General features: G+C 54.2%; 58 protein-coding genes and 1 tRNA gene (2 of these 59 cut by a window edge). 33 read left to right on the top strand and 26 right to left on the bottom strand.

Annotated elements, in window-relative coordinates; genetic code table 11:
* From eptA to ACXKZD_RS07880, 6 genes are all read left to right on the top strand, one after another.
* Positions 1-1,182, top strand: the 3' portion of a protein-coding gene (eptA, locus tag ACXKZD_RS07905; RefSeq protein WP_182500290.1) for a phosphoethanolamine transferase EptA. Its footprint begins 447 nt before the window's first position; only the last 1,182 of its 1,629 coding nucleotides appear in the window; its start codon lies beyond the left edge, outside the window; the stop codon is at positions 1,180-1,182.
* Complete coding sequence (pmrA, locus tag ACXKZD_RS07900; protein ID WP_010670822.1) at positions 1,182-1,862, top strand: two-component system response regulator PmrA; 681 nt, start codon at positions 1,182-1,184, stop codon at positions 1,860-1,862. Before eptA ends, pmrA begins: the two co-directional genes overlap by 1 nt.
* Positions 1,859-2,917 carry a two-component system sensor histidine kinase PmrB gene (gene pmrB / locus ACXKZD_RS07895; RefSeq protein ID WP_010258517.1) on the top strand — a complete coding sequence of 353 codons (1,059 nt, stop codon included), beginning with the start codon at positions 1,859-1,861 and terminating at the stop codon, positions 2,915-2,917. Before pmrA ends, pmrB begins: the two co-directional genes overlap by 4 nt.
* A gap of 310 nt (positions 2,918-3,227) precedes the next feature.
* Complete coding sequence (locus ACXKZD_RS07890; protein ID WP_061902513.1) at positions 3,228-3,794, top strand: flavin reductase family protein; 567 nt, start codon at positions 3,228-3,230, stop codon at positions 3,792-3,794.
* A gap of 59 nt (positions 3,795-3,853) precedes the next feature.
* Positions 3,854-4,387 carry a peptide-methionine (S)-S-oxide reductase MsrA gene (gene msrA, locus ACXKZD_RS07885; RefSeq protein WP_010670823.1) on the top strand — a complete coding sequence of 178 codons (534 nt, stop codon included), beginning with the start codon at positions 3,854-3,856 and terminating at the stop codon, positions 4,385-4,387.
* Positions 4,388-4,651: 264 nt separating this feature from the next.
* A tRNA-Ser gene (locus ACXKZD_RS07880) sits at positions 4,652-4,739 on the top strand.
* A gap of 170 nt (positions 4,740-4,909) precedes the next feature.
* Here the strand turns inward: ACXKZD_RS07880 and phoH are convergent.
* The 5 genes from phoH to putP form a co-directional block, all read right to left on the bottom strand.
* On the bottom strand, positions 4,910-5,698 hold the full coding sequence (gene phoH / locus ACXKZD_RS07875) for a phosphate starvation-inducible protein PhoH (RefSeq protein ID WP_010258505.1): 789 nt from the start codon (positions 5,696-5,698) through the stop codon (positions 4,910-4,912).
* 571 nt (positions 5,699-6,269) lie between these two features.
* Positions 6,270-7,547: an iron uptake transporter deferrochelatase/peroxidase subunit gene (efeB, locus tag ACXKZD_RS07870; RefSeq protein WP_033757967.1), complete on the bottom strand. Its 1,278-nt coding sequence runs from the start codon at positions 7,545-7,547 to the stop codon at positions 6,270-6,272.
* Between the two features lie 2 nt (positions 7,548-7,549).
* On the bottom strand, positions 7,550-8,665 hold the full coding sequence (gene efeO / locus ACXKZD_RS07865) for an iron uptake system protein EfeO (RefSeq protein ID WP_488981985.1): 1,116 nt from the start codon (positions 8,663-8,665) through the stop codon (positions 7,550-7,552).
* A 52-nt stretch (positions 8,666-8,717) separates the two neighbouring features.
* On the bottom strand, positions 8,718-9,542 hold the full coding sequence (efeU, locus tag ACXKZD_RS07860; protein WP_010258496.1) for an iron uptake transporter permease EfeU: 825 nt from the start codon (positions 9,540-9,542) through the stop codon (positions 8,718-8,720).
* 189 nt (positions 9,543-9,731) lie between these two features.
* Positions 9,732-11,216: a sodium/proline symporter PutP gene (gene putP, locus ACXKZD_RS07855; RefSeq protein WP_010670826.1), complete on the bottom strand. Its 1,485-nt coding sequence runs from the start codon at positions 11,214-11,216 to the stop codon at positions 9,732-9,734.
* 451 nt (positions 11,217-11,667) lie between these two features.
* Here putP and putA point away from each other — a divergent pair, with 451 nt between their 5' ends.
* Positions 11,668-15,615 carry a trifunctional transcriptional regulator/proline dehydrogenase/L-glutamate gamma-semialdehyde dehydrogenase gene (gene putA, locus ACXKZD_RS07850; RefSeq protein WP_488981984.1) on the top strand — a complete coding sequence of 1,316 codons (3,948 nt, stop codon included), beginning with the start codon at positions 11,668-11,670 and terminating at the stop codon, positions 15,613-15,615.
* A 1,645-nt stretch (positions 15,616-17,260) separates the two neighbouring features.
* On the opposite strand, the gene ACXKZD_RS07845 is transcribed toward putA, so the two are convergent.
* The 10 genes from ACXKZD_RS07845 to ACXKZD_RS07800 form a co-directional block, all read right to left on the bottom strand.
* Positions 17,261-18,346 (bottom strand): acyltransferase family protein, encoded by a 1,086-nt coding sequence (locus ACXKZD_RS07845; RefSeq protein WP_488981983.1) that lies wholly within the window; start codon positions 18,344-18,346, stop codon positions 17,261-17,263.
* A gap of 464 nt (positions 18,347-18,810) precedes the next feature.
* The gene (gene tcyN / locus ACXKZD_RS07840) at positions 18,811-19,563 is read right to left on the bottom strand and encodes an L-cystine ABC transporter ATP-binding protein TcyN (protein WP_425027069.1); all 753 of its coding nucleotides are present in this window, start codon (positions 19,561-19,563) and stop codon (positions 18,811-18,813) included.
* On the bottom strand, positions 19,560-20,228 hold the full coding sequence (gene tcyL, locus ACXKZD_RS07835) for a cystine ABC transporter permease (RefSeq protein ID WP_003854540.1): 669 nt from the start codon (positions 20,226-20,228) through the stop codon (positions 19,560-19,562). The genes tcyN and tcyL overlap by 4 nt, the downstream gene beginning before the upstream one ends.
* Positions 20,228-21,028 (bottom strand): cystine ABC transporter substrate-binding protein, encoded by an 801-nt coding sequence (tcyJ, locus tag ACXKZD_RS07830; RefSeq protein WP_050680363.1) that lies wholly within the window; start codon positions 21,026-21,028, stop codon positions 20,228-20,230. Before tcyJ ends, tcyL begins: the two co-directional genes overlap by 1 nt.
* Positions 21,029-21,139: 111 nt before the next feature.
* Positions 21,140-22,126, bottom strand: a complete 987-nt coding sequence (locus ACXKZD_RS07825; RefSeq protein ID WP_022625488.1) for a D-cysteine desulfhydrase — start codon at positions 22,124-22,126, stop codon at positions 21,140-21,142.
* A 218-nt stretch (positions 22,127-22,344) separates the two neighbouring features.
* Positions 22,345-22,848, bottom strand: a complete 504-nt coding sequence (gene fliZ, locus ACXKZD_RS07820; RefSeq protein ID WP_010247591.1) for a flagella biosynthesis regulatory protein FliZ — start codon at positions 22,846-22,848, stop codon at positions 22,345-22,347.
* A 50-nt stretch (positions 22,849-22,898) separates the two neighbouring features.
* Complete coding sequence (locus ACXKZD_RS07815) at positions 22,899-23,621, bottom strand: RNA polymerase sigma factor FliA (RefSeq protein WP_003854529.1); 723 nt, start codon at positions 23,619-23,621, stop codon at positions 22,899-22,901.
* A 144-nt stretch (positions 23,622-23,765) separates the two neighbouring features.
* Positions 23,766-24,734, bottom strand: a complete 969-nt coding sequence (locus ACXKZD_RS07810) for an HNH endonuclease signature motif containing protein (RefSeq protein ID WP_010247595.1) — start codon at positions 24,732-24,734, stop codon at positions 23,766-23,768.
* A gap of 305 nt (positions 24,735-25,039) precedes the next feature.
* Positions 25,040-26,242 (bottom strand): flagellin lysine-N-methylase, encoded by a 1,203-nt coding sequence (gene fliB / locus ACXKZD_RS07805; RefSeq protein WP_488981982.1) that lies wholly within the window; start codon positions 26,240-26,242, stop codon positions 25,040-25,042.
* A gap of 159 nt (positions 26,243-26,401) precedes the next feature.
* The gene (locus tag ACXKZD_RS07800) at positions 26,402-27,601 is read right to left on the bottom strand and encodes a FliC/FljB family flagellin (RefSeq protein ID WP_022625486.1); all 1,200 of its coding nucleotides are present in this window, start codon (positions 27,599-27,601) and stop codon (positions 26,402-26,404) included.
* Between the two features lie 335 nt (positions 27,602-27,936).
* On the opposite strand from ACXKZD_RS07800, the gene fliD reads away from it, so the two are divergent.
* The 4 genes from fliD to amyA all read left to right on the top strand — a co-directional run bounded on the left by fliD (position 27,937) and on the right by amyA (position 31,716).
* Positions 27,937-29,349: a flagellar filament capping protein FliD gene (gene fliD / locus ACXKZD_RS07795; protein ID WP_187484302.1), complete on the top strand. Its 1,413-nt coding sequence runs from the start codon at positions 27,937-27,939 to the stop codon at positions 29,347-29,349.
* Positions 29,350-29,360: 11 nt separating this feature from the next.
* On the top strand, positions 29,361-29,768 hold the full coding sequence (fliS, locus tag ACXKZD_RS07790) for a flagellar export chaperone FliS (protein ID WP_010247609.1): 408 nt from the start codon (positions 29,361-29,363) through the stop codon (positions 29,766-29,768).
* A complete protein-coding gene (gene fliT, locus ACXKZD_RS07785; protein WP_033758046.1) occupies positions 29,768-30,133 on the top strand; it encodes a flagella biosynthesis regulatory protein FliT in 366 nt (121 codons plus the stop codon). Before fliS ends, fliT begins: the two co-directional genes overlap by 1 nt.
* 101 nt (positions 30,134-30,234) lie before the next feature.
* Positions 30,235-31,716 carry an alpha-amylase gene (gene amyA / locus ACXKZD_RS07780; protein ID WP_223563910.1) on the top strand — a complete coding sequence of 494 codons (1,482 nt, stop codon included), beginning with the start codon at positions 30,235-30,237 and terminating at the stop codon, positions 31,714-31,716.
* Positions 31,717-31,816: 100 nt separating this feature from the next.
* On the opposite strand, the gene yedD is transcribed toward amyA, so the two are convergent.
* Positions 31,817-32,290, bottom strand: a complete 474-nt coding sequence (yedD, locus tag ACXKZD_RS07775) for a lipoprotein YedD (RefSeq protein WP_022625482.1) — start codon at positions 32,288-32,290, stop codon at positions 31,817-31,819.
* Between the two features lie 254 nt (positions 32,291-32,544).
* Here yedD and ACXKZD_RS07770 point away from each other — a divergent pair, with 254 nt between their 5' ends.
* Positions 32,545-32,868: a DUF6388 family protein gene (locus tag ACXKZD_RS07770; protein WP_008926858.1), complete on the top strand. Its 324-nt coding sequence runs from the start codon at positions 32,545-32,547 to the stop codon at positions 32,866-32,868.
* A 202-nt stretch (positions 32,869-33,070) separates the two neighbouring features.
* On the opposite strand, the gene iraP is transcribed toward ACXKZD_RS07770, so the two are convergent.
* The gene (iraP, locus tag ACXKZD_RS07765; protein WP_010247621.1) at positions 33,071-33,370 is read right to left on the bottom strand and encodes an anti-adapter protein IraP; all 300 of its coding nucleotides are present in this window, start codon (positions 33,368-33,370) and stop codon (positions 33,071-33,073) included.
* A 174-nt stretch (positions 33,371-33,544) separates the two neighbouring features.
* Here iraP and ACXKZD_RS07760 point away from each other — a divergent pair, with 174 nt between their 5' ends.
* Positions 33,545-33,784 carry a DinI-like family protein gene (locus ACXKZD_RS07760; protein ID WP_003854508.1) on the top strand — a complete coding sequence of 80 codons (240 nt, stop codon included), beginning with the start codon at positions 33,545-33,547 and terminating at the stop codon, positions 33,782-33,784.
* Positions 33,785-33,822: 38 nt separating this feature from the next.
* Here the strand turns inward: ACXKZD_RS07760 and ACXKZD_RS07755 are convergent, their stop codons facing one another.
* The 3 genes from ACXKZD_RS07755 to ACXKZD_RS07745 all read right to left on the bottom strand — a co-directional run bounded on the left by ACXKZD_RS07755 (position 33,823) and on the right by ACXKZD_RS07745 (position 34,952).
* Entirely contained in the window at positions 33,823-34,089 is a 267-nt protein-coding gene (locus ACXKZD_RS07755; RefSeq protein ID WP_010670837.1) for a hypothetical protein, read from the bottom strand.
* Positions 34,090-34,240: 151 nt separating this feature from the next.
* Positions 34,241-34,582: a hypothetical protein gene (locus ACXKZD_RS07750; RefSeq protein ID WP_010670838.1), complete on the bottom strand. Its 342-nt coding sequence runs from the start codon at positions 34,580-34,582 to the stop codon at positions 34,241-34,243.
* Positions 34,569-34,952, bottom strand: a complete 384-nt coding sequence (locus ACXKZD_RS07745; protein WP_010247627.1) for a hypothetical protein — start codon at positions 34,950-34,952, stop codon at positions 34,569-34,571. The genes ACXKZD_RS07750 and ACXKZD_RS07745 overlap by 14 nt, the downstream gene beginning before the upstream one ends.
* Before the next feature lie 136 nt (positions 34,953-35,088).
* Between ACXKZD_RS07745 and ACXKZD_RS07740 the strand changes: the two genes are divergently transcribed.
* Positions 35,089-35,721 (top strand): helix-turn-helix domain-containing protein, encoded by a 633-nt coding sequence (locus tag ACXKZD_RS07740; RefSeq protein ID WP_022625481.1) that lies wholly within the window; start codon positions 35,089-35,091, stop codon positions 35,719-35,721.
* A gap of 65 nt (positions 35,722-35,786) precedes the next feature.
* Here the strand turns inward: ACXKZD_RS07740 and ACXKZD_RS07735 are convergent, their stop codons facing one another.
* Positions 35,787-36,035 carry a hypothetical protein gene (locus tag ACXKZD_RS07735; protein ID WP_010247633.1) on the bottom strand — a complete coding sequence of 83 codons (249 nt, stop codon included), beginning with the start codon at positions 36,033-36,035 and terminating at the stop codon, positions 35,787-35,789.
* A 319-nt stretch (positions 36,036-36,354) separates the two neighbouring features.
* Between ACXKZD_RS07735 and ACXKZD_RS07730 the strand changes: the two genes are divergently transcribed.
* Complete coding sequence (locus tag ACXKZD_RS07730; protein WP_010247636.1) at positions 36,355-36,555, top strand: hypothetical protein; 201 nt, start codon at positions 36,355-36,357, stop codon at positions 36,553-36,555.
* Positions 36,556-36,593: 38 nt separating this feature from the next.
* On the opposite strand, the gene ACXKZD_RS07725 is transcribed toward ACXKZD_RS07730, so the two are convergent.
* Complete coding sequence (locus ACXKZD_RS07725; protein WP_223563911.1) at positions 36,594-37,481, bottom strand: glycosyltransferase family 17 protein; 888 nt, start codon at positions 37,479-37,481, stop codon at positions 36,594-36,596.
* 467 nt (positions 37,482-37,948) lie between these two features.
* Between ACXKZD_RS07725 and ACXKZD_RS07720 the strand changes: the two genes are divergently transcribed.
* Positions 37,949-38,305: a hypothetical protein gene (locus ACXKZD_RS07720; protein ID WP_089414061.1), complete on the top strand. Its 357-nt coding sequence runs from the start codon at positions 37,949-37,951 to the stop codon at positions 38,303-38,305.
* A 177-nt stretch (positions 38,306-38,482) separates the two neighbouring features.
* On the opposite strand, the gene ACXKZD_RS07715 is transcribed toward ACXKZD_RS07720, so the two are convergent.
* Positions 38,483-38,824 carry a hypothetical protein gene (locus ACXKZD_RS07715; RefSeq protein ID WP_031593409.1) on the bottom strand — a complete coding sequence of 114 codons (342 nt, stop codon included), beginning with the start codon at positions 38,822-38,824 and terminating at the stop codon, positions 38,483-38,485.
* A 223-nt stretch (positions 38,825-39,047) separates the two neighbouring features.
* Positions 39,048-39,359: a flagellar hook-basal body complex protein FliE gene (gene fliE, locus ACXKZD_RS07710; protein WP_003854485.1), complete on the bottom strand. Its 312-nt coding sequence runs from the start codon at positions 39,357-39,359 to the stop codon at positions 39,048-39,050.
* Between the two features lie 232 nt (positions 39,360-39,591).
* On the opposite strand from fliE, the gene fliF reads away from it, so the two are divergent.
* The 15 genes from fliF to ACXKZD_RS07635 all read left to right on the top strand — a co-directional run bounded on the left by fliF (position 39,592) and on the right by ACXKZD_RS07635 (position 53,467).
* Positions 39,592-41,331, top strand: a complete 1,740-nt coding sequence (gene fliF, locus ACXKZD_RS07705; RefSeq protein ID WP_010247649.1) for a flagellar basal-body MS-ring/collar protein FliF — start codon at positions 39,592-39,594, stop codon at positions 41,329-41,331.
* On the top strand, positions 41,328-42,320 hold the full coding sequence (gene fliG / locus ACXKZD_RS07700; protein ID WP_003854483.1) for a flagellar motor switch protein FliG: 993 nt from the start codon (positions 41,328-41,330) through the stop codon (positions 42,318-42,320). The genes fliF and fliG overlap by 4 nt, the downstream gene beginning before the upstream one ends.
* On the top strand, positions 42,313-43,008 hold the full coding sequence (fliH, locus tag ACXKZD_RS07695; protein ID WP_010247652.1) for a flagellar assembly protein FliH: 696 nt from the start codon (positions 42,313-42,315) through the stop codon (positions 43,006-43,008). Before fliG ends, fliH begins: the two co-directional genes overlap by 8 nt.
* On the top strand, positions 43,008-44,369 hold the full coding sequence (fliI, locus tag ACXKZD_RS07690; RefSeq protein WP_010247655.1) for a flagellar protein export ATPase FliI: 1,362 nt from the start codon (positions 43,008-43,010) through the stop codon (positions 44,367-44,369). The genes fliH and fliI overlap by 1 nt, the downstream gene beginning before the upstream one ends.
* Before the next feature lie 28 nt (positions 44,370-44,397).
* Positions 44,398-44,841, top strand: a complete 444-nt coding sequence (gene fliJ, locus ACXKZD_RS07685; RefSeq protein ID WP_003854478.1) for a flagellar export protein FliJ — start codon at positions 44,398-44,400, stop codon at positions 44,839-44,841.
* Positions 44,838-46,106, top strand: coding sequence for a flagellar hook-length control protein FliK (locus tag ACXKZD_RS07680; protein ID WP_033758169.1), 1,269 nt, complete (start codon positions 44,838-44,840; stop codon positions 46,104-46,106). Before fliJ ends, ACXKZD_RS07680 begins: the two co-directional genes overlap by 4 nt.
* A gap of 127 nt (positions 46,107-46,233) precedes the next feature.
* Positions 46,234-46,722, top strand: a complete 489-nt coding sequence (fliL, locus tag ACXKZD_RS07675) for a flagellar basal body-associated protein FliL (RefSeq protein WP_010670855.1) — start codon at positions 46,234-46,236, stop codon at positions 46,720-46,722.
* A 4-nt stretch (positions 46,723-46,726) separates the two neighbouring features.
* On the top strand, positions 46,727-47,734 hold the full coding sequence (fliM, locus tag ACXKZD_RS07670) for a flagellar motor switch protein FliM (RefSeq protein ID WP_003854473.1): 1,008 nt from the start codon (positions 46,727-46,729) through the stop codon (positions 47,732-47,734).
* On the top strand, positions 47,727-48,134 hold the full coding sequence (gene fliN / locus ACXKZD_RS07665; protein ID WP_010247669.1) for a flagellar motor switch protein FliN: 408 nt from the start codon (positions 47,727-47,729) through the stop codon (positions 48,132-48,134). The genes fliM and fliN overlap by 8 nt, the downstream gene beginning before the upstream one ends.
* An 11-nt stretch (positions 48,135-48,145) precedes the next feature.
* The gene (gene fliO, locus ACXKZD_RS07660) at positions 48,146-48,544 is read left to right on the top strand and encodes a flagellar biosynthetic protein FliO (RefSeq protein ID WP_010247672.1); all 399 of its coding nucleotides are present in this window, start codon (positions 48,146-48,148) and stop codon (positions 48,542-48,544) included.
* Positions 48,544-49,275, top strand: coding sequence for a flagellar type III secretion system pore protein FliP (gene fliP / locus ACXKZD_RS07655; protein ID WP_010247675.1), 732 nt, complete (start codon positions 48,544-48,546; stop codon positions 49,273-49,275). The genes fliO and fliP overlap by 1 nt, the downstream gene beginning before the upstream one ends.
* A gap of 26 nt (positions 49,276-49,301) precedes the next feature.
* Positions 49,302-49,571, top strand: a complete 270-nt coding sequence (gene fliQ / locus ACXKZD_RS07650) for a flagellar biosynthesis protein FliQ (RefSeq protein WP_003854466.1) — start codon at positions 49,302-49,304, stop codon at positions 49,569-49,571.
* Positions 49,571-50,356 carry a flagellar biosynthetic protein FliR gene (gene fliR, locus ACXKZD_RS07645; RefSeq protein WP_010247683.1) on the top strand — a complete coding sequence of 262 codons (786 nt, stop codon included), beginning with the start codon at positions 49,571-49,573 and terminating at the stop codon, positions 50,354-50,356. The genes fliQ and fliR overlap by 1 nt, the downstream gene beginning before the upstream one ends.
* A 628-nt stretch (positions 50,357-50,984) precedes the next feature.
* Positions 50,985-51,620, top strand: coding sequence for a transcriptional regulator RcsA (gene rcsA, locus ACXKZD_RS07640; protein WP_010247685.1), 636 nt, complete (start codon positions 50,985-50,987; stop codon positions 51,618-51,620).
* A gap of 140 nt (positions 51,621-51,760) precedes the next feature.
* Positions 51,761-53,467, top strand: coding sequence for a methyl-accepting chemotaxis protein (locus ACXKZD_RS07635; RefSeq protein WP_060680443.1), 1,707 nt, complete (start codon positions 51,761-51,763; stop codon positions 53,465-53,467).
* A 108-nt stretch (positions 53,468-53,575) separates the two neighbouring features.
* Here ACXKZD_RS07635 and dsrB read toward each other — a convergent pair whose 3' ends face one another.
* Positions 53,576-53,770, bottom strand: a complete 195-nt coding sequence (gene dsrB, locus ACXKZD_RS07630; protein WP_010670857.1) for a protein DsrB — start codon at positions 53,768-53,770, stop codon at positions 53,576-53,578.
* Between the two features lie 62 nt (positions 53,771-53,832).
* Complete coding sequence (locus tag ACXKZD_RS07625; RefSeq protein ID WP_010247691.1) at positions 53,833-53,991, bottom strand: YqaE/Pmp3 family membrane protein; 159 nt, start codon at positions 53,989-53,991, stop codon at positions 53,833-53,835.
* Between the two features lie 315 nt (positions 53,992-54,306).
* Between ACXKZD_RS07625 and ACXKZD_RS07620 the strand changes: the two genes are divergently transcribed.
* Entirely contained in the window at positions 54,307-54,540 is a 234-nt protein-coding gene (locus tag ACXKZD_RS07620) for a DUF2525 domain-containing protein (protein WP_324700815.1), read from the top strand.
* A 352-nt stretch (positions 54,541-54,892) separates the two neighbouring features.
* A protein-coding gene (locus ACXKZD_RS07615; RefSeq protein WP_323168827.1) for a mannosyl-3-phosphoglycerate phosphatase-related protein crosses the window boundary here: on the top strand, positions 54,893-55,384 show its 5' portion. 300 nt of this gene lie beyond the right edge of the window; the window shows 492 of its 792 coding nt (coding positions 1-492); the start codon lies at positions 54,893-54,895; its stop codon lies off the right edge, out of view.

The following is a 55,384-nucleotide window of genomic DNA, read 5'->3' as shown; positions in this document are numbered from 1 at the left end:
GGCGTGCTGGCGCGACTGCTCAGCGTATTGCTGTCAGCGGCGCTGATTGTGCTGATCGCCCTGCTCTTCTATAAAGATTACGCTTCGCTGTTCCGTAACAACCGCGAGCTGGTAAAAGCGCTGAGCCCCTCTAACAGCATCGCGGCGACGCTCTCCTGGTATAAGCATGAGCAGTTACAGAACGCGCCGCTGATACGCATCGGTGAAGATGCGCACCTGCAGCCCAGCCGCAGCAGTGGCAAACCTAACCTGACGATTCTGGTGCTGGGCGAAACCTCGCGTGCGCAAAATTTCTCGCTGGGCGGTTACGGTCGTCTGACCAACCCCTTACTGGCCAAAGATAATGTGATCTATTTCCCGCACACCACCTCATGCGGAACGGCGACGGCGGTTTCCGTGCCCTGCATGTTCTCCAATATGCCGCGCGCCCACTATGATGATGTGCTGGCCGCCCATCAGGAGGGGTTGCTGGATATTATTCAGCGCGCCGGGATTAGCGTGTTGTGGAATGAGAACGATGGGGGCTGTAAAGGGGCCTGCGACCGCGTTCCGCATCAGGACATGACCAGCCTGAACCTGCCCGGCATGTGTATTGATGGTGAGTGCTACGACGACGTGCTGTTCCACGGTCTGGATGATTACATCAGTCAGTTAAAAGGCAACGCGGTGATTGTGCTGCACACCATTGGCAGTCATGGCCCGACTTACAGCCATCGCTATCCGCCACAGTTTCGTCAGTTTGAACCGACCTGCGACACCAACCAGATCCAGGACTGTTCGCAACAACAGTTGATCAACACCTATGACAATACGCTGGTCAATGTGGATCACATCGTCGATAAAGCCATTAATGTATTGCGCGCGCATCAGGACCGCTTCACCACCAGCCTGGTCTATCTGTCTGACCATGGCGAATCCCTGGGTGAAAATGGTGCTTACCTGCATGGCCTGCCCTATGCTATCGCGCCGGACACCCAGAAACATGTGCCGTTGCTGATCTGGCTTTCCGATGATTATCAGAAACGTTATGCGGTTAATCGCGGCTGTCTGAATAAACTGGCGGCGACAGACGATTTTTCACAGGATAATCTGTTTTCAACCATGCTGGGATTAACCGGCACCGCGACCCACGAATATGTGCCTGCGGATGATATTTTGACGTCGTGTCGGAGCCAACCTTAATGAAGATACTGATTGTTGAAGATGATGCCCTGCTGCTGCAGGGTCTGATGCTGGCGCTGGAAGGGGAAGGCTATGTCTGTGATGGCGTTACGCGGGTGCGGGATGCTGAAGCGCATTTCGCCAGCGGCCTGTATAGTCTGGTGGTGCTGGATCTTGGCCTGCCGGATGAAGATGGACTGCATTTTCTGATACGCCTGCGGCGGCAGAAGAAGATGACGCCGGTGCTGATCCTGACCGCACGCGACACCATCAGCGAACGCATTGCCGGACTCGACGCTGGCGCGGACGACTATCTGATCAAACCGTTCTCGCTGGATGAGTTGCTGGCGCGGATCCGCGCCCTGATTCGCCGCCACGTCAATCAGGGCGACAGTCATGTCAGAGTGGGTGCGCTGGCGCTGGATATGACCCATCGCCAGATTACGCTCAGCGACGTACTGCTGGATCTGACACCCAAAGAGTTTGCGATTCTGTCACGGCTGATGCTCAAGGCCGGGAATCCGGTTCACCGTGAAATTCTCTACCAGGATATCTATAACTGGGAGACCGAGCCTTCTACTAATACCCTGGAAGTGCATATCCATAATCTGCGCGACAAAATTGGCAAAAGCGCTATCCGCACCGTGCGCGGTTTTGGCTATGCGCTGGTGACGCAGGATGGCGTTCGTGAGGCAACATGATAAGACGTTTCGATCATCGCAGTATGCGCTTTCGTCTCATCCTGACCATCGGTCTGATCCTGCTGGTTTTCCAGGTGATCAGCGTGGTCTGGCTATGGCATGAGAGCAAAGAGCAGATTCAGTTTCTGGTGGAAGCGCAGCTGCAGAAGCGCAACATGGACAGTCACGTTAAGCGTGAAGTGCATGAAGCGGTAGCCAGCCTGGCGGTGCCAAGTCTGGTGATGATTACCCTGACGCTGCTGCTCTGCTATCAGGCGGTGAAATGGATTACCCGGCCGCTTTATCAGCTGCAGCGTGAACTGGAGAGTCGCAGCGAAGAGAATCTTGATCCCGTCGCCTGCCACAGTCAGGTTCAGGAGATCGATGCGGTGACGCAGGCGATAAACCAGCTGGTCGCGCGTCTGAACAGCAGTCTGGAGCGCGAACGGTTGTTCACCGCCGACGTGGCACATGAACTGCGCACGCCGCTGGCGGGATTGCGGCTGCATCTGGAGTTAATCGAACGTAACAGCGATGTCAAAGTTCAGCCGCTGGTGCAGCGCCTGGATCAGATGACGCACAGTGTGTCGCAGCTGCTGAATCTGGCGCGCGCCGGGCAGTCTTTTACCTCTGGCACCTATCAGAACGTGGGGCTGATTGAAGATGTGATCCTGCCAATGGAGGCAGAGCTGAGTATTATGCTGGAGGCGCATCAGCAGACGCTGGTGCTCGATCTGCCACAGGAGCAGTTTGTGCGCGGTGATGCCACGCTGCTGAAGATGTTGCTGCGTAACCTGGTGGAGAACGCCCATCGCTACAGCCCGGATAACAGCACCATCAGTGTGCAGCTGGTGTTAGCTCCTCAGCCGATGCTGGTGGTGGAAGATCAGGGTCCGGGAATTGATGAGAGTAAAAGTGGCGAGCTGAGTAAAGCGTTTATCCGGATGGACAGTCGCTACGGCGGTATCGGACTCGGGCTGAGCATCGTCAGCCGCATCGTCCAGTTACACCGGTTTCAGTTTTTCTTAGAGAACCGCCGCGACCGAAGCGGTTGTCGTGCCGTGGTGAAGTTTTAAGCGCTGAACCAGGCGGAGAGGAACAGAACGACCGTGGCTGCGGCAATCAGCAGTGCAGCATATTCACTCATCGGACGCGGAGCAGTCACAGACAGGGCAACAGGAGCAGTTTTCATAGCATCATCCTCAGTTAAAGCAGGCAGTATCGCGATTGCATATTAAGGAAACCTTAAGCTCGCGACACTGCCGCTAAAAATGTCTGCGCTGCCGGACGCCGCCATCAACCTCGCATTTCTGCCCGCTGACACGCCTGCTGCATCCGCCCGGTGCTCTACACTTAATGGTTACGTTCCGTTTCAGGAGTTACGCCATGAGCCAACGCATGCACAAATATGCTTTTCCGGTTAGCAAAGCCCGCAAATACCTTGAGCCCGGACCGGTGCTGCTGCTCAGTTCGCAGTACAAAGATCAACATGACATCATGACGCTCGGCTGGCACACGGTGCTGGAGTTTTCTCCGTCACTTGTCGGCTGCATGATTGCCGGTATGAACCACAGCCATGAGCTTATCCGCAACAGCGGTCAGTGCGTGCTGAACATTCCTTCTTCCTCGCTGATTGATGAAGTTGTGGCAATCGGCAACAGCCACGGCGACAGCATTGATAAGTTTGAGGCATTTGGCCTGACGCCGGAACCCGCTCAGGTGGTTGGCGCGCCGATGATTGCCGAATGTTTTGCCAGCTTTGAGTGTCAGCTTTATGACGATTCGATGGTCGCTAACTACAACCTGTTTATTTTTGAGATTGTTAAAGCGCACGTTGCCGAGCAGCCGGAATACCCCACTACCCTGCACTACACTGGCGAAGGCCGGTTCAGCGTGATGAGCGACAAAATACTGGATAAGAGCGGCGATTTTAAACCGGAGATGCTGATCTAGTTGAAAGCGCTCTTCTGCGCCCCCATTCACCTCTTTCGACCTGACAGGAGTAAATTATTATGGCAATCGAATACGCAGTTATCGCTGGCGGCTGTTTCTGGTGTACCGAAGCGGTATTTAAGGATGTGATCGGCGTAGAGTCGGTAGAAAGCGGTTATACCGGCGGTGCCCGGCCGAATCCGACTTATGAGCAGGTCTGCAGCGGTGCGACCGGTCATGCGGAAGCGATCCGCATTGGCTTCGACCCGGATAAAGTCAGCTTTGGCGATCTGCTGGATATCAGCTTTGTGACGCATGATCCGACCCAGCTTAACCGTCAGGGTAATGATATTGGCACCCAGTATCGTTCCGCCATTTTCCCGGCCAATGCAGAGCAGGAAGCGGAAGCACGCGCCGCCATTGCCCGCGCTCAGGCTGACCATGATGTGCCGGTGGTGACCACCATTGAGCCGCTGAAAGAGTGGTATCCCGCTGAAGCTTATCATCAGGATTACTGGGAAGGCGCGGGCCAGCGCAACGGCTACTGCATGGCGGTCATTCCACCGAAATTGCAGAAGCTGCGTAAAAGTTTCGCTAACAGAGTAAAGAGCTGATTCCGGCATCAGTCGGGGCAGCGTCTGACCAGTAACGAGGGTGAGAACGCCGCCCCGGTTTATTTGCTGCCATAAAACTCACCTGACCGGGCTCATCAGGATGACGGGATGTGGCCGGTAAAACGGCGGGTTTTATGACGCAGTAAATCGATTCGTTCAGAGCTTAAGCGAATAGATCAAAAGAGAAAAATAGTGCTTGACCGTTTTCAGTCGACTCCCTATAGTACCGCCCCGTTGACCCATCGCGGTCAGCGAAGTAAATCTGGTGAGGTGTCCGAGTGGCTGAAGGAGCACGCCTGGAAAGTGTGTATACGGCAACGTATCGAGGGTTCGAACCCCTCTCTCACCGCCATCTTCAAAGAAGAGCCTGAACTTTTGTTCAGGCTCTTTTTTTTGCATATTTCACTCTGAGAGAGCGTAATAACTCCCGCCGGGGAACGACCACGTGCGCAGCCCCTGCCCCACAATAAGAAAACCCGGCCGGAGCCGGGTTTGGGCGCTACACTTCTACTCAATCAAACGCTAGCTATACGCGTGCAGGGTGCGCTGACACAACGCAGAACGCACACAATCTTCTTTGCCGAAGCGTACAATGCCAACCATCTCGTCCTCTTCGAAACGCGCCAGCGCGTCTGCGAGACCGGAAGGCACCCCAGCGGGCAAGTCGCACTGGGTAATATCGCCGTTAACAATGACCGTGACGTTTTCGCCCAGTCGGGTCAGGAACATTTTCATCTGCGCGGCGGTGACGTTCTGCGCCTCGTCCAGAATTACCACAGCATTTTCGAAAGTGCGACCACGCATATAGGCGAACGGTGCAATCTCTACCTTGGCAATTTCCGGACGCAGACAATATTGCATAAAGGATGCGCCAAGACGTTTAACCAGAATGTCATAAACCGGGCGGAAATAAGGCGCGAATTTCTCAGAAATATCGCCGGGAAGGAATCCCAGATCCTCATCTGCCTGCAGTACCGGGCGCGTAACGATAATCCTGTCGATATCCTTATTAATCAGGGCCTCAGCCGCTTTTGCGGCACTGATCCAGGTTTTACCGCACCCGGCTTCACCGGTTGCGAAGATCAGCTGTTTTCTCTCTATGGCGTTAAGATAGTGCGCCTGAGCTTCATTACGGGCTTCAATCGGCAACCGGTCACGCGTATCGCGCGCCATGCCAATGGCATCCAGTCCACTCATATGCACCAGCGAAGTGACCGACTCTTCTTCACGCTGACGATGACTTCTTGAGTCACTACGAAGCACTCTTCTTGCTTCACGACGCGCTTTGATCACTGCTTTCTGTCTTCCCATAGTGGCACCTTTCAGTTGGTTTCATTTCCTGCGTCAGGCCGGTGGCCCGTTGCGATAACGTGAACGCTTTAGAGGTTTCAGTTGGCTTCCTTTTGAGCCATGACAGGACAGGATAGTGGGTATGCAGCAGCGCAATAGCGTAGCTGAACACCGGATAAAACAGGATGCGATAAGACAAAAGAGATGGTTGAAGGAAGGAAGAAATAACGAGGCAGAATTGCCCTCGCGGTCAGGCGCAATCTATTTACTGACAGTGACTTTCCATTAAAGACTCGACCCATGCGCGAACTCCAGTGTGATACATCAACACATCCGATTACGCCTGTTTAATAAAGTGCACCATTTTGTTGGGCCTTTGCAATAGTAATTTTACCTGCTGGCAAAAGAATTGCTAATCACGTGTATGTATTTCTTTTAAGGCAAAATGTAAAAGCGTTGTATTACAGCGGATTAGCTTATTTTATATATGCCAGACAACCGCTAAAACTCAGTTTAACCTCAGCCAGCAAAGCACGAAAACCGTAAAACGTGGGCGACCAGAACAGGGACGCCCACAGTGGTTGAATTTTAATCAGGCTTCCAGCAACGACTGCGCTAAATAATGGCTGGCGTCTGGTACACCGGGCAAAACAAAAAAGTAACCGCCGCCAAAAGGCCGGATATATTCTTCCAGCGCTTCGCCATTCAGGCGTCGCTGCACCGTAAGAAAGCCGCGTTCCAGATCGTGCTGATAGCAGACGAACAGCAACCCCATCTCCAGCTGTCCCGATGCAGAGATACCCGCGGAGTAACTGTAGCCGCGCCGCAGCATCAGGCTGCTTGCCGTCTCTGGCGTGCGGGGGTTGGCAAGACGGATGTGCGCATCCAGCGCAATCACTTCGCCGTCCGGATCACGGGCGTAATCCGGAACGTCGCGCTCATGCTGCATCCCCAGCGGCGCGCCACTTAATTTCTCGCGACCAAAGATAGTCTGTTGCTCGCCCAGCGGCGTGCGATCCCACATTTCGACGTGAAAGCGGATTAACCGTACAGCCTGATAGCTGCCATTGCGCGCCCAGACCGGTTCGTCCTGATCGTCTGTGACCCACAGCAGTTGATTCATCAGAGCAGGGTTGTGGGTATCCGGATTGGCGGTGCCATCTTTGAAACCCAGCAGGTTGATCGGGGTCTCCTGCCCCTGACTGCGCGCGGCGTGATCGGAGATAAAGCCTTCGCGCCGCCAGCGTACGCCAAGCAGGTCAGGCGTATGCTTGATGATATCCCGCAGGGCATGAATCACCGTATCCTGCGTGTTGGCACAGAGCTGCAACAGCAGATCGCCATGACACTGACTGGCATCCAGCGAATCATTGGGAAAGCGAGTCATCGGCTGCAATTTTTTCGGTTTGTGCGGCGCCAGACCAAAGCGTTCATCAAACAGTGAATTGCCGACCGACACGGTAATCGTCAGATTATCAGGCGCGATAGTCGCCCCAAGAATGCCGGAATCCATTGGCGGCAACCGCGGATTGGTGACTACCGGTGCCGGACCGCCCGTGGTCAGAAAGGCAATACGCTGGGTCAGCAACCGGAACAGACGCACCAGCTCCGTTTTATCGCTGCTGAGCAGATCAAACGCCACCAGCATCATCGATGCCTGCTGTGGCGTCGTGATACCTGCCTGATGCTGACCATAAAACGGCTGCATCTGCTGTCGGGCCTGCGGCGTAACCGTCCCCGGCGAAAAGCTGTCGGCGGCGGCTGCATGGAACGGACAGCCGCCGCCCAGCGCTGCCGCGCTGCCCAGCAGCCCCAGCCCTTTTAGTAACCGACGACGCGCAGGCTGCGCGTCATCTTCCTTGCGACTCATGATTAATCCAGACCCAGGGTGCCACGAAGTAATGAAAGATCTTCCGCCAGTGCGGTGATCGGTCCTTTCAGCGCGTTACGGTCGGCGCTGGTCAGTTTCTCATAGGATTCAAAACCGGTTTGGGTGCGGTACTTACTCAGGATCGCATCCACTTTTTTGAAGTTGGCGTCAACCTTGGCCAGCAACTGCGGATTGGCTTTGCTTACCATGGGTCGCAGCAGCTCAACGATTTTCTGCGCGCCATCAATGTTCGCCTGGAAGTCCCACAGGTCAGTCCGGCTGTAGCGATCTTCTTCACCGGAGATTTTGCTGGAAGCGACCTCTTCAATCAGGCCGGCTGCGCCGCCGACCACTTTGGCTGGCGGGAAGGCCAGTTCGCTGATGCGCACCTGCAAATCTTTCACATCTTGATTCAGCTGCTCAGCGTAGTCCGCCATGCCTTTCGTGCTGTTATCAGCAAACAGCGCTTTCTCCAGACGGTGGAAACCGGTGAACTTTGGATCGGCCGCTTTCTTCTCATAGTCATCTTCACGGGCGTCAATGCTGCCGTCGAGATCGGAGAAGAGCTCAGCAATCGGCTCAATGCGCTCATAATACTGACGGGTCGGAGCAAACAGCGCTTTGGCTTTTTCAACGTCACCCGCTTTAACGGCGTCAGTAAAGGCCTGGGTGTTGCTCACCAGCTGTTTCACCTGATCGGTCACATAGGCTTTGTATTCGGTGATCGGGCCTTCCAGCTGCATACGTGCTGAGGTGGCACTTTTTGCCGCACCCTCACCGGCTTGCACAATCAGCTTGCCTTTTGGATTGCTCAGCAGCCCACAGGTCATCTCATATTCGCCCGCCTCCAGATTGGCGGTCAGTTTCTGACTGAAGCCCGGCGCGATATTCTCACGCTCTTCAACCACCATCACGCCTTTGAGGATCTCCCACTCCAGCGCTTTCTGGCTGTTGTTTTTAATCAGGAACTGGGTCTTACCGGCCTTGACCGTTAAGCTCATCGGCTCGCACTGCTTGTCGGTGACGCTTACGGTAACCTGAGGAACCGCCGCGGCCGCCGTTGCGGAGATTGCCAGCAGAGGAAGCAGCAGTGCCTTGCGGCGGAAACGCATTGTCATCTCTCTTTCCCTATCATGTTGCAGGCGTAAGATGCGCCCGTTAAATGTCAAATTACACAGTGGCCGACGCAGCAGAACGCGCAGGCATAAAGAACAGAATCAGCGCCGGGATCAGGTAGGCAAAGTAAACGGTCACTTCACTGACGCTTGGGGACTCCTGATAACCCAGCACCCCTTCCAGCAGGGTGCCGAACAGCGAATGGGTCGATAAGGTATTGCTGAGATCGAAGGCGACATCCTGAAAGCGATTCCATAAACCCGCTTCGTGGAAGGCGCGGATGGCGCCCGCTGCCAGACCCGCGGCGACAAACAGGATGAATACGCTGGTCCAGCGGAAGAAATGGGCCATGTTAAGACGGATACCGCCCCAGTAGAGCAGCATGCCCAGCACGACCGCGGTTGCCAGACCCAGCACCGCGCCAATCGGCGGCGCATAACCGACATCCTGGGTAAACGCCGCCAGCAGGAAGAACACCGACTCCAGCCCTTCGCGCGCCACGGCAAGAAACACCATCAGCACCAGTGCCAGACCGCCACGACCTGAGCGTTGCAGCGCCTGATCGACAGCCTGTTCAAGCTCGACCCTGATGTTGCGGGCGACTTTGCGCATCCAGAAAACCATTGAGGTGAGGATCACCACCGCAATCAGCGCCACGATGCCCTCAAACAGCTCCTGCTCTTTCTGCGGGAACTCACCGGTGGTGGCATTGATGAACAGACCCAGGCCCAGACAGAGCCCGGCGGCAATAAACACGCCAGCCCACATCGCGGGAAACCATTGGGTGCGCTGGGTGCGTTTGAGATAGCTGGCTATCAGGCTGACTATCAGCGCGGCTTCAAGCCCTTCGCGCAGCATGATGAGAAAAGGAACAAACATCGCCAACCTCTTGAATGTTAAGCAGCGTCAATAAACAGTAAAATAAGGTAAAGTGTAAACGATACCGATTATCATTATCGCTGAGAAAAAAACAAGTTGCCGGTGGAGATAATTTCATCTTTGAGTGGTTTATCTTTGTAACAAAAAAGCCCGCCCCTTTCGGGACGGGCCAGGCGATTAACGCCTCGCTTATTTTGTCTGGAACTCCGCCTCTGCGGCGGCAAAGCGCTGCTGCGCTTCTGCTGATGGCTCACGGCCCATCAGCGTGAACACCACAATGGCGATGCTGGCGAAAATGAAGCCCGGGATGATTTCATACAGTCCCAGCCAGCCATACTGTTTCCACACCAGCACGGTCAGCGCACCGACGATCATGCCCGCCAGCGCACCGTTGCGGTTCATCCGCTTCCAGCAGACACCAAACAGTACTACCGGACCAAACGCCGCACCGAAGCCCGCCCAGGCGTAGCTCACCAGGCCCAGCACGCGGTTTTCCGGGTTAGCCGCCAGCGCGATCGCAATCAGCGCCACCAGCAGCACCATCAGACGCCCTACCCATACCAGCTCTTTCTGACTGGCATTTTTACGCAGGAGGCCTTTGTAGAGATCTTCGGTCAGGGCGCTGGAGCAGACCAGCAGCTGACAGCTCAGCGTTGACATCACGGCTGCCAGGATCGCTGACAGCAGAATACCGGCAATCCATGGGTTGAACAGGATACGCGCCAGCTCGATAAAGACCCGCTCCGCATTGGCGTTAACGCCAACCGCCAGCGTCGGGTTGTTCTGGAAGTAGGCGATACCGAAGAAGCCCACCGCCACGGCACCGGCCAGACAGAGCACCATCCAGGTCATACCGATACGGCGAGCGGTACGGATTGAACGATGCGAATCTGCCGCCATAAAGCGCGCCAGAATATGGGGCTGCCCGAAGTAGCCCAGGCCCCAGCCGAGCAGGGAGATAACCGCGACAAAGTTCAGTCCCTTCAGCATGTCGAGGTTTTCCAGGCTCTTCGCTTCAATCACCGCCAGCGAATCAGACCAGCCGCCGACCGCGATAATCACAAACACCGGCGTCAGGATCAGCGCAAAAATCATCAGGCTCGCCTGAACGGTATCGGTCCAGCTCACCGCCAGGAAACCGCCCACCAGCGTATAGAGAATGGTCGCCGCTGCACCCGCCCACAGAGCGGTCTGGTAACTCATACCAAAGGTGCTTTCAAACAGACGCGCACCGGCTACCACGCCTGAGGCGCAATAGATGGTGAAGAACACCAGGATCACAATGGCGGAGATCACGCGCAGGATTTTACTGTGGTCCTCAAAGCGGCTGGTAAAGAAGTCCGGCAGCGTCAGGGCGTTGTTGTGATGTTCAGTCTGTACCCGCAGGCGACCGGCCACGATTTTCCAGTTCAGCCAGGCACCGATCGTCAGGCCAATCGCAATCCAGCTTTCAGAGATACCGGAGATGAAGATCGCACCCGGTAAGCCCATCAGCAGCCAGCCGCTCATATCGGATGCACCGGCAGAGAGTGCCGTAACCACGCTACCCAGACTGCGGCCACCGAGGATGTAATCATCAAAGTTTTTGGTTGAGCGATAAGCCACAAACCCGATTAATACCATCCCAAGAATATAAACCAAAAAGGTCACCAGCAAAGGTGTACTTACACTCATCTGTCTCTCCACTTATTATTTGATATCCCAGAGAAATCGCCAGCTACCCGCCTGCCGGAACGGGGCAAAGCGGGCCGATTTTCTTCGTCAGGGCGTCACTCATTTCCCAGCGGCGCGGTATCCTGCCGGAAAGGCGTTGTGCGCACAATGGATTTAACACAGGCGTTACAGTGATTTCACTAACCGTTTGTGAAAACGTGCTCATAGGTTGCACTCGCTCACAGTTATCCGGTTGCACCATCGTATTACCTGTCTGAAACCCGCTTTTCATCGGGTCTGCCAGACTGGCGAGGATCTTGCAGCAATATCCGTGCCGCATTGCGGGATTTAACAATCGTCGACGTTAAAAGGGTGTTAACTGGCTCACATTTAACACGGTTGCACAAAGTTGCAACTTAAGTGATAGTGCAGCCAACGCCGTATCGAACCACTATCAAGGAGCTCTGGAGTCATGGCTACAACCACCATGGGTGTAAAACTGGATGACGCGACACGCGAGCGCATCAAACTGGCTGCGCAGCGCATCGATCGCACGCCACACTGGCTGATTAAACAGGCGATCTTTAACTACCTGGGCCAGCTGGAAACCGGCGATACCGTGCCGGAGATCCCGCTTTCTGCCCAGGCGGCCGCGGAGTCCGACGACACCCAGCCAGAGGAGACGCACCAGCCGTTCCTTGATTTCGCAGAGCAGATTTTACCTCAGTCAGTGACCCGTTCAGCGGTGACCGCCGCATGGCGTCGTCCGGAGACTGATGCGGTGCCAATGATGCTGGAACAGGCACGTTTACCGGCGGCGCTGGCAGAGAAAACCCATCAGCTGGCTTACCAGCTCGCCGACAAGCTGCGGCACCAGAAAGGGGCAACCGGACGCGCTGGCATGGTGCAGAGCCTGCTGCAGGAGTTCTCTCTCTCCTCCCATGAAGGTGTGGCGCTGATGTGTCTGGCTGAAGCGCTACTGCGTATTCCCGACAAGCCAACGCGCGATGCGCTGATCCGCGACAAGATCAGCAACGGCAACTGGCAGTCACATCTGGGACGCAGCCCGTCACTGTTTGTCAACGCGGCGACCTGGGGCCTGCTGTTTACCGGCCGCCTGGTCTCGACCCACAACGAGTCGAATCTCTCAAGCTCGCTTAACCGCATTATTGGTAAAGGTGGCGAACCGCTGATCCGCAAAGGCGTGGATATGGCGATGCGTCTGATGGGCGAGCAGTTCGTTACCGGTGAAACCATTGCCGAAGCGCTGGCTAACGCCCGCAAGCTGGAAGAGAAAGGCTTCCGCTACTCCTATGACATGCTGGGCGAAGCGGCCCTGACGGCAGGCGATGCCAAAGCCTATCTGCTCTCTTATCAGCAGGCGATCCATGCCATTGGTAAAGCGTCGAATGGTCGCGGCATCTATGAAGGTCCCGGCATCTCTATCAAGCTCTCAGCACTGCATCCCCGCTACAGCCGCGCGCAGTATGAGCGCGTGATGGAAGAGCTCTACCCTATTCTGAAATCGCTGACGCTGCTGGCCCGCTCCTATGACATCGGCATCAACATCGATGCAGAAGAGGCGGACCGGCTGGAACTGTCGCTGGATTTACTGGAGAAACTCTGTTTCGAGCCAGAGCTGGAAGGCTGGAACGGCATCGGTTTTGTGATTCAGGCCTACATGAAACGCTGTCCGTTTGTGATCGATGAGCTGATCGATCTGGCGCAGCGCAGCCGCCGTCGCCTGATGATTCGCCTGGTGAAAGGCGCGTACTGGGATAGCGAAATCAAGCGCGCCCAGATGGAAGGCCTGGAAGGCTATCCGGTCTACACCCGCAAGGTTTACACCGATATCTCTTATCTGGCCTGTGCCCGCAAACTGCTGGCCGTGCCAAGCCTGATCTATCCGCAGTTCGCTACCCATAATGCCCACACCCTGGCGGCGATTTATCAGCTGGCGGGCAACAACTACTATCCCGGTCAGTATGAGTTCCAGTGCCTGCACGGAATGGGCGAACCGCTCTATGAGCAGGTGGTCGGCAAAGTGGCGGACGGCAAACTTAACCGCCCCTGCCGTATCTATGCGCCGGTCGGTACCCATGAAACCCTGCTGGCCTATCTGGTGCGCCGCCTGTTAGAAAACGGGGCCAACACCTCCTTTGTTAACCGCATTGCCGATACCTCGCTGCCGATTGATGAACTGGTGGCCGATCCGGTGAGCGCGGTGGAGAAGCTGGGTGCCAGCGAAGGTGCCATTGGTCTGCCGCATCCAAAAATCCCCCTGCCGCGCGATCTGTATTGCGATAACCGCGTAAACTCTGCGGGTCTGGATATGGCCAACGAACACCGTCTTGCCTCACTCTCCAGCGCCCTGCTGAGCAGCGCCGCACAGCCCTGCCTGGCCGAGCCGATGATCGACGGTGAAGCGGGTGCCGGCGAGTTGCGCGACATTCTGAACCCGGCAGCGCCTGGCGACCGTGTAGGTCAGGTCCGTGAAGCCACAGAGCAGGAAGTTTCTATGGCGCTGGATGCCGCGGTGAACAGCGGGCCAATCTGGTTTGCCACACCACCGCAGGAGCGTGCCGCCATTCTGGAACGCGCCGCACAGATCATGGAAGGCCAGATGCAGCAGCTGCTCGGCATCCTGGTGCGTGAAGCGGGCAAAACCTACAACAACGCCATCGCGGAAGTGCGCGAAGCGGTTGATTTCCTCTATTACTACGCCGGAATGGTGCGTGACGATTTCGACAACGAAACCCATCGTCCGCTGGGCCCGGTGGTCTGCATCAGTCCATGGAACTTCCCGCTGGCGATCTTTACCGGTCAGATTGCGGCTGCACTGGCAGCGGGCAACAGCGTGCTGGCCAAACCGGCCGAGCAGACACCGCTGATCGCCGCACAGGCGGTTCAGATCCTGCTGGATGCGGGTGTGCCGCCAGGCGTGCTGCAACTGCTGCCTGGCCAGGGTGAAACCGTTGGTGCACAGCTGACCGGTGACGTTCGGGTGCGTGGCGTGATGTTTACCGGTTCTACTGCGGTGGCGACACTGCTGCAGCGTAATCTGGCGGGTCGTCTTGACCAGCACGGTCGTCCTGTGCCGCTGATTGCTGAGACCGGCGGGATGAATGCGATGATCGTTGACTCTTCCGCGCTGACTGAGCAGGTGGTGATCGATATCGTCGCCTCTGCCTTCGACAGTGCCGGACAGCGCTGTTCTGCCCTGCGCCTGCTCTGCATTCAGGAAGATGTCGCCGACCATACCCTGAAGATGCTGCGTGGCGCGATGGCGGAGTGCCGCATGGGCAATCCGGAACGCTTCTCGACCGACATCGGTCCGGTCATTGATGCCGAAGCGAAAGCCAATATCGATCGCCATATTCAGGCTATGCGTAATAAAGGCTTCACGGTCTATCAGGCGGTGCAGGATAACCCGCAGGACAGCAAAGAGTGGAATAGCGGTACCTTTGTTAAACCGACACTGATTGAGCTGGGTCAGATCAGCGATCTGGATAAAGAGATTTTTGGCCCGGTGCTGCACGTGGTGCGTTTCACCCGCAATAACCTGCCGCAGCTGGTTGAGCAGATCAATGCGTCCGGCTATGGCCTGACGCTGGGCGTACATACCCGCATCGACGAAACGATTGCACAGGTCACGGCGAACGCCCGAGTCGGCAATCTCTACGTCAACCGCAATATGGTGGGCGCGGTGGTCGGCGTACAGCCGTTTGGTGGCGAGGGCTTATCCGGTACCGGTCCGAAAGCCGGCGGTCCACTCTATCTTTACCGCTTGCTGGCGCATCGTCCGGATAGTGCGCTGCGTCTGACTTTTGATCGTCAGGATGCAGAACGCCCGGCGGACAGCACGCTGCGTCAGTCACTGCTGGCCCCGCATCTGGCACTCAGCAACTGGGCTAAGGATAAGCCTGAACTGGCTGAACTCTGCCAGCACTATGGCGATCTGGCCCAGGCGGGCGTGGTCCGTCTGCTGCCTGGGCCGACAGGCGAGCGCAATACCTTCTCGCTGTTGCCGCGTGATCAGGTGCTCTGTCTGGCTGATAACGAGCAGGATGCGTTAATCCAGCTGGCCGCGGTGACCAGCGTCGGCAGTAAAGCATTGTGGCAGGATGATGAGCTGCATCGCGCCCTGCTGGCCTCGCTGCCGGATGCAGTGAAAGCGCGCATCACGCTGGCGCGTGACCCGTTAGCAGCAGAGTTTGATGCAGTGATCTATCACGGCGATGCCGATCAGCTGCGTACCCTGTGTGAACAGATTGCCGCACGTGAAGGCGCGATTGTGTCGGTGCAGGGCTTTGCCCGCGGCGAGACCAATCTGCTGCTGGAGCGTCTGCTGATTGAGCGTTCGCTGAGTGTGAATACCGCTGCGGCAGGCGGTAATGCGAGCCTGATGACCATAGGGTAAGGGGCGTTCGCGGGATTGTTCGCTGCGCGAACGGGCTGAGGTGCGGAGCTGAAGCTGTTCGCTACGCGAACGGGCTATGAGAAGGTTTCGTTCGCCTGGTAAGCCAGGCAGTTTCAGATTCGCCTCTGCAGGCGACCGACAAGGGGGCGCCAGTCGCCGCGCCCCCTTGACCCCGGGCTCCGGCCTGCTTCACCGCCGCTTCGCGGTTCCTTCGCTACTTCAGGATTTCTCACGGACCAGCGGGACGCGCCATCCATGGCGCGAACCCGCCTCTTCGCGACATCCATGTCGCTCGTCCTGAAATCCCTCATCCGCTCAGCGGTTCTGACGGCCTCCCCACCCCCTCGCTGTTATCTTTTCTTTTTATGTTGGGTTCGCTGTCGCTGTAACTTTGGGAATTGCCTCTGACTTTCGGCTCAGCAGACCGAATGTTATTCAACCTACCCGCTGTTATCTCTTCTTGTTATGTCGGGAACTTTATCGCTGTGGTTTTTTGGGATTACCTCTGACTTTCGGCTCAGCAGACCGAATGTTATTCAACCCGCCCGCTGTTATCTCTTCTTGTTATGTCGGGAACTTTATCGCTGTGGTTTTTTGGGATTGCCTCTGAATTTTTGCTCAGCAGACCGAATGTTATTCAACCCACCCGCTGTTATCTCTGCTTTTTATGTTGAGTGCTTTATCGCTGTGGTTTTCTGGGATTGCCTCTGACTTTTGGGTCGGCAGACAGAGTGGCATTCAAACTAACCGCTGTTATCTCGTTTTCAGGTCACTCAGAGTGTTGCGGTGAGATTTCGGAATTGAGACTGGCTTTCGGGGCACCAGACAACGCTGCACTAAAGAAAACACAAAGAAATCACCGGCAGGGGTTTACCAGAGGCGTCCGCAGCGCTGAGGAACAACCGCAGGCCAGGATGAGCCGACAGGACGTCGGCGAAAGGACGGTACGAGCCAGGGATGGCGAGTCCGGACGGTCCGTCGGCCGCAGGGCGTGACGAAGGCACCCCGTACAGCGGGGCGCGCAGGCAGCCGGACGCCGGGATTGTTAAGGGGCGGGCGTCCGCCCCTTGACGCGTCCGCCTGCACAGGCAACCTGAAACTCCCCATCGCCTGGCGGGCGTAACCCTCTCAGCGCTAACGCGCGGCTAAGTGAACTAAGACGCCCCATCGCCTTGCAGGCGAAACCGCTCAGTGCAAGCCCGCTACAAAGCGAAACCTTATGAATCTTTTCCCGCTTTCAGCGGCCGGAGCCCAGCAAGTCCGGGTGACAAACCCACCGGCAGGGGGTTTCCCAGAGGCGTCCGAAGCGCTGAGGAACAATCGGAGGCCAGGATGAGCCGACAGGACGTCGGCGAAAGGACGGCACGAGCCAGGGATGGCGAGTCCGGACGGTCCGTCGGCCGCAGGGCGTGACGAAGGCACCCCGCACAGCGGGGCGCGCAGGCAGCCGGACGCCGGGATTGTTAAGGGGCGGGCGTCCGCCCCTTGACGCGTCCGCCTGCACAGGCAACCTGAAACTCCCCATCGCCTGGCGGGCGAAACTTACTCAGAGCATACCCGCTGCTAAGGGATCTCAACCCCCCCCCTCGGCTGGCGGGCGTAACCCGCTGAATGTCAGCCCGCTGCTAACGCTGCTAAGCGTAACTTACCCACCGCTCGCGCCGCCAGGCGCCCTTTTCATTAACGTCGGGAACACAAACAGCGACTGCCCGACTCCGCGATTTGTCAGCGACCAGATTGCCACTGAACAGAGCGAGCAGAGACCCACGATGGCCACCGGATAGAAACAGGCCCAGAGAAACGAAAACCACGCCTGCTCGAACAGATGATGCCGCTGCGCGAACAGAATCGCAGACATACCAAAGAACTCGATAAAAATACGGTGGATGACGTAAATCTGCAGCGTATTGCGGCCAACCCAGTTGAGATAGCGCATGCTGAAGTGCTGATTCAGCCAGCGACAGGCCGCGATACTGAATAACACCGCCAGTACACACAGGAACAGACTCTTATCCAGACCGAATAGCACATGAATCCCGGCGGCTGCCGCCAGTAGCGCCCAGGGCATCAGATTCTCCCGCCGCCATTCACTCAGGCGCAGCATCGTCTGGCTCCAGAATGCCCCTAACATGAAGAACACAAAATATTGGGCCAGGCTCTGTGGTCCCCAGAACGGGATCACTTTTTCTGCCGCCAGATAATTCAGCAGGATCGCCACCGCCACCAGGGCCAGCTTATATTGACGGAAAACTTTGGCACAGAGGAAATAGAGTCCCAGCCCATACAGATACCACGAGGTGCTCATGGCCATAAAGGTCAGCTTGAGAAACTCGAATAGCGAACCCGCATAGGCGGCATTCAGATTCTGCGAAATCCGCTGGCCGGTAATTTCAGTGGAGATACCGATAATTGACCACCACTGAATAAACCCCCACAGAATATAGAGATAAAAAAGATTGGTGATGCGACTGGTAAATACCTGCTTCCATGGCCGGTTCAGAATGCCATTGGTCGCCAGTAATCCCGAGACAAAGAAGAAGGCGGGCATACGCAGCGGCGACAGTACCGTATTAAACTGTATCCATATTTCGGCGGGGATCCATCCGGCAGAGAGATATTTCATCGTCCCTTCAAAGCCGGGTAAAACCGTGTGGTACAGGACCACCAGTAATATGCAGGCGCCCTTCAGGGTATCTACCCACAATATCTGATCTGACTTAGTCTGGTTCATTCAATGACTCCTGCTGTGTAGGTCAGAATGCTGGAAAGTAAAAGCGAGGAAATCAGTATTGCTTTTATGATTATCCGGCAATTATTCGCCATTGAACCGGTGATGAATGTAGCGAAACTCTTAAAAGCCGCGGAGTGGCCCTGTTACCACAGTTATTTACTCAGCAGAACGTTTCCTTACACTTATTAATATCGACGCAACACACTAATTAGCAGTGCCGCAGCCTGTTTAAAGGATAATATTGCTTCATAATTCAGAAAATATAATTAAGAAAAAGTGGCAACGGGAAAAGCCAATATATCCCCGATGAAAAGAAAAGATTTGTCAGATGTGCCAAAAGGTTTAACAGCAGCAGAGTTATTTATGATACTGCGCCTGTTAATAGCGTGACCATAGCCAGTGGCAGCTTAAAAAATGAGGGTTTTAAACAGGTTAAAACTGCCTTCCTGGGAAGGCAGTGTGGATTACTGATTCAGAAATTTATCAAGGAACTGACGAGTGCGCGGCTGCTGAGGGTTACTGAACAACGCTTTCGCTTCGCCCTGCTCCACAATCCGCCCCTGATCCATAAAAATGGCGCGGTCAGCCACATCGCGGGCAAAGCTCATCTCATGCGTGACGATGACCATGGTGCGTTTCTCTTCGGCCAGCGCGCGAATGGTGCTGAGCACCTCGCCCACCAGCTCCGGATCCAGTGCCGAGGTCGGTTCATCAAACAGGATCACTTCCGGCCGCATCGCCAGCGCACGCGCAATCGCCACGCGCTGTTGCTGCCCGCCCGACAGACGGCGCGGATAGCTGTCTTCTTTGCCGTGCAGCCCGACCTTCTCCAGCAGCGTGCGGGCGCGGGCTACCGCATCCGCTTTCGCTTCGCCTTTGACGATCACCGGCCCTTCAATAATGTTCTCCATCACCGAACGATGCGGAAACAGATTGAAGTTCTGGAAGACAAACCCGACCTGCTGACGCAGACGACGCACCTGCTCTTTCTGCTTACTCTGTGCCAGCGCTGCATCAACAGTAATCTCTCCAACGCGGATGGTGCCGCTATCCGGCACTTCCAGCAGATTGATACTGCGCAGCAGCGTGGTTTTACCTGATCCGCTGGGGCCGATAATGGCCACCACTTCACCGGCGGCCACATCAAGGTCGATGTCGTGCAGCACCGTCTGGCCGTTAAAAGACTTCACCAGCTTTCTGACTTCGATGGCGCTCATTTCGACTCCGAATCCTGACGATTAACATGCTGTTCAAGCCGGTTCTGCAACGCAGATAACACCGTTGCCATCACCCAGTAGATCAGCGAGGCTGCCAGATACATGGTAAAGACTTCCAGCGTGCGTGAGGTAATCAACTGCGCCTGACGGAACAGCTCCGGCACCTGAATGGTCGCCGCCAGCGAGGTATCTTTTACCAGGCTGATAAAGCTGTTGCCCAGCGGGGGCAGCGCGGTGCGGGCTGCCTGTGGCAGGATCACCCGGCGCAGGGTTTGCCAGCGCGTCATGCCGATACTTGCCGCCGCTTCCCACTGCCCGCGCTCAATCGATGAAATCGCGCCACGCAGTGACTCTGAGGCATAGGCTGCGGTATTCAGGGAAAGACCAATCATCGCGGAGGGGATCGGATCCAGTTCAATGCCAAACTGCGGCAGACCGTAATAGATCATAAACAGCTGGGCGATCAGCGGCGTGCCACGAAAGATCGAGACATAGATTCGTGCCAGCCAGCGAACCGGCCAGAAGCGCGACAGACGCATCAGCGCCAGAATAAAGCCCAGCAGCAGGCCAAAGAACATGCCGCCGATGCTGAGCTGCAGCGTAAACAGCGCGCCTTTTAATAAAAAAGGTGCTGAATCCAGCACCAGTTGAAGACTTTCCTGCATTATTTCGTCACGTCCGCGCCAAACCATTTCTGAGACAGCTTGCTCAGCGAGCCATCTTTCTGCATGTCAGCAATGGCCTGGTCGATCGCTTTCAGCAGGTCGTCGTTGCCTTTACGTACCGCCACGCCCGATTCCTGACGGGAGAACGCATCACCCGCGACCGCCATGGTATTGCCCGTTTTCTTCACCAGATCCAGCGCGGCCAGACGGTCAACCAGAATGGCATTCAGACGGCCAGAGCGCAGATCCTGATATTTCGTCGGGTCATCATCATAGGTACGGATGTCCACGCCCTTCACATTCTCACGCAGCCACTGCTCGTAGTTGGTGCCCAGACCGACGCCCACTTTTTTACCGGCCAGGTCCGCAGGTTTGGTGATGGTGTTCGCATTGGCTTTCATGGTCAGCGCCTGAATGCCGGAGACCGTGTATGGCGTGGAGAAGTCATACTTCTTCTTACGCTCATCAGAGATGGTGACCTGGTTGATGACCACATCGATGCGCTTCGCGTCGAGTGAGGCCAGCATGCCGTCCCACTTGGTCGGTTTCAGGCTCGCTTTGACGCCCATGTGCTGTGCCAGCTGTTCCGCGAATTCCACTTCAAAGCCGGTCAGCTTGCCCTTTTCATCCTGGAAGCTGAATGGCGGATAGGTGCCTTCCAGACCCACCAGCAGCGTGCCGCGCTCTTTAATTTTGTTCAGCAGATTTTCCGCTGCAAAGGTTTTAACGTTGACGCCAGCAATCAGCGCCACGGCCATGACGCCCATCATCATCTGACGACCTGCACGAGAAAAGGACATATTCACCCCATTATTGACAGTATTGTGTGTGTTCTTATAAGGGCAGCACGGCTTGTCGCTGCCAGTCCAGTAGGATAACCCACGGAGTATAAACTGTTTTATTCGCTTGTCTCAGACCGAAGGATGATAAGCAAATAACGCCGGTGCGCCGCCCGTATGAATAAACAGCAGCGGACCTTCACGGCGGAAACGATTCTGGCTGACGCCATCCAGCAGTCCGGCCATCGCCTTGCCGGTGTAGACCGGGTCCAGCAGGATCCCTTCCAGCCGCGCCAGCAGTTTCACCGCAGCCATGCCTTCATCATTGGGTTCGCCGTAGCGTGGCGCAAAGTAGTCATCCCACAGGGTAATCGGTGCCTTAGCCTGCACTTCCAGCGTTTCCGCCAGCGACTGACGCAGCCGCTCCACCAGCGGCAACTGCGCCTCAACCTGGCGTGAAACGGTGACGCCCACCAGCTCGGTCTCCGGCAGCAGATGCTCCAGACCTACCGCCAGTCCGGCATGGGTACCGGCACTGCCCGAGGCCACGACCACGGCGGCGAAATCGACCACGCCTTCGCTCTGATGAGCAATCTCCTGCGCGCACTCTACATAGCCTAGTGCACCCAGCGCATTTGAGCCGCCGACCGGCACGATGTAAGGACGATAACCCTGGGCTTCCAGACGCGTGGCCTGTTCAGCCAGCTGTTCCGCAGGGTTATTCAGCGCATCCACCATAACCACTTCAGCGTCCATCAGATCCAGCAACAGTCGGTTGCCGTTGCTCAGGTAGTTTTCTGCGTGGGTGCCAATCGGGTTTTCCAGCAATGCCACGCACTTCAGGCCAAGCCGGGCCGCGACTGCCGCCGTCTGACGCACATGATTGGACTGGATTGCGCCCGCGGTCAGCAGCACATCGGCGCCTTCACGCAGCGCGTCCGCCGCCAGAAATTCCAGCTTGCGCAGCTTATTGCCGCCCATCGCCACCGGCGTGAAATCATCGCGTTTAATAAAAATATCGCGACCCAGGTAGTCAGAGAGCCGTGGCAGATGTTCTAACGGCGTGGGTGCGCCCAGCAGTTCAAGACGTGGGAATTGGTGTAACAGATGTAAAGACAATGCTGCCTCCGTTCGGGCATTCAATTTATCCTTACAGTGTTGCAGAAGATGCGAAAAGGATCACCCTGATTCAGGTGTCAGCAGATGCGGTGAGACAGATGCATAATGGAAGATGCAGGAGAAAGAAGCGCCGTGCTCCCCCTTCCCTTTTACCCGGCTGGCGGGCAAAAGGGGAACGTGCCGCAGGCACGCGGAGGAGCAATCGGTGCAGATCAGGGTTAACCCTGCTGCCAGCCTAAGAACTGATCGTACTTGCGCAGCGCGATGCGGTAATTGTTATTACCGGCATCGGGCAGATCGCTTTCCAGACACTGATGCCAGCTATTTCCCTGAAGCCTGTCGGCCGGGAAATTTCTGGCTTTCAGCATCTCATCCAGACGACGCAGCCGCACCACATATTCACGAATTGTGCTGGGGCTCATCTCTGTCTGTTCAAACAGATACTGTTTAAACGCCATTATGTCGAAGTAATTAGGATGGGTATTACAAAAAATATCACTGCAAAAACGACAAAGCGCGGTCAGTTCGGGCTGAAGTTTCAGCCACAGCTGCTCATCAATCATCTGGTCCATCCGAGCGATGGCCTCTTTATTGATGATCTGGCCACGAAAAACGAGCGCCATTCGATCTAATACCTTGCCACAGTGTGAACAGTTGCTCTGGCTGTGTTTATAGTCTTTAAGATAACGACTTAACGGTCTGGCCTTGGTCTTGGCTCCCATTACTGAGTCCCCGGTTTTTTATAATTTTGAATCGCCAGGAACTGATACTGCTAGCGCGCTCCCGCAAGTCGGGCACGCAGGCGTTTAATCGCCTGACTGTGCAGCTGGCTGACACGGGATTCACCCACATCAAGCACCGCCCCAATCTCTTTCAGGTTCAGTTCTTCCTGGTAGTACAGTGTCAGCACCATCTTTTCACGATCGGGTAATGCTTCGATCGCTTCAATGACGCGCTCACGCAGACTCCCTTCAAGCAACTGATGAAGCGGATTAGCCTCTTCATGGCCTTCCGTCACCAGCTCCGCGCTGTCGCCGTGCTCTTCCCGATACTCGTCGTAGGAGAAAAGTTGACTGTTGTTGGTGTCCAGCAGGATCTGCCGGTACTCCTCCATGGAAACATTCAGCTGCTGCGCCACTTCCTGCTCAGAGGCAGAACGCCCCAGCGACTGTTCCACTCTGTGCATTGCTCCGGCCACCTCGCGTGCATTACGACGCACACTGCGCGGTGCCCAGTCCCGACTACGAAGCTCGTCGAGCATGGCGCCACGAATACGCTGCACGGCATAGGTGGTAAAGGCTGTACCCTGGAGCGCGTCATAACGCTCTACGGCATTTAACAGCCCTATCCCGCCCGCCTGCAGCAAGTCGTCAAGCTCAACACTGGCCGGCAGGCGAACCTGCAGACGCAACGCTTCATGGCGCACCAGCGGCACGTAGCGCTGCCAGAGCGAATGCTTGTCCATCACGCCTTCGGCGGTATAGAAATCGTTCACGTTGACTACCCTGCGTTAATGAAGTTATCGGCATGATTATCCAATTCTGTAGCGTTTTCGATTGGCTGAATAGGCGGGGTAAAACGAGGCTATTTCATTTTTGTTACCTCAGAGTGCAGATCCTTCTGCACTCTTCAGCGGGGATTAACGACGGGCGCGCAGCCGTTGCCGGGTGGCGGGCGGCACTGCCGCCCAAAGGCTGCAGACGCGACCTTCCAGTTCCTGATACCAGGGCGCCAGATGCTGCTGCGCCTCCTCGCCAGGATGCACCAGAATCTCGCCCGATTCACCATCAATGCTAATCAGTCGGTTAATAAACAGCCGCTGCAAATCACTGCGTAAAAACAGGCCGTTATCGATGCTGTTATCTGCCAGTACACCGTCATCCCCTTCCTGCGTGTCGATATGGCAGGCTTCCACCCATGGCCAGTTATGCCGTTCGGTCAGCTCGGTACCGGTCATCACACAGGCGCCGTAGCGGGCTTTGACACCGGCGCTGAATTCCGCCTGGCTGGCGCGCTGCAGCACCCGGGCTTTAACACGACGCCCGACCTCAGTTCCCGGCATCACCGCCGCCGGAACTTTGTGCTGCGGCGTACTCAGCACCACGATGAACTGAATGCGCTGCGACTGCGGAAAACAGGGATCTGCCTGTGGATTGAAAAGCTGCCAGTAAGCGTCTTCATCATCCTGATGCATCAGCACCAGTTTGTAGCCGCGACTGTTCAGCAGATTCTGTGCCGTGGCGGATTGCGGATCGATCATCGCGAAGACCTGGCTGCTGCCCATAACCTTCCACAGGTTGTCGCGCTTTTCGCTATCGCTGCGACGGAAATAGAGGAAGGAGAGATTCTGCTTAAGGTAGTGCTCAAAGCGACGCAGATAATTTTTACGTTCGTTGTCATGGGAGATGAACAGCAGATCCTCCAGCGGGCTGTTGCTCTCTTCCTGCGCGAACACCGCGCGGATTTTCAGCGTGCGCAGCCCGGTTGACGGACTCAGCAAGGCGCGCGCCGTCAGCTCTTTATCATCAGGGTATTGCAGAGCATAACGCCGGGCGATCTCTTCAAAGGTCAGCCGCTCACCCGGTAACAGGTCATAATTGAAGCGCATAGACACTCCACAAAGTTAAAATCAAAAATGATGTTGTTCTGTGAGGAGTTATCGGCAGTCTGTGGGGGAACTGTAACGGGCTGGGGGGATTGCCTGGGATTGAGAGACAGGCAGCCTGCAAGGTTGTGGTCAGGAAACCGGTTTGAAGGAAGCGGGTGTTAAATTGCGTTGCATTGCCTGGAGCTGCTGGCATAAAAATAAGCCAGCACACCAGCTGCAATTCTTTCAGCAATTAGCTAATGCCCGCCCGTAGCTATCAGGGACAAATGGGCGATGCCGATGATGCGAAGCTGCATCGCCTCAGATTATTTAAGCAGGTAAATCAGCGACAAATCGTCATTGACCTTGACCTTATCAATCTCGGCCAGAAACGCCATCACCGATTGTGGCGTATGTTTTGTTATTGAGTGGTAGCTGTAGATGATATTAATAATATCCTCTTCACTGACGGTTCCGACCAACTCAACATTGGCCGCAATCAGTGATTTAAGCAGGAACCATTCTGCCGTCAGAAGATATAAGCTTAGTAACGGGCTGCGATTTTCGTTATTAGGGAAGAAATCATCATAAATGCGGTACTGAATATAGTTATTCATTATCCACGGCCGTTCAGCAAGCCAGGGCATAACCTGCTTCTGCCAGACGTTGTCCAGCCGGATCATTGGCTGACTGACGTCATCGATTTTGGCCCCTTCGGCCTGAATGTAAATCAGCTTATTAACGTAGTGATTCAGGGTAGGAAAGGCGCGCTTATCGGCCATGGTGCTGAACCAGCTTTGCAATCTCAACAGTAAAGACCATTGCAGGTTATAGTCAGGTTTAACCTGGTCAAGCTGCAGCCTGATTTCACCCTGTGTCAGGTTGTTGAGTACATCAGAAAAATGATGCTCCATCTGGACCAGCCAGTCTTCTTCAGGGCTTACTCTTTCCGCACCCAGCAGAAAGCTGGCCAGCGCGTAAAACCCTTCATCAAGATGAATGCCGCTGAATTTAATGATGTTAAGACACATCAGATTCAGCAATTTCTTTTGTTGATCGAGATCTTTAGCTTTATTGCCATAAGGTTGTTGCCTGATGCTCTCCCCGAACAGCATCGCGTCAGGTGAGGCTAATAATTGCCGGGTCGCCTCCGGACAGGAGAGCGCCAACGTTTTTTGCTGTTCATATTTAAAGGTGTTCGCCGCTCGGGGATAGGTCGCACAGGTGTTGCTCAGTGCGGCAGCACCCAGCCGGGAATGCACTTTGCACAGGCGATTTTCATCCATAAATGCACAGTTGCCAGAAGCATTAAGCTTCATAGTTCCCCAACTGGCAAAGCTTTTGCGGGTGGTTGTGATGTTTTCAACTGCCAGCGTTTTGATTTCAATCAGCGAGGATTTTAAATAGCGATTGACCGTGGGCTTATCCAGGTGGATATCCCAGCCCTTACAGCAGTGATCGCGACACTCACTGCCAATACATTTGAAGGCGCTGACAAAGAGCGGTTCCACGACAGTAATATTTTTCATTATTTACCTGCTCAACAAAGGCATTTAAAAAAGAGTCTTACTGTGAGGATAAAGGAACGCGGGGAGATTGATTGGCAGAGAAACAGGGCAAAAACAGGCTAATCGCAGGCATAAAAAAAACCCCGCCGAAGCGGGGTTTGTCTTTTATAAGTTGGGTGATTAGCCCTGCAGCAGAGACAGAACCTGCTGTGGAACCTGGTTAGCTTTAGCCAACACTGAGTTACCAGCCTGCTGTACGATCTGCGCTTTAGACATGTTTGAAACTTCAGTTGCGTAGTCAGCATCCTGAATACGAGACTGTGCTGCAGACAGGTTAGTGGTGGTGTTGTTCAGGTTAGTCACGGCTGAGTTCAGACGGTTCTGAATCGCACCCAGTGAAGAACGGAACTTATCAACGCTGGCAATCGCTTCGTCCAGCTTTTTCAGTGGATCAGAAGTTGAACCCGAGGTCACGTTAGACAGGCTCATGTTAGCCGTATCCAGTGTGAACGCAGCGGTATCGCCACCAGCAGTCGTTACTGCAGCCTTCGCATCAACTGCAACGTAGAAGTCCTGGTTTGCACCGTTAGCAATGTCAAAACCGTTCGCTTTCAGGCTGTTGGTTTCTGCATCGCTGGCTGATTTCACGTTAACTTTAGCGAACAGGTTGCCGTTGTCATCTTTATACACTTTATCTGCAGTAACAGTGACGTTAGCGGCTGCAACACCCAGGCGAGTCGCCAGGCTATCAGCTGTGCCTTCAGCAACAGTGGCTTTAGATACGTTACTGGTAGAACCGTAAACGCTCTGGAAGTCAGCAGCTGCAGCAGCAGTAGGTGTACCCTGTGGACCATTCACGTTGAAAGTGTTCAGTTTCAGCGTAGAAGAGTCAATTTTCTTCAGGTCGATGGTGATAGTTTCGCCATCGTTAGCGCCAACCTGAATTTTCATTGAGCCATCTTTAGCCAGCACGTTCACGCCGTTGAACTGAGTCTGACCAGATACGCGGTCGATTTCGCTCAGACGGGATTTGATTTCGTCCTGGATTGAAGATTTGTCAGAAGCTGAGTTGGTACCGCTTGAAGCCTGTACAGTCAGTTCACGAACACGCTGTAAGTTGTTGTTGATTTCTGACAGCGCGCCTTCGGTAGTCTGCGCAGCAGAGATACCGTCGTTGGCGTTACGAGCAGCCTGAGTCAGGCCCTTGATGTTAGAGGTGAAACGGTTGGCAATTGCCTGACCAGCAGCGTCATCTTTCGCGCTGTTGATACGTAAACCAGAAGACAGACGCTCCATTGAAGTAGACAGAGCTGACTGGTTCTTGTTGATGTTGTTCTGAGTGATCAGCGAGAGGCTGTTGGTATTAATGACTTGGGCCATGATGAATTTTCCTGTTAATCAAGTCTTTCGGTTAAGGTGTGGGCTTCAACCCGCCGGCTTCAGCGCCGTCAAAGTTGTTATCGTCTGCCGTTTAACAACCTTTAGAATTTTTTTAGTACCAGGCGAATTTTTCTGCTTCAACCTGTCACGTTTTAAGTTATCGCCACCCGCCCGAACTTCTTTAGGCTTAATTCATTAATTTTCTAGCCGCTGAATTACCCTTCTCTATAGTGCTTATTTACCTCATTACCCTAAGGCAAATAACCTTAAACTTTCCTTATTCAAGGCCGATAACCCAGGTATCAATTTTCTGTCGACCTTATAAAGGAATTAATATGGCTAGTATAAGCAACCTCGGTGTGGGTTCCGGCCTGCCACTCAGTACCATGCTTGACAGTTTGACCACCGCTGAAAAAGCTTCACTCAAACCTATTTCTACTCAGCAGACAGCTTATACGGCCAAGCTCAGTGCTTACGCCACCCTGAAAAGTTCACTGACAACTTTCCAGGCTGCTAATACCAAGCTGAACAGTGCTGACCTGTTTACCGCTACGACTGCGGCCAGTAGCTCCACAGCGTTCAGCGCGACCACTTCTGGCAGCACCGTAGCCGGTAAATATGCCATTAACGTCTCGCAGCTGGCACAGGCGCAGGTTCTGACCTCAGGCGTACAGAGTAGTAACACCGCCGCGCTGGGCGACAGCTCCGTGGCCAGCCGCAGCATCGCGATTACCTTAAAAGATGGCACCAGCAAAAGCATCACGCTCTCCAGCGATCAGACCTCGCTGACCGGCATGCGTGACGCCATCAACGGCGCCAATGCCGGCGTCACCGCCAGTATTATTAAGGTGTCAGACGGCAGTTTCCGACTCTCTATGAGCGCCAATAAAACCGGCAGTGATAATGCCGTGGCGACCATTGCCGTCACCGGTGACAGCACGCTGCAGGGGATTGTGGGCTTTGACGCATCCGCCAGCAGCAACGTGATGACCCAGAGCGTCGCTGCGCAGAATGCCAAACTGACGGTCAACAATGTTGCGATTGAAAACAGCAGCAATCAGATTAGCGATGCGCTGGAAGGGATTACTTTAAATCTGACCGCGAAGACAGTTGGCGATGAGACGCTGACGATTACCAAAGACACCTCAAAAGCCTCCAGCGCCATCAGTGCCTGGGTGGATGCCTACAATACGTTGCTGGATCAGTTTAATACCCTGACCAAATACACCAAAGTGGATACCAACAGCGATGCACAGGACTCCAGTAATGGTGCCCTGCTGGGTGACAGTACGTTACGGACGATTGAGACGCAGCTGAAAAGCATGCTCACTAATTCGCAGAGCACATCTACCTTTAAATCACTGAGTCAGATTGGTGTCACCACCGATCCCACCACCGGTTCATTAAAACTGGATTCGACCAAGCTGAGCAGCGCACTGGATAAAGATGCTGCGGGCGTGAAAGCAATGATCGTAGGTGACGGTAAAACCGGTATCGCCGCTAAAATCGACAGCAAGCTGACTGACTGGCTGGCTACTAAAGGGATTATTCAGTCCGCCACCGATGGCGTGAGTAAAACACTGAATAGGTTAACCACCCTCTATAACACCACCAGCGATCGTATTGATGCCGATATCGCACGCTATAAAACGCAATTTACTCAGCTGGATATGGCCATCAGTAAACTCAACTCGACCAGCACCTATCTGACGCAGCAGTTCGACACGTCCGATTCGTCTAAAAAATAACAGGAGTGACCATGTACAGCGCTACAGGCACCAAAGCCTATGCAAAAATTGGCGTAGAAAGCGCCGTGATGAGCGCCAGCCAGCAGCAGCTGGTTGTGATGCTGTTCGACGGTGCACTGAGCGCGTTAATCCGCGCCCGCCTGTTTATGCAGGATGGCAATATTGCAGGCAAAGGCAACTCCATCTCCAAAGCCATCAATATTATCGAAGCCGGCCTGAAAGAGGGTCTGACTGAAAACCGCGGTGATGAGCTGGCCGATAATCTGCTGGATCTTTACAACTACATGACGCGTCGCCTGTTGCATGCCAACCTGAACAATGATGTTGCAGCGGTCGAGGAGGTCGAAGGCCTGCTGCGCAACATTGCTGACGCGTGGAAAGAAGTGGTTCAACCTAACCTGATTCAGGACGCCGTTTAATGACTACTGCACCGCATCTGATTACCGTTTACCAACAGTTACTCGATCTCAGCCAGGGAATGCTGCGTCATGCAGCACAAGGCGAATGGGATGAATTGATCAGCAGGGAGATGGAGTATGTCAGTGCGGTGCAGAGCTTAGCCCAATCGACGGAAGCCGTGTCGCCGTCGGCACAGACTCAGGAGCAGTTACGTCCGGTGCTGCGCCGTATTCTCGATAACGAATGTGAAGTGAAACGTCTGCTGCAGGCGCGGATGGATGAGCTGGCCTCACTGGTGGGTCAGAACAGTCGCCAGAAATCGGTGATGTCCGCTTATAGCAATCAAGGCGGCGTTGTTATGGTGCCGCACGAAACCCTCTCCTGACCCCCTGCTCTGTCACGCCGCCAGATTTATTTTTCTGCGCGGCGTCTCTTTTTTGCCGCTTACTCCATACTTGATTTTCATCATCCCCTGGAGTGTGGTACATGCAAAACCCAACGTTATTACAGTTTTTCCATTGGTATTACCCGGATGGCAGCAAACTGTGGCCGGAAGTCGCCGATCGTGCGGCCTGGCTCAGCGAAATAGGTATCACCATGGCGTGGTTGCCACCGTGCTACAAAGGGGATTCGGGGGGCTATTCTGTCGGTTACGACAGCTACGATCTGTTTGACCTGGGTGAATTTGATCAGAAAGGGGGTGTTGCCACCAAATATGGCGACAAACAGCAGTTACTGGCGGCAACAGAAGCCCTGCGTAGTCACAACGTTGGGGTGCTGCTGGATGTGGTGCTCAACCACAAAATGGGCGCCGACGAGAAAGAGGCAATCAGCGTTAACCGCGTCAATCCCGATAACCGCGATGAAATCTACGACGAAGTGGTCGAGTGCGAGGCTTGGACAAAATTCACTTTTCCGGCACGCGCCGGGGAATATTCGAAATTTGTCTGGGACCACAAATGCTTTAGCGGCGTAGACCACATCGAAAATCCGGACGAAAACGGCGTATTCAAAATCATCAATGACTACACCGCCGAAGGCTGGAACGACCAGGTTGATAACGAACTGGGTAATTTCGACTATCTGATGGGTGCCAACATCGATTTCCGCAACAATGCGGTCAGGGAAGAGCTGAAATACTGGGCGCGCTGGGTGATGGAACAGGTGCCCTGCACCGGCTTTCGTCTGGATGCGGTAAAACATATCCCGGCCTGGTTCTACAAAGAGTGGATCGATCATATTCAGGAGGTTGCTGAAGAGCCGATGTTTATCGTCGCAGAATACTGGTCGTTTGAAACGGAGAAGCTGCAGGAGTATGTGCATCAGGTGGAAGGCAAAACCATGCTGTTTGATGCGCCACTGCACATGAACTTCCACCAGGCCTCAACCGCGGGCAGCGGCTACGACATGAGCCAGATCTTTGCTAACTCGCTGGTGGTCGCTGATCCATGGCATGCCGTGACGATCGTGGCTAACCACGACACCCAGCCGCTGCAGTCGCTGGAAGCACCGGTAGAAGCCTGGTTTAAACCGCTGGCCTATGCGCTGATCCTGTTGCGTGAGCAGGGTGTGCCTACCATCTTCTATCCCGACCTGTTCGGCGCGACCTATGAAGATGAAGGCGGCGACGGCGAGAAGCACAAAATTGAGATGCCGGTGATCCCTGAACTGGAAGGATTGATTCGGGCGCGCCAGCAGTATGGCTGGGGCGTACAGACCGACTATTTTGATCACCCAAACTGCGTAGCCTTCAGCCGCAGCGGCACCGAAACACAGCCAGGCTGTGTGGTGATCATGTCGAACGGCGATGCCGGTGAGAAAAGCGTGCCGATGGGAGAAGGTTTTGCCGGTAAGGTCTGGCGCGATCATCTGGGGAATCGGGAAGAGACCATTACTGCCGACGAGCACGGCACGGCGGTCTTTGTCTGTAACGGTGGCAGTGTCAGCGTCTGGGTGGTTGCAGAATAAGCTCGTTGCAAAAGAAATGACTCAAAACTCAAACCGCCCCGGCAGACAGAAGCGTAAAGTGCGCTCTGCCCGTCGGGGCGGTTTTGTTATGATCCGGCTGTTACGACTTCGCGTTGTTTTCTGTAATCGGTGTACGCAGCAGTTGCGGTTCGATGTTCTGAATCACCGCGGCTTTCGGCTGCTTCGCCACCTCGTCAAGTGCCTGCTGACACTCTACGGTCGGACGCGCCACTTTACGCAGGGTCATCCTGTCATAGCTAAGCTCGCCATTCTCCACGACCAGCGGCATCACCCGCACCTGACGCGTTACGTTGACATAATCGCCGCTTAACCGGGTCAGTTTGCCTGGCTTCGCAATCACCCGCATCCACTGACGGCAGTCCAGCGTGCTGCCATCCGCATTGATGATCACACTGGCTATCGCCTTGTCGCTGATCAGGCTGCTCTGTGGGCCGACGGTTTGCCAGGTTCCCTGCAGATCAGCGGGCGCCGGCGTTTGCACCGCATTTTCATAATCGTTGATTTGTGCACAGCCACTCAGTGCCAGCGCGGCAATCAGCATCCACTTTTTCATGTTTAATCCCTAAGATCCCATCAATGGCGGCTACGTTATAATTTTTCCACCGCGTTGCGCAAGGTATCTGGGTGTTCAAACACCACGCAGAACCTGATTGCGCCAGAATTTATCCCGCAGTGAGCTCCACGGTCAGGTTTTTGACCGGAAGTTCAGAGGCTGAACTGATGCAAAGCCCCGCCTTTGTCACGCCTGACAAGCGGAAGACAACCCGCTACACTGACGCGCTGCAACAGACTTTCAGGAATATGAATATGAAAACGCCAGAAGCCTACTATGCCCAGGCGCGCGAGATGTTTTTTACCGCGCATCCCGACTTTCAGTCTGCACTTGATGAATTAACGGAGAGCGATGCCCGTGCGGCTAACCTGTCACTGCGACAGCTGCGCGAATGGCATGCCGAACGCATCTATGCGGCCTTTTTGCGGCAGAAGAATCTGGATGGAATGATCTTTTCTATTCAGCTCGCTGAGCCGGATAAAGCGGTGGCGGCTGAAGCTATCGAGACTTATCTCAAATCTCATGCTGAGTCGCTGGGGATGAGCTGGGAAGAGTTTTGCATCAAAAACGAGCTTTAATCAGGGCCGCGCTGAAGTTGTATATTGCAAACACCTCCAACCAGTTCCGGCACTGCAGATAAAATTGTACTAACCGGGGGAAAGTGTATAACTTCGGCGTGCGACTCAGGTCGTGATTGTCCTTTAACGAATAGTGCTGATGCACTGCCTCTGCAGGTGTTGTCTCAATTCCACCTCCAGAGGCGAATTTTTTTATCCGCCCCTACCCTTCACCTTCCGTCGCTTTACCCTTTACTTCAACATAACTCGCTACCGCCAGCAGACGATTAATATGCGTCAGCAGCAGATCCACATCAGACTGCAGAAACTCGGTCGAAGATTGCGAAGCGGTAACAATGGCATCCTGCACCGTTTCTGAAATAGTCAGCGAGTTGTCCTGTTTCGCCTGCACCAGCAGCGCCGCAACCAGCAGGGACTGCGCTTCAAGCTGCGCCGTCAACTCTTTTGCATCGACGTCCATCTTTGCCAGTTTTAGCAGAATATCAATTACCAGTTGTCGCATCGCGGACCTCCTAAAAGTAAGCCGCCATTATGTCGCGATGCGTGCGCATTTTGCTAGTCGAAGATTGAGGTTTATGCGAGATAAAAATTTACACGAAATCAGGCGCGCTGCCTTGCTACTGTTTTTATTTACAGTATTATATGTCAGCGATTTTGCCCTGAATGGATTGCCATCATGTTTGTTGAGTTGATTTATGACAAGCGCAACGTTGCCGGTTTACCGGGTGCTCGCGAGATGATTCGTGAGGAGCTGGAAAAGCGGGTGCATCGGGTGTTCCCTGACATTGAAGTTAAGGTCAAGCCGATGGAACGTAACGCGATTGATACTGATTTGAGTAAGAACGATAAAGCGACGGTTGCGCGGATTGTTGAAGAGATGTTCGACGAAGCGGAAATGTGGCTGGTGGCCGATTAATCCCTTAACGGCCACCACATCAGTCAGCGGGAGATGACTTAGCTCTCCTGCTCGCTGTGATTAACTTCAATCTCGATGTCCTGAATCGCGGCATCCAGATCTTCCAGCAGTTTACCCTGCTTATTAAGCAACGCATCGATTCGGTCGGCGTTGGTCTTGTCTTTATACTCACCCGCATCAAACGCTAACCATTGGCTGGAAAGGGTTTCGGTGTTGGTCTGAGCATAGTGACGCATCTCTTTTAGCTGAGAAGTCACGTCACGCAGATATTCAGTTTTGGTCTTGGTTTCTGTTGAATCGCTCATGCTAAATTTCCTTCTGGTCATCTATCCAAAGTGAGTAGGCTTAGCGGTTCATCAACCGGCCAATCAGCGGGCCTGCATTCAGGTACAAAATGTTGCCCGGATATTTAAAACTAGTCGATAATAGCGAAGCCGCATTAAGAATAATCGGAAGTTATGGTTTATGACCGGATTTCACGGCTGGCACCTCACTCTCAGTGACGACCTCTTTGACTTTTATGACCGTTTTGTCGGCTATGCGATCCGGTATTGCATCCAGCTTATGCTGTATTGCTGCAACCTGATCGGTCAGCAGCTCCACTCTGTCATCACGCCGCGCCGCAATTAAGCGGTAATCCGCCCGAATCTCCTCGACCCGCTTGTTTGCGGTGTTACTGACGTAGAGAAAAATGATCGTCATCAGGATGCAAATCATCGAACAACTCAGCAATACGCAGCCGAGGATAACTTTGCGCCGGTAAGACATAGGTGCCTTAGTGCTATTAATCGTGGCCATCACTGCGATCCTCCAGAGTTGAGATAAGCCGATCAATCTCATTACGAAATTTATCGTTCTGATCGGTTTCGGTCATTGCCAGTAAAATCCCTACCGCATTCTTGATTAACCGAAGATCCGTTTCGAGTGTCGAGATACGCCGCAGATTCCTGTCGTGCCGTTCGCGTAATTCATCGTTCTCCTCCCGTATCAGCAGGTTGCTCTCTTTCAGCAACACCACCTGCTCTTTGTAGCTGGTAATAATTTCGCCGCCGGCTCGATTACTGGTAACGATTGACGCAATTCCCGCCAATAACGGTTTCCAGAACAGTGCTGCAGCCCCCCCACCCAGAACTAACGCACCCATACTGGTAATCAGACTACTTTCCATGCCACACCCCTTTGTACGGTAAGGTCTCTGGAACTTACTGCGTGCTGCTTAGCCACGTCCCCCGCATGAAATTTAAGATTGCTTAAATACCAGGCTTAAGTATACTTAAGTCACTCTCAACCAAAAAGTCAAGCTTATGAAAAACGAAACGCTGGGTGACCGCATCCGACTCCGACGTAAATCGCTGCAGTTAACGCAGAAGCAATTGGCGCAACAGGTAAAAGTGTCCCATGTGGCGATTTCGCAATGGGAAAAAGAGGAGACGCTGCCGCGCGGTGAGAACCTGCTGCGGCTCGCCGAAGCGCTGGGCTGCGCACCGGCTTTTCTGATAGATGGGGATGGTCCTGTTTTCAGCGAAAGCGCCTGGAGTGGTCTGCACCAGATCCCACTGCTTGCACAGCGCGACGTGCCGCGATGGCTGAGCGAGGCCGGTTCCGTCCGGCATGAACTGCTGATGCACAACGACATGGCGCTTTCACAGCAGAGCTTTGCCTTCCGGGTAGAAGAACAGGCGATGACGCCCGCGATTCTGCGGAATGATGTGGTGATCATCGATCCCACGCAGTCACCTCAGCCCGGCGACTGCGTGCTGGCATTGCAGCAGCAGGTCGTGCTGCTACGCACCTGGCGTCAGCGCGGCAGTGAAAATGGCGTCATGCAGTTTGAACTGGCACCGGTCAATATCAACTTCCCTGAGCTGCAATCCAGCCGGGACAGCCTGAAGCTGATTGGTACGCTGGTGGAACTGCGACGCTATCGCCAGCCATAAAAAAACCCGCCGGGCGCGGGTTCACTTTTCATCGTACGGCAGTGGCTGAGATTATAGCCGGGCAACTACAGGGCATCGGTCAGTTGATCTACCACCACTTTGCCCTGCAGATCGGTCTGCATAATGCGGTAATTGACGGGCCATGAGCGGCGGGTACTGAGTTTATCGAACAGGGTTACGCCGCCTTTTTTAACTCCCTGGCTATTTACAATAATCCATTCGGTGACCTCTTCCTGACCACGATTTTTCAGGCTCAGCGAGCGTTGTTCGATTAACTGATCTTCAGCTTCAATCTTTAAATAGTCTCTTAACATAATTTCTATCTCCTGGTAACGCAGGCCACTATATGCCTTTTGCTAATCCGTTCAATCGAATTTATTTATCGATCTGTTTATCGACGGGAATGTGACCTGCCGCAAGCGACATGGCAGGTTTGTCCATTACTGCATCAGGGATTCCCGGTTAGCATGAACCTGCTGTACACACCCAAACATCGAAAAATGACGTGTTCAGTATGAGAGAAACTCCGATTAGCCCGCCGCTGGCGGGCTTTTTTTTCTTCTTTAATCCGCTGCGCATGCGGGATGTCAGTGCTGGTCTAAACTTAAGAGACTGGAATAAAAGGAGAGAGTTATGTTTAAGCACAATACGAATGAAGAACGTAAGAAAGAAGGTGATGTCAGCAAAAGCCTGCCGGAAGCCGCGCCAAACGCTGGTAATGCTTACGAGGAAGATGATCATCCCGCCACTGATGCGCCGAAAGATCATGGCGAAGTGCCGCGCAAAAATGATGACAGCCAGGATGACAAAAAAGATCCTTACAAGGCAAGCTGATGTGCGAGAGGCGCGCCCGCTGGGCGCGCTGGTCAGCGTTAAGATTTAATGAGATCGGCAAGCTGGTACTGATTTTCAACCAGCCAGGCTGGAAAATGTTCGGATGTCACCGGCACTATCTCCATCCTTCGCGGACGGTTCCAGATATCAATATTGTTCTCAACGCAGCGCCGTATGTGATCCGGATTGTTAAATTCGGGACAGTTACGTTCGGTATGAGAAATCGAAGACATTTTTTCACTGATGCGCTCATCGCTCATTACCCAGGAAAAATGCCATCCTCCATTCTTAATGGTTTTTGTCCGGAAATTTAGCCACTTCCAGCGCAACCAGTTCTCGCGTATCGGTGTACCACGACGCTTAACATTGCGAAGCAATTCCGGTTGCCCCATAAAAAAATCTCGCAGCGTTTTACAGGTCACCATTTTCGCCAGTGTGGCACAGCGCGGTGTGCCGTCGTCATTTAAAACCCGGACATTAAATTTAAAATTGAAATATTGCTGATGCAGCGTCGTGCAAAGATGTTGATGACTGAATGCTTTTATCGCCTCGGGTCGGGGAATTTCATCGACGTCTGACACAATAACAATATCATCATCCTGCGCGCCGGCCAGCCCCTGCATAATCTGATTACGTGCAGTGGCTTCATTTTCCCAGGGATCAGTCTCACCCGCATTAACCAGAGAACTATTCGATTTAAAGGCTTCCTGATAAAATCTGGGCGCAATATCGTTAACAATATAAATAATTTTATCGCGGAAACGATCGAACTTCTCAATATCAAAATGAAGCTTTTCCCGGCGTTTTCCGGTAAAGGTATAGCGCGATTCCACAATGACAAACCGATCAACAACATGCTCAAGCGTGTTCAGACGCATCTCAAGCAAGATATCTTCATCGTAGTACAAAAAACAGTCATAAATCATAATATTCAGAGGCACTTAAGTAGTAAGGATTTTCATCAGGACACCTCAACATGCGTAACACAACAGAGGTATAACGCCTTTTGTTGAGGCCGATTTTTAATGAACCTGATGTGTGTGTAATGTACTGCGTAAAACTATCCATGTTTATAATAAACTGGCTAACAAAGGCTGCAGGCAATGATTTTCGGGCATCCACCTCAAAGCAGACTAACGATATGATGAGCAACCATTCAGAGTGATATTTACCTGACATTCACCTGACAACGGTTAACACCAGCAGACAGCATGAGTCACCTGATGCGGGCTACTGAGTTCCTGTCCGTTGCTTACATCATAATGCGTTGCGCAGAATGTTACATATAGTCCGTAACGCCAGCAATATTAAGCGCAGATTTTTGATTAAAATGAGCGATACGATCAATATCCGGATATTATTGGTCAACAAAATAACTATGATGGTTTAGTTAATGAAGAAGATCATTATTGCCCTGAGCATAAGTCTGATGGGCGGATGCGTAGATATGGGACGGGTTGGATTACACCCGACAACAAAAACCGCTTATTTCAACGGTCATCCTTTTCAGGTTGAATCCTGCCTTAACGTAGCGGCACAGGATCAAAAACTCTATCTGGAGCAGGATGACCCCCTGCCGGATGGCACGAAGCGATATAACCTTGAACAGGATGATGAAACCGTGGCCTGGGTTGAAATTGCAAAGTTCAGCCATCATCAGACTAGTGCGACATTTTACTATGATCCAAAAGCATCAGATATCAGCACAGCAGTTTCAGGGATGATCGCGCGGTGCAAAACATCGAGTTAGAGGCATCGTCGCCATGTGCGTGATGCAGAATGGATGATCAGGAGTTGGCATACGTTGTCAGGCCAGCCAGAGCACAAGCGCTTGCCTGACAACCTTTCGCACTCTTCTACTCAAAGGCTTTTATCAGGCCCGCTTCCGGGCTATGCCATGTTCAGAAGTGGGCAGTCGAAGCTCAGCCTATTTAGCCGGTTCGCAATCATAGGCGCCTCGTATGCGGATCTGACTCTGGCTGGTGCGGACGATTTCAGCTCTTAACAGCCCTTTACCCTCACGGTTCGTCAGCTCCATATCCACCATCCCCGGCGCTTTGCTGTTTTTCACCAGCAGTTTGACCGTCGCGTTGTCGTAATCGCCCTTCTCTTTCGCAAAGGTGACTTTCTGCGTTTTAGCGCGTTCTCCATTCACCGAGAACCAGCCGCTCTTATCAGGTTTAAGAGAGAACGGCCCGCACTGCGTGGCAGCAAAGGCTGGGAGAGATAAGCTGATTAACGATGCGATAAGGATAAGTTTTTTTAGCATTGGGCTGGCGTCCTGCTGATAGGTGATGAGGGGTCGGGTCGTCTGCACCGAAGAGTGAGTTCCCTGCTGCACGGCTCGTAATAAAGAGCAGTATAGTCAATGACACCTGTATTATCGCCAGTACAGGGTCATAGACTCAGCAAAGGGATCGGCCTTGATGCTGGCAACCCACTACCCTAATCCACTTCCACGCAGGCGTGCCTTGTTCAGCGGAATCAGCTCACTAAACCTGCATATTCATAATTTCACTATACGCCGACACCAGCTTGTTCCTGACCTGAATACCCATCTGCATTGAGATGGACGATTTCTGCAGATCGACCATCACATCATTAAGCGCGATACCGGGTTTCCCCATCTCAAAATCCTGCGCCTGGGTGCGGGCGGTGGTCTGCGTCTCGCTGATCTTATCCAGCGCCGCTTTCATAGTTGCACCGAAATCGATCTGATTAGGGGCTTCACTGCTGCGGTTGCTGGCCTGCAGTGAGGTCGCCTGAAGCTGCTGCAGTACGCCGTCTATTGCCTGAATGGACATGAACGATACCTTATAAAGGAGGATGATATTTTTTCTGTGGGGAAAAGTTAGCACGTTGTCAATGAGACAAAGCCGCTAAATGACATCAAAAACCCTACCTTATCCAGCCATCGAATTTTCCTTATCACCTAATAATGCCTGGCATTGAAGTGGAAATTTTATCTACGCAGGTCAGGGAGTCTGTTTTGCCATCTCAACTTACCCGGTCAATTACGTCAGGCAGGAATCGGTCATGAATGCGAGTACAGCCGCCACAACAGAACAAGAAAAGAAAGGCTTCGGTGACCTGCTCGCTCGCCTGCGCGCAAATCCGCGTATTCCTTTAATCGTCGCTGCCGCCGCCGTTGTGGCGATAGTGATCGCGATGGTGCTCTGGGCGAAGCAGCCCAGCTATAGCGTCCTTTATAACAACCTTACAGATGAAGATGGCGGTGCTATCGTCACGCAGCTGACGCAGATGAACATCCCTTATCGCTTCGCCGAAAATGGCGGCGCGCTGATGGTGCCGGAAGCGAACGTGCATGAGCTGCGTCTGCGTCTGGCTCAGCAGGGTCTGCCGAAAGGCGGCTCGGTGGGTTTTGAGCTGCTGGATAAAGAGAAGTTCGGTATCAGCCAGTTCAGCGAGCAGGTTAACTACCAGCGCGCGCTGGAAGGCGAACTGGCTCGTACCATCGAATCACTCGGCCCGGTTAAAAGCGCCCGTGTTCATCTGGCGATGCCAAAACCAACCTTATTTGTGCGTGAGCAGAAAGCGCCATCCGCTTCTGTCACCTTAACCCTGCAGCCTGGCCGTGCACTGGATGAAGGCCAGATTCAGGCCATCGCCCACATGGTCTCAAGCAGCGTCGCCGGTTTACCGCCGGGCAACGTCACTGTGGTCGATCAGACCGGTCGCCTGCTGACCCGCTCTGACTCCGCCGGTCGCGACCTGAATGATGCACAGCTCAAGTATGCCTCTGAAGTTGAAGCACGCTACCAGCAACGTATCGAAGCGATCCTGAATCCGATTCTCGGTCAGGGCAATGTGCATGCGCAGGTTACCGCGCAGATTAACTTCGACACCGCCGAGCAAACCGACGAGAAATATCAGCCTAACGCTAACCCGTCGAACTCAGCGATTCGTTCGCGTCAGACCAGCACCAGCGACCAGTCAGGCAGCCCTTATCCGGGCGGCGTGCCGGGCGCGCTCTCTAACCAGCCTGCGCCAGCTAACACTGCGCCGGTGACGACGCCGAACAACAATGCCGCCAATGGCCAGAACGCCAATGGTCAGAATGCTAACGGTCAGAACAACGCGGCGAATAACGCTAACCAGACCACCAGCACCGCAGCGGCCAGTGCCGGACCGACCAACTCGCGTCGTGACGACACGGTGAACTACGAGCTGGATCGCACCATTCGTCATACCAAGGTCAACGTTGGCGACGTACAGCGCCTGTCGGTTGCGGTCGTGGTGAACTTCCGTGCAGATGATAAAGGTAAAGCGGTTGCGCTGAACGAACAGCAGCTGAAGCAGATTGAAGATCTGACCCGCGAAGCGATGGGCTACTCCCAGAACCGTGGCGACAGCATCAACGTGGTGAACTCGCAGTTCAACACTACTGAACCAGTGACCACAGATCTGCCCTTCTGGCAACAGCAGTCGTTCTTTGATCAGCTGATGAATGCCGGTAAGTGGCTGTTGATTGCTCTGGTAGCCTTCATCCTCTACCGCAAACTGGTTCGTCCGCATCTGGTTCGCAAGCAGGCCGCAGAGAAAGCCGCCGCGGAAGCCGTTGCTGCCCGTGCGACTGAGCAACCGGAAGAAGAAGCCTTTAATGTGCAGCTCAGCAAAGATGAGCTGGATCAGGAACGTAAGTCTAACAACCGCATGAGCGCAGAAGTGATGAGTCAACGCATCCGCGACATGTCAGAAAACGATCCGCGCGTTGTAGCGCTGGTAATTCGCGAATGGATGAGTAAAGAGCTATGAGTCTGACCGGAACCGAAAAAAGCGCCATCCTGATGATGACTATTGGCGAAGAGCGCGCCGCGGAAGTTTTCAAACACCTGAACCAGCGTGAGGTCCAGCACCTGAGCGGCGCGATGGCCAACATGCGTCAGGTGTCACATAAGCAACTGACTGAAGTGCTGCGTGAGTTCGAAGCGGATGCTGAGCAGTTCGCGGCGCTGAGCCTGAACTCCAACGAATACCTGCGTTCGGTGCTGACCCGTGCGCTGGGCGAAGAGCGCGCCTCCAGCCTGCTGGAGGACATTCTCGAAACGCGCGAAACCACCAGCGGCATGGAAACGCTCAACTTTATGGAGCCGCAGGCTGCTGCCGACCTTATTCGCGACGAGCATCCACAGATCATCGCCACCATCCTGGTCCACCTCAAGCGTGCCCAGGCCGCCGATATTGTGGCGCTGTTCGACGAACGTCTGCGTCACGACGTGATGCTGCGTATCGCCACGTTCGGTGGTGTCCAGCCAGCCGCGCTGGCCGAACTGACCGAAGTGCTGAACGGCCTGCTGGATGGCACCAACCTCAAGCGTGCGAAGATGGGCGGCGTGAGAACCGCAGCCGAAATCATCAACCTGATGAAAACGCAGCAGGAAGAGGCGGTTATCGAAGCCGTACGCGACTTCGATGGCGAACTGGCGCAGAAAATTATCGACGAGATGTTCCTGTTCGAAAACCTGGTGGCAGTGGACGACCGCAGCATCCAGCGTCTGTTGCAGGAAGTGGAGTCCGAACAGCTGCTGGTTGCACTGAAAGGTGCCGAACAGCCACTGCGCGAGAAGTTCCTCAAAAACATGTCAGCCCGTGCGGCGGATATCCTGCGCGACGATCTGGCCAACCGTGGTCCGGTGCGTATGTCCGCAGTGGAAAACGAACAGAAAGCGATCCTGCTGGTGGTACGCCGCCTGGCCGAGTCAGGCGAGATGGTGATTGGTGGTGGCGAGGAAACTTATGTCTGATGCATTTTCTGCGCGCCCCTGGCAGCTGTGGCAGCCCACGGATTTAGGCCGTTTCGATGAGCCTGCTGAACCGGAGCTGCAGCCAGAAATTTACGAAGCTGAAGATGGCGTTGATGAGCAGCAACAGCAGCTCGAACGCCTGCAGCAGCAGATGCGTAAAGAGGCACAGGGCCAGGGTTACAACGAAGGCTATCAGCAGGGTGTGACCGAAGGCCAGAAAGCCGGTTACGACGCCGGTTTTCAGCAGGGTCTGGCCGATGCCCAGCAGCAGCAGGCGCCACTTCAGGCGCGTATGCAGCAGCTGGTGACCGAGTTCCAGAACACGCTGGAGTCGCTGGACAGCGTGATTGCGGCGCGTCTGATGCAGCTGGCGCTGGAAGCGGCACGTTCGGTGATTGGTCAGGCGACCACGGTGGATGGCACCGCCCTGCTGCGCCAGATTCAGGGGTTACTGCAGCAGGAACCGATGTTCAGCGGCAAACCGCAACTGCGTGTTCACCCGGATGACTTACAACGCATTGAGCAGACCCTGGGTCCGACGCTGGATCTGCACGGCTGGCGGCTGATCGCTGACAGCACCCTGCATCCTGGCGGCTGTAAACTCAGCGCCGAAGATGGCGACCTGGATGCCAGCGTCGCGACGCGCTGGCAGGAACTCTGCCGTCTTGCCGCACCGGGAGAACTGTAATGACTACTCGTCTGAATCGCTGGCTCGGCTCGCTCGATGCCTTTGAGAAACGCATCGCCCAGGTGCAGCCGGTGCGCCGTTATGGCCGTCTGACCCGCGCCACCGGCCTGGTGCTGGAAGCGACCGGCTTACAGCTGCCGCTGGGTGCGACCTGCGTAATCGAACGCAACGATGGCAAAACCATCAGTGAAATCGAAAGCGAAGTGGTGGGATTCAACGGTCAGAAGCTGCTGATGATGCCACTGGAAGAAGTGGACGGCATTTTACCGGGTGCGCGGGTCTATGCGCGCCAGAACGGAGAGAACCCGCAGGCGGGCAAACAGATGATGCTGGGCCCGGAACTGCTGGGCCGCGTACTCGATGGCAGCGGGCGTCCGCTGGACGGCCTGCCGTCTCCGGATACCGGCTATCGCGCGCCGCTGAACACTCCGCCGTTTAACCCGTTGCAGCGTACGCCGATCACCGACGTACTGGATACCGGCGTGCGGGCGATCAACGCCCTGCTGACGGTCGGTCGCGGACAGCGTATGGGCCTGTTCGCCGGTTCGGGCGTGGGTAAAAGCGTGCTGCTTGGCATGATGGCGCGCTACACCAAAGCGGACGTCATCGTCGTCGGTCTGATTGGCGAACGTGGCCGCGAAGTAAAAGATTTTATCGAGAACATTCTCGGCGCTGAAGGCCGCGCCCGTTCGGTGGTGATCGCCGCCCCGGCCGATGTTTCGCCGCTGCTGCGTATGCAGGGTGCCGCTTACGCCACGCGTATCGCAGAAGATTTTCGCGACCGCGGCCAGCATGTGTTGCTGATTATGGATTCCCTGACCCGCTACGCCATGGCGCAGCGTGAGATCGCGCTGGCGATTGGTGAGCCGCCTGCCACCAAAGGCTATCCGCCTTCCGTATTCGCCAAACTGCCAGCGCTGGTTGAGCGTGCCGGTAACGGCATCGACGGCGGCGGCTCAATCACCGCCTTCTATACCGTCCTGACCGAAGGCGACGATCAGCAGGACCCGATCGCCGACTCCGCGCGCGCCATTCTCGACGGCCACATTGTGCTGTCGCGTCGGCTGGGCGAAGCGGGTCACTATCCGGCCATTGATATAGAAGCCTCGATCAGCCGAGCGATGACCTCGCTGATCGATGAGAACCACTATGCGCGGGTGCGCCAGTTTAAGCAGTTGCTCTCCAGCTTCCAGCGTAACCGCGATCTGGTCAGCGTCGGTGCTTATGCCGCGGGCAGTGATCCGATGCTTGATAAAGCGATCACGCTCTATCCGCAGATGGAAGCCTTCCTGCAACAGGGCATCTTTGAGCGCAGTGATTACGACGACGCCAGCCTGCATCTGCATGCGCTGTTTGGCTAGTCACACGAATTAACGCGAGGTAACGGCAATGAAAACTGCAAATGCCATCGATACGCTGCGCGACTTAGCGGAGCAGGATCTCGAACGCGCTGCCATCTATTTAGGCGATATGCGTCGCGGCCAGCACGCCGCGAACGAGCAGCTGACGATGCTGCTCGACTATCAGGACGAATATCGCAACAAGCTCAACGATGACATGTCGTCGGGCATCGCCAGCACCCGCTGGACCAACTATCACCAGTTTATTCAGACGCTGGAAAAAGCGATTGAGCAGCACCGCAACCAGCTTAATAACTGGAATCAGCGGCTGGAACAGGCGCTGATCAACTGGCGTGACAAACAGCAACGGCTGAACGCCTATCAGACGCTGATTACGCGCGCAGCGGAAAATGCATTACGACAGGAAAACCGTCTCGATCAGAAACGGATGGACGAATTTGCCCAACGGGCCGCATCGAGGAGAGGTGAATGATTACGCTGCCAAACATTGCTATGAAAGCGACGGTAAAAACCGACGCAGAACCCTCAGTCTCAACTGACCTTGCTGCGGGTGCCGATGCCCTGCCGCAGGACTTTCTGACCGCACTGGGAAACCAGTTACTCGGCCTGGCTAAACAGCAGGGAAAAGCGGCGCAATCCGCTGACGTCAAAGCAGAAATTGCCGATGACGCCCGCCCGAAAGCCCCGCTGAATGCCCTGATGGCAGCACTGGAAAATCCTGCTGCGCTGACCGCTCTGTTTAAGCCGGAAAATATTAAAGGTGGGTCAAAATCAGCCGATGATAAAGACAAGCCGGACGTTGCACCCTTAAGCGCCAGCGATATGCAGAATATGCAGGCGCTGTTCGCCATGTTACCGGGTGTAGCGGCTGTTACAGCCACCACGTCGACCCCGGTCAGCAGTGAAGCGGGCGAGATGATCGCCCAGACCGATACCGGCCGGAAAAGCCAGAGCTCGCTGATGCAACTGCTGAACAGTGCGCAGCAGAGCCACGCACCGGGCGAAGATGAAAAGTCTGACGCCAGAAGCGACGTACAGAGCAAACCTGCCGTCACCACTGCCGCCAGCCAGAGTAACAACACGGCGCAGAGTGCGACCAGTAGCGGCCTGACGCTCGACAGCAGTTTCCAGCAGGCGCTGAGCAACATGGTTAAGCAGGATGATCAGGCTGCGATTAAAGCCAGCGCCAGCGATAACGCGGTCAACGCTACGCCAATCGCCACCGCCAGCAGCCTGCCCGCGCCGGTGACCGCCTCCGCGACCACCAGCACACCGTCAACGCCGATGCTGAACTCACAGCTGGGCAGCGACGAGTGGCAGCAGGCGCTGAGTCAGCAGATTGTGATGTTCAGTCGCAACGGCCAGCAGAACGCGGAATTGCGTTTACATCCGGAAGACCTTGGCGCTATCCAGATCAGCCTGAAACTGGATAACGACCAGGCACAAATTAATCTGGTTTCCAGCCATAGCCACGTCAGAGCAGCACTGGAAGCCGCGATACCGCAGCTGCGCAGCGCGCTGGCAGAGAGCGGTATCAACCTGGGCGAGAGTCAGGTGAGCAGTGACAGTTCCGCGCAGGGTCAGCAATTCCAGCAGCAGCAGGAGGCGCGCCGCGATGGACAACATGGCCGCTTCTCCCTCACCCAGGACAGTGACACCGACATTACGCCGATCGCCGTTCCCGCCGCCCTTCAGGCTCGCGTTAGCGGCAACAGCGCCGTCGACACTTTCGCCTGACAGCGGCAAACGCTGAAGGTAAGCGTAAAACCCGCGTCTTTTCTACCCATTGGTTTGACTTAAGACGCGGATAATCTGTCTCGTGAGCCGAGAGGCTTGCCCATAATTCACAGGAAGTAACTGCACCATGTCTGATAACGCGAAAGCAAAAAAAGGCAGCAAACGTAAACTCTTAATACCAGTGTTGCTCATTTTGACGCTGGCCGCTTGCAGCGTGGCAGGCTATGCAGTCTGGCGAATGATGAATAAACATGAGGGCGATAAGCCTGAGGTGGCGAAAGTTGAACCGCCTCCCGCTCCGGTCTTTTTTGCACTTGATACATTTACGGTTAACCTGGTCAATCCCGACAACGATCCCGACCGCGTGCTTTACGTAGGCTTTACCCTGCGTCTGGCCGATGAGGATACCCGGCGTCGGATGAACGACTATCTGCCTGAGGTGCGCAGCCGTTTGCTGCTGCTGCTCTCGCGTCAGAGCGCTACGGCGCTGGCGACAGAGCAAGGAAAGCAGGCGCTTGTTGAACAAGTCAAACAGGCGCTGACACCCCCGCTGGTAAAAGGTCAACCTCCGCAGGCTGTAAACGATGTGCTGTTTACTGCCTTCATTTTGAGGTGAATCAATGGGCGATAGCATTCTCTCCCAGGCTGAAATTGACGCCCTTTTAAACGGCGACAGCGGCAGTGCGGAAGAAGAAAAGAAACAAAACGGACCGGAAGGCGATATTCGTCCTTACGATCCGAACACCCAGCGCCGTGTGGTTCGCGAGCGTTTGCAGGCGCTGGAGATTATTAATGAGCGTTTTGCCCGTAGTTTCCGTATGGCGCTGTTTAACCTGCTGCGCCGTAGCCCGGATATCAGCGTCGGGGCGATCAAGATTCAGCCGTACCACGAGTTTGCACGCAATCTGCCGGTGCCAACCAACCTGAACCTGATCCACCTGAAGCCGCTGCGCGGCACCGCGCTGGTAGTGTTCTCACCGAGCCTGGTGTTTATCGCTGTCGACAACCTGTTTGGTGGCGACGGACGTTTTCCGACTAAAGTCGAAGGCCGTGAGTTTACCCATACCGAGCAGCGCGTTATTCGCCGCATGCTGAAGCTGGCGCTGGATGGTTACAGCGACGCATGGAAGGCCATTTATCCACTGGACGTCGAGTATGTACGTTCAGAGATGCAGGTAAAGTTCACCAACATCACCACTTCACCGAACGACATCGTGGTTAACACGCCGTTCCAGGTGGAGATTGGTAACCTGGTGGGTGAGTTTAATATCTGTATCCCGTTTTCAATGATTGAACCGCTGCGCGAGCTGCTGGTGAATCCACCGCTCGAAAACTCACGTCAGGAAGATAACCACTGGCGCGACAACCTGGTCAAACAGGTGCAGCACTCTGAGCTGGAACTGATCGCGCACTTTGCCGAAACCTCACTGCGTCTGTCACGGATTTTGCAGTTGAAACCCGGTGATGTGCTGCCGATTGAGAAGCCGGAACGCATTATCGCCCATGTCGATAGCGTCCCGGTCTTAACCAGCCAATATGGCACGATGAATGGTCAGTACGCGCTCCGTGTCGAACACCTGATTAACCCGATTTTGAATTCGCTGAACGAGGAACAGCCCCATGACTGACAGTAATAAACCGTCTGACGATATCTCTGCGGACGATCTGTGGGCTGAAGCGATGAATGAGCAGGTCGGCAGCGGCAGTGCGCCGCAGACCGACGAAGTCTTTAAATCATTCGACAGCGGCAACGTCGCTGGATCGCTGCAGGATATCGATCTGATTATGGATATCCCGGTGAAACTCACCGTGGAACTGGGTCGCACCAAAATGACCATCAAAGAGCTGCTGCGTCTGGCGCAGGGTTCAGTGGTGGCACTGGATGGCCTGGCGGGTGAGCCGCTGGATATCCTGATCAACGGTTATCTGATTGCTCAGGGTGAAGTGGTGGTGGTGAACGACAAATATGGCGTGCGCATCACTGACATCATCACCCCATCTGAACGTATGCGTCGTCTGAGTCGCTAAAGAGTCACATTATGAATAGCCAGAATCAAACGCTGCAACCGGCTGCACCGCACGCTCAGGCGATCTCGACCGGCTCCATGCTGGCCCAGGTCAGCAGCGTGTTAGCCGTGATTATCTTATTGATTCTGGCCTGCGCCTGGCTGGCACGCCGTGTCGGCTTCGCGCCGAAAAAGGTCAGCGGCCAGGAGCTTAAACTCACAGCCAGCGTCTCAGTGGGCCAGCGCGAGCGGGTGGTGATTGTCGATACCGCTGATGCGCGTCTGGTGCTGGGCGTCACCGCACAGCAGATTACCCATCTGCATACTCTGCCGCCGGGTGAACCGGTCTCTGTGACGCCGGTTAACAGTGCGCCACAGGATTTTCGTCAGCTGTTACAGAACCTGGTTAAACGTCCCGGAAAACCACAATGATGCGTCGACTGCTTCCTTTATTGCCACTGTTGTTACTGGCACCGGTTGCCCATGCCCAGCTGCCGGGCCTGGTGAGTCACTCGCTGCCGAATGGCGGTCAGAGCTGGTCACTGCCGGTACAGACGCTGGTCTTTATCACTGCGCTGACCTTTATTCCGGCCGTGCTGCTGATGATGACCAGCTTCACCCGTATCATTATTGTGTTTGGTTTACTGCGTAACGCCCTGGGCACGCCCTCTGCGCCGCCTAACCAGGTGCTGCTCGGACTGTCGCTGTTTCTGACCTTCTTTATTATGGCGCCGACCTTCGACAAGATTTATCAGGATGCTTACCTGCCGTTCAGCCAGGACAAGATCAGCATGGAAGTGGCGATTGATAAAGGTGCCCAGCCGCTGCGCGAGTTTATGCTGCGTCAGACCCGTGAAGCGGATTTAGCCCTGTTTGCCCGTCTGGCGAATACCGCCCCGATTGCCGGTCCTGAAGCGGTGCCAATGCGTATTCTGCTGCCTGCCTATGTTACCAGCGAGCTGAAGACGGCTTTCCAGATAGGCTTTACCGTCTTTATTCCGTTCCTGATCATCGACCTGGTGGTTGCCAGCGTGCTGATGGCGCTGGGGATGATGATGGTCCCGCCAGCGTCCATCGCGCTGCCGTTTAAACTGATGCTGTTTGTTCTGGTCGATGGCTGGCAACTGCTGGTCGGTTCACTGGCGCAAAGCTTCTACTCCTGATCCCCCTTTTCTTACCGGAGCAACATATGACACCCGAATCAGTAATGGTAATGGGACAGGAAGCGATGCGCGTCGCCCTGATGCTGGCCGCCCCGCTGCTGCTGGCCGCACTGGTCAGCGGTTTGCTGATCAGCCTGATCCAGGCCGCGACCCAGGTCAACGAACAGACCTTATCCTTTATTCCTAAGATTCTGGCGGTTGCCACTACCGGTATCATTGCCGGCCCGTGGATGCTGAATCTGCTGCTGGACTATATCCGCACCGTCTTTACCAACCTGCCTTACATCATCGGCTGATGATTACTCTCGACAGCAGCCAGCTGGTTCAATGGGTCAGCCAGTTCTTCTGGCCTCTGGTGCGCATCATGGCGCTATTCGCCACCGCACCGATCCTCAATGAACGATCCGTCAGCAAACGTGTCAAAATCGGTCTGGCGGTAATGATCACCTGGCTGCTGATGCCGCTGTTACCTGCGGTCAATGTCACCCTGTTTTCCCCTGAAGGCTTCCTGCTACTGATTCAGCAGATGCTGATTGGTATTGCACTCGGCTTCACCATGCAGTTCGCTTTTGCTGCCGTGCGCCTTGCCGGGGAAGTGATTGGTTTACAGATGGGCATCTCATTCGCCACCTTTTTCGATCCTGGCAGCCGTCTTAACATGCCGGTGCTGGCCCGTTTTCTCGACATGCTGGCGATGTTGCTGTTCCTGACCTTTAACGGACACCTGTGGCTGATCTCGCTGCTGGCGGACAGTTTTCATACGCTGCCGATTGGCGGTCAGCCGCTAAATGCCAATGCATTTATGGCGCTGGTGAAATCTGGCGGATTAATTTTCCTTAATGGCATGATGTTAGCGCTGCCCTTAATCGTTTTGTTACTCATGGTAAATCTGGTACTGGGTTTGTTAAACCGTGTTTCACCACAGTTATCAATCTTCGCAATTGGCTTCCCGATTACCTTATCAGTCGGAATTTTAACCATCAGCTTGCTGATGCCTCTGCTAGCCCCGTTCTGTGAGCATTTGTTCGGTGAAGTATTTGATTTACTCGCCGTGTTCCTGACAGAACTATCCCGTCCCTGAACATTAAGTTTCTAACTATCTTTGCATAACGATACTTAAGTATCGCAAAACCATCCGTGCATTTTCCGAACCATGTTTTCCAGAATGCAACTAAGGAAATTCTGATAAACGTGCGGAGAGTCTGAAAATAATTCTTATTAAACCGGGCTTCGCGTATTTTAGTGGGGTGGTTCACAGGAGCGGTCAGACTGTGAATGTGCAGGCAAAATCGACAAGACACTGAATTTACAAGAAAAAAATCTTTAGGTGATTTTTCTTGTTAAAAAATGTTTTTTCCGGCATTGTCATCGCACGCTGAGACATCACACTTTCGTAAAACAAATGTTTTTGAGAATTGTCCTATCAGAAAACTCCGCGTTTTCAAGGATAGTGACCTGGCTCCCAAAAAAATGAGTCTTACTTAACCTCCGACATTTCACTGGCAATCCCCGCCATGGCCGGAGAATGTGTGACGTCATGGCAGCACAAATTTTTTGCAGAACGGGTCAGGGATGAAGACTTTTATGGGCGGTTGCCTGTTGCCAAACTGCACGAGCAGAATAAAAAAGTACCTAAGAAATCTCTCTCGTACCGCAACGCGTATTCATCGTTGATTTAAACGGATAACAAATTGGTGAGGGTCGCTATTATGCCAACTATTATTATGGATTCCTGCAACTACACACGCCTGGGATTATCAGACTACATGTCTTTAAAAGGAGTTAAGAAGAAGAATATCTCTTCTGTCTCCGATATTGAGCAACTACAGCAAAAATGTGAGCAATTAAACCCTGGTGTCGTCTTTATTAATGAAGATTGCTTCATTCATGAATCCGATTCCAGTGAACGTATCCGTAGCATTATTACGCAGCATCCTGACACGCTGTTCTTTATATTCATGGCGATTAGCAATATCCATTTTGAGGAATATCTCTACGTTCGTAAGAACCTGATTATTACATCAAAATCGATGAAGACATCGACCCTGGATTCCTTACTCAGCACCTATTTGCAGAAGAAGCTTAACCAGTCTGCACGTATCTCTTCGGGCATGGATGTACATCCATTAACGCTGAGCCAGACTGAGTCAAACATGCTGAAGATGTGGATGTCAGGTCATGATACCATCCAGATCTCAGATAAAATGCAAATTAAGGCCAAAACGGTATCGTCACACAAAGGTAATATTAAACGCAAAATCAAAACCCATAATAAGCAGGTTATTTATCATGTGGTGCGTTTAACGGATAATGTGACTTCAGGTATTTACGTTAATATCCGCTGATCATAACATCTGAAGAACCGGCCTCTCTGGCCGGTTTTTTTTGCCCGGAATTGCGATCCAGGTCTCACTCTTACTGCTAAGCCTTTACGCTCTTTTGCCGATGTTATGCCTTATAACAACAGCCTCAAGAGAGCAAGGATATGAACACTGCACGAGATAATAATGGACAGAAAAGCGCAGGCATCTGGCAGAATCTCCGCCTGGTGCCGCTGTTTAGCCTGATCTTCGGCGGCATTTTGCTGCTGTTCGCACTCTGTATTGGTGTCGCCAGTTACTTTCTGATTTCCGGCAATCACTCCCTCGATGATGCCACGGACGAAATTCAGGTTCGTATGGGCCTCTCTAACAGTTCAAACCACCTGCGTACTGCGCGCCTGACCATTATTCAGGCCGGTGCCGCCGCGCGTATTGGTGAAATGGACGAGTTTCGCGCCAATATTGCCGCCGCCGAAAAACGGATCCAGCAGGCAAAAGCTGGCTTCGCGATTTATCAGGCACGTGAAGTTAAGACGCCCGCGGATATGGAACTGGATGCCACGCTGCAGGCTCGCTTCAACGATTACATTACCAAAGGCCTGATACCGATGATTGAATCCGGTAAACAGGGCAGCTTTGAGGGCATCATCGCTCAGGAGACCGATGTAACCCGCAAGCTGGATGACGACTATAACGCGGTGTTGCTGAAGGCGATCAAGATCCGAACTGATCGCGCCAATGCCATTACCGCCCAGGCCGATCAACAGTCACGCATCGGCTTTATCTCCATGGCCGTGGCATTCAGTGCCGCCCTGGTGCTGGTGCTGTTGACCTTTGTCTTCCTGCGCCGCGTGGTGATTAGTCCGCTGCGTCAGTCGGTGCTGCGTATCGAACGCATTGCGCAGGGTGATCTGACCTCCGCTCCCCTGCCCCATGGCCGCAGCGAGATTGGTACGCTCATCCATAACCTGCAACTGATGCAGCAGGCGCTGGTGACCACCGTTGGTACGGTGCGTGAAGGCGCCGTCGCGATTTACCAGGGCTCCAGCGAAATCTCAGCCGGTAACACCGATCTCTCTTCACGCACCGAACAGCAGGCTGCGGCACTGGAGCAGACCGCAGCCAGCATGGAACAGCTTACCGCTACGGTGAAGCAGAACGCCGAGAATGCGCATCACGCCAGCCAGCTGGCCGCGGATGCCTCGGGCAAAGCGCGCAGCGGTGGCGAGCTGGTGAACAGCGTCGTGAAAACCATGACCAATATTTCCGGCAGCTCGAAAAAAATCGCTGAGATCACCAACGTCATTAACAGTATTGCGTTTCAGACCAACATCCTGGCGCTGAATGCGGCGGTAGAAGCGGCGCGTGCCGGTGAGCAGGGTCGTGGCTTTGCGGTGGTGGCCAGCGAAGTGCGTAATCTGGCCCAGCGCAGTGCACAGGCGGCGAAAGAGATTGAATCGCTGATTGCTGAGTCCGTCACGCTGATCAATGACGGTTCGCATCAGGTTGGCGCAGCCGGTAGCACCATGGGTGAGATTGTCGAAGCCGTACGTCGCGTTACCGATATTATGTCGGAGATTGCGGCGGCGTCAGACGAGCAGAGCCGCGGTATTCAGCAGGTGAGCCAGGCGGTCACCGAAATGGATAACGTCACCCAGCAGAACGCCTCGCTGGTGGAAGAAGCCTCCGCTGCAGCGGCCTCGCTGGAAGATCAGGCGGGTAAACTGACGCAGGCGGTCGCGGCATTCCGCCTGCAGGACGCCCCTGCAACCACAGGTGTGGCTGCACGTGTCTCTTCACCCTTAAAGACACCGGCTCTGGCCCCCCGTCCGGCGCTGGCAGGCGGCAGCGATAACTGGGAAACCTTCTGAGGTTATAGCGGTTAACCGTCAGCGGCTGATGTCAGCCGCGTAATCTCCGACAGCAAAAAGCCGCCTTTCCGGCAAACGGAAAGGCGGCTTTTTTATTGCGCGTCAGGCTCAGGCTTCGTGGTAAGGCTCCACGAAAATGCCATCCGGCTGGTGGGTCTCGTTAAAAAACCAGATGCCCAGCGGATAATCTTCCAGCGCCACCAGGAACATGGTGCCTTCATTAAACGGCTCCATAGCCAGAATGGTGCCAACACGACGCGGGCCGCCATCGGTTTTGACGCTGACGCGGTCATTTACCTTCATTTCGGTTCTCCAGATTATTGACTGAGTACAGTCTAAACGAAGAACCGTGGTGATGCAGCGCGTTAGCGACGGGCAATGACCCAGACGGCGTGGATGATACCGGGGATATAACCACAGAGTGTCAGCAGGATATTCAGCCAGAAGGCGCCGCCAAAACCGACCTGCATAAACACGCCCAGTGGTGGCAGCAGAATAGCGATAATAATTCGTAAGATGTCCATAACCATTCCTTTAGGTATTGATAAAAATCAGCTTTATCGCTAACTATAGCTGATTCTGCTCTGTTTAGTCGAAAAGTCAGGTAAATCTGAGTAAGGAGAAACTTTTGCAATTCCTTAACATTTCACCGCAAGACTTCTTACGCGTCAGACCTTTAAACTCTTCTCACTGCACCACCCCATAGGTGCAGCCAACCTGAAAGTAACAAGGATTTTGCCCGCGCAGCGCGGGCTTTTTTTTGCCTGCGATCTCTTCGCTCCCGCCTTTCTGCCCTGCGTTCTATACTGATTACTCTGTTTGCTCTCAGGAGTCAGAAAATGACAGACGAAAAACAGCACGGCGATGCTCAGCCATCCGATCTGCAGATTGATGTCGAAGGTTTACTGGCGGCGATTCAGGCCAGAACGTCGGGAGAGGTACGGGAGTATATGGAGCAGGATCAGACGCCACGGCTGGAAATAGAAGGCCGGGTTTTCCACTCCTATAGCGAACTGGCGGAGGCGTTTGAAATTGATATTTGTGATTATCGCGCCTATGAAGCGAACCGCTGAAATCGATTTCAAAAAAAACCCGGCGGGAAGGCCGGGTAAAAATTCAATTCGTTACACCAGGGAATTCTTAACACCTCTGCAGATTACCCTTTCCCGACGCCGAAACAAGCATCAGATATGCACGTTTCTGCAACCGATCGGGTAATTATGGAGCGGCTGTTACCAAAAACACCGCGCCCGCCAGTCACTTAGCCCTGCACACTTCTTGCATACTCACTTTTACTGCGGTTTCGTTTTAAGAATTATCCTGGATTTCCAGCCAGCGTGGCAGGAAAAAAAGTGTGAGCCATATTCAACTATAATATTGAAAAATCGCCGCTTTAGCCGCGAATGTGATGAAAGGAGCCCGTAAATGCCCGATCTCCACCAGCCGTTAATGATAATTACCGATCTGGATGGTTCGTTACTCGACCATCATACCTATCGCTGGGATGCGGCCACCGAATGGCTCACCACGCTAAAGCAGTACGCTGTTCCGCTGGTGATCTGTTCCAGTAAAACGGCAGCCGAGATTATTCCGCTGCAAAAAAGGCTTGGCATCAGCGGTTCACCGTTTATTGCTGAAAACGGTGCCGTGGTGCAAACGCACGATCAGCAGCGTATCCGCCTGCCCGATAACACCCTGACCTATGATGCTATCTGCCAGCGGCTGGCTGCCTTGAAAACAGCGTACCGTTTTACCGGCTTTCATGACTTCTCTGATCCGGAAGTGGCCTCGATGACCGGCCTGAGCGAGGCGGATGCAGAACTGTCGCGTCAGCGCGATGCGTCAGAAGTGATTGTCTGGCGCGACAGTGACGAGGCGTTTGACCAGTTCCATGACGCACTGCGTGCAGAGGGCCTG

The sequence above is a fragment of the Pantoea sp. ABR1s genome, from assembly GCF_057812235.1.
This window is presented reverse-complemented; position numbering and strand designations above follow the sequence as displayed.

What these genes read in the sequence shown, in the direction of transcription:
- efeB (WP_033757967.1), bottom strand. Translation starts at nt 7,547, where the DNA reads ATGAGTCGCAAGGAAGATGACGCGCAGCCTGCGCGTCGTCGGTTACTA.
- ACXKZD_RS07715 (WP_031593409.1), bottom strand. Translation starts at nt 38,824, where the DNA reads ATGCTAAAAAAACTTATCCTTATCGCATCGTTAATCAGCTTATCTCTC.
- ACXKZD_RS07620 (WP_324700815.1), top strand. Translation starts at nt 54,307, where the DNA reads ATGACAGACGAAAAACAGCACGGCGATGCTCAGCCATCCGATCTGCAG.
- ACXKZD_RS07755 (WP_010670837.1), bottom strand. Translation starts at nt 34,089, where the DNA reads ATGAGCGATTCAACAGAAACCAAGACCAAAACTGAATATCTGCGTGAC.
- ACXKZD_RS07735 (WP_010247633.1), bottom strand. Translation starts at nt 36,035, where the DNA reads ATGTTAAGAGACTATTTAAAGATTGAAGCTGAAGATCAGTTAATCGAA.
- fliF (WP_010247649.1), top strand. Translation starts at nt 39,592, where the DNA reads ATGAATGCGAGTACAGCCGCCACAACAGAACAAGAAAAGAAAGGCTTC.
- ACXKZD_RS07725 (WP_223563911.1), bottom strand. Translation starts at nt 37,481, where the DNA reads ATGATTTATGACTGTTTTTTGTACTACGATGAAGATATCTTGCTTGAG.
- tcyJ (WP_050680363.1), bottom strand. Translation starts at nt 21,028, where the DNA reads ATGTCCTTTTCTCGTGCAGGTCGTCAGATGATGATGGGCGTCATGGCC.
- putP (WP_010670826.1), bottom strand. Translation starts at nt 11,216, where the DNA reads ATGAGTGTAAGTACACCTTTGCTGGTGACCTTTTTGGTTTATATTCTT.
- fliJ (WP_003854478.1), top strand. Translation starts at nt 44,398, where the DNA reads ATGAAAACTGCAAATGCCATCGATACGCTGCGCGACTTAGCGGAGCAG.
- fliT (WP_033758046.1), top strand. Translation starts at nt 29,768, where the DNA reads ATGACTACTGCACCGCATCTGATTACCGTTTACCAACAGTTACTCGAT.
- ACXKZD_RS07635 (WP_060680443.1), top strand. Translation starts at nt 51,761, where the DNA reads ATGAACACTGCACGAGATAATAATGGACAGAAAAGCGCAGGCATCTGG.
- ACXKZD_RS07680 (WP_033758169.1), top strand. Translation starts at nt 44,838, where the DNA reads ATGATTACGCTGCCAAACATTGCTATGAAAGCGACGGTAAAAACCGAC.
- tcyN (WP_425027069.1), bottom strand. Translation starts at nt 19,563, where the DNA reads ATGAGCGCCATCGAAGTCAGAAAGCTGGTGAAGTCTTTTAACGGCCAG.
- ACXKZD_RS07760 (WP_003854508.1), top strand. Translation starts at nt 33,545, where the DNA reads ATGTTTGTTGAGTTGATTTATGACAAGCGCAACGTTGCCGGTTTACCG.
- fliN (WP_010247669.1), top strand. Translation starts at nt 47,727, where the DNA reads ATGACTGACAGTAATAAACCGTCTGACGATATCTCTGCGGACGATCTG.
- fliR (WP_010247683.1), top strand. Translation starts at nt 49,571, where the DNA reads ATGATTACTCTCGACAGCAGCCAGCTGGTTCAATGGGTCAGCCAGTTC.
- ACXKZD_RS07740 (WP_022625481.1), top strand. Translation starts at nt 35,089, where the DNA reads ATGAAAAACGAAACGCTGGGTGACCGCATCCGACTCCGACGTAAATCG.
- ACXKZD_RS07625 (WP_010247691.1), bottom strand. Translation starts at nt 53,991, where the DNA reads ATGGACATCTTACGAATTATTATCGCTATTCTGCTGCCACCACTGGGC.
- phoH (WP_010258505.1), bottom strand. Translation starts at nt 5,698, where the DNA reads ATGGGAAGACAGAAAGCAGTGATCAAAGCGCGTCGTGAAGCAAGAAGA.
- fliS (WP_010247609.1), top strand. Translation starts at nt 29,361, where the DNA reads ATGTACAGCGCTACAGGCACCAAAGCCTATGCAAAAATTGGCGTAGAA.
- ACXKZD_RS07845 (WP_488981983.1), bottom strand. Translation starts at nt 18,346, where the DNA reads ATGAACCAGACTAAGTCAGATCAGATATTGTGGGTAGATACCCTGAAG.
- ACXKZD_RS07810 (WP_010247595.1), bottom strand. Translation starts at nt 24,734, where the DNA reads ATGCGCTTCAATTATGACCTGTTACCGGGTGAGCGGCTGACCTTTGAA.
- fliQ (WP_003854466.1), top strand. Translation starts at nt 49,302, where the DNA reads ATGACACCCGAATCAGTAATGGTAATGGGACAGGAAGCGATGCGCGTC.
- efeO (WP_488981985.1), bottom strand. Translation starts at nt 8,665, where the DNA reads ATGACAATGCGTTTCCGCCGCAAGGCACTGCTGCTTCCTCTGCTGGCA.
- fliO (WP_010247672.1), top strand. Translation starts at nt 48,146, where the DNA reads ATGAATAGCCAGAATCAAACGCTGCAACCGGCTGCACCGCACGCTCAG.
- fliB (WP_488981982.1), bottom strand. Translation starts at nt 26,242, where the DNA reads ATGAAAAATATTACTGTCGTGGAACCGCTCTTTGTCAGCGCCTTCAAA.
- pmrA (WP_010670822.1), top strand. Translation starts at nt 1,182, where the DNA reads ATGAAGATACTGATTGTTGAAGATGATGCCCTGCTGCTGCAGGGTCTG.
- iraP (WP_010247621.1), bottom strand. Translation starts at nt 33,370, where the DNA reads ATGCGACAACTGGTAATTGATATTCTGCTAAAACTGGCAAAGATGGAC.
- pmrB (WP_010258517.1), top strand. Translation starts at nt 1,859, where the DNA reads ATGATAAGACGTTTCGATCATCGCAGTATGCGCTTTCGTCTCATCCTG.
- fliE (WP_003854485.1), bottom strand. Translation starts at nt 39,359, where the DNA reads ATGTCCATTCAGGCAATAGACGGCGTACTGCAGCAGCTTCAGGCGACC.
- fliM (WP_003854473.1), top strand. Translation starts at nt 46,727, where the DNA reads ATGGGCGATAGCATTCTCTCCCAGGCTGAAATTGACGCCCTTTTAAAC.
- dsrB (WP_010670857.1), bottom strand. Translation starts at nt 53,770, where the DNA reads ATGAAGGTAAATGACCGCGTCAGCGTCAAAACCGATGGCGGCCCGCGT.
- ACXKZD_RS07745 (WP_010247627.1), bottom strand. Translation starts at nt 34,952, where the DNA reads ATGGAAAGTAGTCTGATTACCAGTATGGGTGCGTTAGTTCTGGGTGGG.
- ACXKZD_RS07770 (WP_008926858.1), top strand. Translation starts at nt 32,545, where the DNA reads ATGAAAACGCCAGAAGCCTACTATGCCCAGGCGCGCGAGATGTTTTTT.
- fliG (WP_003854483.1), top strand. Translation starts at nt 41,328, where the DNA reads ATGAGTCTGACCGGAACCGAAAAAAGCGCCATCCTGATGATGACTATT.
- tcyL (WP_003854540.1), bottom strand. Translation starts at nt 20,228, where the DNA reads ATGCAGGAAAGTCTTCAACTGGTGCTGGATTCAGCACCTTTTTTATTA.
- ACXKZD_RS07750 (WP_010670838.1), bottom strand. Translation starts at nt 34,582, where the DNA reads ATGGCCACGATTAATAGCACTAAGGCACCTATGTCTTACCGGCGCAAA.
- ACXKZD_RS07890 (WP_061902513.1), top strand. Translation starts at nt 3,228, where the DNA reads ATGAGCCAACGCATGCACAAATATGCTTTTCCGGTTAGCAAAGCCCGC.
- efeU (WP_010258496.1), bottom strand. Translation starts at nt 9,542, where the DNA reads ATGTTTGTTCCTTTTCTCATCATGCTGCGCGAAGGGCTTGAAGCCGCG.
- fliD (WP_187484302.1), top strand. Translation starts at nt 27,937, where the DNA reads ATGGCTAGTATAAGCAACCTCGGTGTGGGTTCCGGCCTGCCACTCAGT.
- fliH (WP_010247652.1), top strand. Translation starts at nt 42,313, where the DNA reads ATGTCTGATGCATTTTCTGCGCGCCCCTGGCAGCTGTGGCAGCCCACG.
- amyA (WP_223563910.1), top strand. Translation starts at nt 30,235, where the DNA reads ATGCAAAACCCAACGTTATTACAGTTTTTCCATTGGTATTACCCGGAT.
- ACXKZD_RS07730 (WP_010247636.1), top strand. Translation starts at nt 36,355, where the DNA reads ATGTTTAAGCACAATACGAATGAAGAACGTAAGAAAGAAGGTGATGTC.
- putA (WP_488981984.1), top strand. Translation starts at nt 11,668, where the DNA reads ATGGCTACAACCACCATGGGTGTAAAACTGGATGACGCGACACGCGAG.
- msrA (WP_010670823.1), top strand. Translation starts at nt 3,854, where the DNA reads ATGGCAATCGAATACGCAGTTATCGCTGGCGGCTGTTTCTGGTGTACC.
- rcsA (WP_010247685.1), top strand. Translation starts at nt 50,985, where the DNA reads ATGCCAACTATTATTATGGATTCCTGCAACTACACACGCCTGGGATTA.
- ACXKZD_RS07800 (WP_022625486.1), bottom strand. Translation starts at nt 27,601, where the DNA reads ATGGCCCAAGTCATTAATACCAACAGCCTCTCGCTGATCACTCAGAAC.
- yedD (WP_022625482.1), bottom strand. Translation starts at nt 32,290, where the DNA reads ATGAAAAAGTGGATGCTGATTGCCGCGCTGGCACTGAGTGGCTGTGCA.
- ACXKZD_RS07720 (WP_089414061.1), top strand. Translation starts at nt 37,949, where the DNA reads ATGAAGAAGATCATTATTGCCCTGAGCATAAGTCTGATGGGCGGATGC.
- fliZ (WP_010247591.1), bottom strand. Translation starts at nt 22,848, where the DNA reads ATGGGAGCCAAGACCAAGGCCAGACCGTTAAGTCGTTATCTTAAAGAC.
- fliL (WP_010670855.1), top strand. Translation starts at nt 46,234, where the DNA reads ATGTCTGATAACGCGAAAGCAAAAAAAGGCAGCAAACGTAAACTCTTA.
- fliP (WP_010247675.1), top strand. Translation starts at nt 48,544, where the DNA reads ATGCGTCGACTGCTTCCTTTATTGCCACTGTTGTTACTGGCACCGGTT.
- fliI (WP_010247655.1), top strand. Translation starts at nt 43,008, where the DNA reads ATGACTACTCGTCTGAATCGCTGGCTCGGCTCGCTCGATGCCTTTGAG.